51 protein-coding genes, 2 tRNA genes and 1 pseudogene (2 of these 54 only partly in view) are annotated in these 56137 nt (G+C 67.5%); 26 read left to right on the forward strand and 28 right to left on the reverse strand.

The features are described from left to right. The 6 genes from SROT_RS03175 to speG all read left to right on the forward strand — a co-directional run. Positions 1–246, forward strand: partial view of a phosphomannomutase/phosphoglucomutase gene (locus tag SROT_RS03175; RefSeq protein WP_013137568.1) — the 3' portion only. The gene continues 1152 nt to the left of window position 1, outside the view; the window shows 246 of its 1398 coding nt (coding positions 1153–1398); the start codon falls outside the window, past its left edge; its stop codon occupies positions 244–246. Positions 247–438: 192 nt separating this feature from the next. Next, positions 439–1521 (forward strand): hypothetical protein, encoded by a 1083-nt coding sequence (locus tag SROT_RS03180; protein ID WP_041406869.1) that lies wholly within the window; start codon positions 439–441, stop codon positions 1519–1521. Then, positions 1521–2696 (forward strand): mannose-6-phosphate isomerase, class I, encoded by a 1176-nt coding sequence (gene manA / locus SROT_RS03185; protein WP_013137570.1) that lies wholly within the window; start codon positions 1521–1523, stop codon positions 2694–2696. The genes SROT_RS03180 and manA overlap by 1 nt, the downstream gene beginning before the upstream one ends. A gap of 70 nt (positions 2697–2766) precedes the next feature. Beyond that, a complete protein-coding gene (locus SROT_RS03190) occupies positions 2767–3699 on the forward strand; it encodes a cation diffusion facilitator family transporter (protein ID WP_013137571.1) in 933 nt (310 codons plus the stop codon). A 129-nt stretch (positions 3700–3828) separates the two neighbouring features. Continuing rightward, complete coding sequence (locus tag SROT_RS03195) at positions 3829–4272, forward strand: hypothetical protein (protein ID WP_013137572.1); 444 nt, start codon at positions 3829–3831, stop codon at positions 4270–4272. Positions 4273–4400: 128 nt separating this feature from the next. After that, a complete protein-coding gene (gene speG, locus SROT_RS03200) occupies positions 4401–4937 on the forward strand; it encodes a spermidine N1-acetyltransferase (RefSeq protein WP_013137573.1) in 537 nt (178 codons plus the stop codon). Between the two features lie 70 nt (positions 4938–5007). On the opposite strand, the gene SROT_RS03205 is transcribed toward speG, so the two are convergent. Further along, the gene (locus SROT_RS03205; protein WP_013137574.1) at positions 5008–6567 is read right to left on the reverse strand and encodes an adenylate/guanylate cyclase domain-containing protein; all 1560 of its coding nucleotides are present in this window, start codon (positions 6565–6567) and stop codon (positions 5008–5010) included. A gap of 32 nt (positions 6568–6599) precedes the next feature. Here SROT_RS03205 and nucS point away from each other — a divergent pair, with 32 nt between their 5' ends. The 4 genes from nucS to SROT_RS17480 all read left to right on the forward strand — a co-directional run bounded on the left by nucS (position 6600) and on the right by SROT_RS17480 (position 10672). Further along, complete coding sequence (nucS, locus tag SROT_RS03210; protein ID WP_013137575.1) at positions 6600–7262, forward strand: endonuclease NucS; 663 nt, start codon at positions 6600–6602, stop codon at positions 7260–7262. A gap of 35 nt (positions 7263–7297) precedes the next feature. Continuing rightward, the gene (locus tag SROT_RS03215; protein ID WP_148223323.1) at positions 7298–10048 is read left to right on the forward strand and encodes a discoidin domain-containing protein; all 2751 of its coding nucleotides are present in this window, start codon (positions 7298–7300) and stop codon (positions 10046–10048) included. A gap of 224 nt (positions 10049–10272) precedes the next feature. Further along, positions 10273–10345 (forward strand) — tRNA-Val (locus SROT_RS03220). A gap of 153 nt (positions 10346–10498) precedes the next feature. Continuing rightward, a complete protein-coding gene (locus SROT_RS17480) occupies positions 10499–10672 on the forward strand; it encodes a putative phage holin (protein ID WP_013137577.1) in 174 nt (57 codons plus the stop codon). Between the two features lie 28 nt (positions 10673–10700). Here SROT_RS17480 and SROT_RS03225 read toward each other — a convergent pair whose 3' ends face one another. From SROT_RS03225 to SROT_RS03270, 10 genes are all read right to left on the reverse strand, one after another. Further along, the gene (locus SROT_RS03225; RefSeq protein WP_013137578.1) at positions 10701–10880 is read right to left on the reverse strand and encodes a Panacea domain-containing protein; all 180 of its coding nucleotides are present in this window, start codon (positions 10878–10880) and stop codon (positions 10701–10703) included. A gap of 143 nt (positions 10881–11023) precedes the next feature. Next, positions 11024–11587, reverse strand: coding sequence for a hypothetical protein (locus SROT_RS03230; protein ID WP_013137579.1), 564 nt, complete (start codon positions 11585–11587; stop codon positions 11024–11026). A 14-nt stretch (positions 11588–11601) separates the two neighbouring features. Further along, positions 11602–11931: a hypothetical protein gene (locus SROT_RS03235; protein ID WP_013137580.1), complete on the reverse strand. Its 330-nt coding sequence runs from the start codon at positions 11929–11931 to the stop codon at positions 11602–11604. Continuing rightward, positions 11928–12239, reverse strand: a complete 312-nt coding sequence (locus tag SROT_RS03240) for a hypothetical protein (RefSeq protein WP_013137581.1) — start codon at positions 12237–12239, stop codon at positions 11928–11930. Before SROT_RS03240 ends, SROT_RS03235 begins: the two co-directional genes overlap by 4 nt. Then, a complete protein-coding gene (locus SROT_RS03245) occupies positions 12239–12565 on the reverse strand; it encodes a hypothetical protein (RefSeq protein WP_013137582.1) in 327 nt (108 codons plus the stop codon). The genes SROT_RS03240 and SROT_RS03245 overlap by 1 nt, the downstream gene beginning before the upstream one ends. Continuing rightward, positions 12562–12840: a hypothetical protein gene (locus tag SROT_RS03250; protein ID WP_013137583.1), complete on the reverse strand. Its 279-nt coding sequence runs from the start codon at positions 12838–12840 to the stop codon at positions 12562–12564. Before SROT_RS03250 ends, SROT_RS03245 begins: the two co-directional genes overlap by 4 nt. Beyond that, positions 12840–14123 carry a hypothetical protein gene (locus tag SROT_RS03255; protein ID WP_013137584.1) on the reverse strand — a complete coding sequence of 428 codons (1284 nt, stop codon included), beginning with the start codon at positions 14121–14123 and terminating at the stop codon, positions 12840–12842. Before SROT_RS03255 ends, SROT_RS03250 begins: the two co-directional genes overlap by 1 nt. Before the next feature lie 457 nt (positions 14124–14580). After that, positions 14581–15117, reverse strand: coding sequence for a YbaB/EbfC family nucleoid-associated protein (locus SROT_RS03260; protein ID WP_013137585.1), 537 nt, complete (start codon positions 15115–15117; stop codon positions 14581–14583). 57 nt (positions 15118–15174) lie between these two features. After that, positions 15175–16845 (reverse strand): WXG100-like domain-containing protein, encoded by a 1671-nt coding sequence (locus SROT_RS03265; RefSeq protein ID WP_013137586.1) that lies wholly within the window; start codon positions 16843–16845, stop codon positions 15175–15177. Further along, on the reverse strand, positions 16842–17189 hold the full coding sequence (locus SROT_RS03270) for a hypothetical protein (RefSeq protein WP_013137587.1): 348 nt from the start codon (positions 17187–17189) through the stop codon (positions 16842–16844). Before SROT_RS03270 ends, SROT_RS03265 begins: the two co-directional genes overlap by 4 nt. Positions 17190–17601: 412 nt before the next feature. On the opposite strand from SROT_RS03270, the gene SROT_RS03275 reads away from it, so the two are divergent. The 5 genes from SROT_RS03275 (at position 17602) to SROT_RS03300 (ending at position 25367) form a co-directional block, all read left to right on the forward strand. Further along, positions 17602–18033 (forward strand): YbaB/EbfC family nucleoid-associated protein, encoded by a 432-nt coding sequence (locus tag SROT_RS03275; RefSeq protein WP_013137588.1) that lies wholly within the window; start codon positions 17602–17604, stop codon positions 18031–18033. A 61-nt stretch (positions 18034–18094) separates the two neighbouring features. Next, a complete protein-coding gene (locus SROT_RS03280; protein ID WP_013137589.1) occupies positions 18095–20014 on the forward strand; it encodes a WXG100 family type VII secretion target in 1920 nt (639 codons plus the stop codon). Between the two features lie 891 nt (positions 20015–20905). Continuing rightward, positions 20906–22363 (forward strand): condensation domain-containing protein, encoded by a 1458-nt coding sequence (locus SROT_RS03290; RefSeq protein WP_013137590.1) that lies wholly within the window; start codon positions 20906–20908, stop codon positions 22361–22363. Between the two features lie 70 nt (positions 22364–22433). Then, positions 22434–23978, forward strand: a complete 1545-nt coding sequence (locus SROT_RS03295) for a condensation domain-containing protein (protein WP_013137591.1) — start codon at positions 22434–22436, stop codon at positions 23976–23978. A 21-nt stretch (positions 23979–23999) separates the two neighbouring features. After that, complete coding sequence (locus SROT_RS03300; protein WP_187288058.1) at positions 24000–25367, forward strand: condensation domain-containing protein; 1368 nt, start codon at positions 24000–24002, stop codon at positions 25365–25367. On the opposite strand, the gene SROT_RS03305 is transcribed toward SROT_RS03300, so the two are convergent. After that, the gene (locus SROT_RS03305; RefSeq protein ID WP_041406877.1) at positions 25364–25981 is read right to left on the reverse strand and encodes a VC0807 family protein; all 618 of its coding nucleotides are present in this window, start codon (positions 25979–25981) and stop codon (positions 25364–25366) included. The two genes, SROT_RS03300 and SROT_RS03305, sit on opposite strands and share 4 nt — an antisense overlap. 255 nt (positions 25982–26236) lie before the next feature. After that, the gene (locus SROT_RS03310; protein WP_013137594.1) at positions 26237–26950 is read right to left on the reverse strand and encodes a hypothetical protein; all 714 of its coding nucleotides are present in this window, start codon (positions 26948–26950) and stop codon (positions 26237–26239) included. A 25-nt stretch (positions 26951–26975) separates the two neighbouring features. Between SROT_RS03310 and SROT_RS03315 the strand changes: the two genes are divergently transcribed. Further along, a complete protein-coding gene (locus tag SROT_RS03315) occupies positions 26976–27716 on the forward strand; it encodes a hypothetical protein (RefSeq protein WP_013137595.1) in 741 nt (246 codons plus the stop codon). Between the two features lie 14 nt (positions 27717–27730). Here SROT_RS03315 and SROT_RS03320 read toward each other — a convergent pair whose 3' ends face one another. Continuing rightward, positions 27731–28507 carry an alpha/beta fold hydrolase gene (locus tag SROT_RS03320; protein ID WP_013137596.1) on the reverse strand — a complete coding sequence of 259 codons (777 nt, stop codon included), beginning with the start codon at positions 28505–28507 and terminating at the stop codon, positions 27731–27733. A 158-nt stretch (positions 28508–28665) separates the two neighbouring features. On the opposite strand from SROT_RS03320, the gene SROT_RS03325 reads away from it, so the two are divergent. The 5 genes from SROT_RS03325 to SROT_RS03345 all read left to right on the forward strand — a co-directional run bounded on the left by SROT_RS03325 (position 28666) and on the right by SROT_RS03345 (position 33901). Continuing rightward, on the forward strand, positions 28666–29688 hold the full coding sequence (locus SROT_RS03325; protein ID WP_013137598.1) for a hypothetical protein: 1023 nt from the start codon (positions 28666–28668) through the stop codon (positions 29686–29688). 49 nt (positions 29689–29737) lie between these two features. Further along, positions 29738–30268: a tat pathway signal sequence gene (locus SROT_RS03330; RefSeq protein WP_245535348.1), complete on the forward strand. Its 531-nt coding sequence runs from the start codon at positions 29738–29740 to the stop codon at positions 30266–30268. Positions 30269–30496: 228 nt separating this feature from the next. After that, positions 30497–31945 carry a 30S ribosomal protein S1 gene (rpsA, locus tag SROT_RS03335; RefSeq protein WP_013137600.1) on the forward strand — a complete coding sequence of 483 codons (1449 nt, stop codon included), beginning with the start codon at positions 30497–30499 and terminating at the stop codon, positions 31943–31945. A gap of 79 nt (positions 31946–32024) precedes the next feature. Then, on the forward strand, positions 32025–33257 hold the full coding sequence (coaE, locus tag SROT_RS03340) for a dephospho-CoA kinase (protein ID WP_013137601.1): 1233 nt from the start codon (positions 32025–32027) through the stop codon (positions 33255–33257). After that, positions 33254–33901 (forward strand): pentapeptide repeat-containing protein, encoded by a 648-nt coding sequence (locus tag SROT_RS03345; RefSeq protein ID WP_245535349.1) that lies wholly within the window; start codon positions 33254–33256, stop codon positions 33899–33901. The genes coaE and SROT_RS03345 overlap by 4 nt, the downstream gene beginning before the upstream one ends. Before the next feature lie 18 nt (positions 33902–33919). Here SROT_RS03345 and SROT_RS03350 read toward each other — a convergent pair whose 3' ends face one another. The 4 genes from SROT_RS03350 to SROT_RS03365 form a co-directional block, all read right to left on the reverse strand. After that, positions 33920–34642, reverse strand: coding sequence for a hypothetical protein (locus SROT_RS03350; RefSeq protein WP_013137603.1), 723 nt, complete (start codon positions 34640–34642; stop codon positions 33920–33922). Between the two features lie 193 nt (positions 34643–34835). Beyond that, positions 34836–35375, reverse strand: a complete 540-nt coding sequence (locus SROT_RS03355) for a LysM peptidoglycan-binding domain-containing protein (RefSeq protein ID WP_013137604.1) — start codon at positions 35373–35375, stop codon at positions 34836–34838. 418 nt (positions 35376–35793) lie between these two features. Beyond that, the gene (locus SROT_RS03360; RefSeq protein ID WP_013137605.1) at positions 35794–37020 is read right to left on the reverse strand and encodes an MFS transporter; all 1227 of its coding nucleotides are present in this window, start codon (positions 37018–37020) and stop codon (positions 35794–35796) included. 129 nt (positions 37021–37149) lie between these two features. Next, complete coding sequence (locus tag SROT_RS03365; RefSeq protein WP_013137606.1) at positions 37150–38025, reverse strand: class I SAM-dependent methyltransferase; 876 nt, start codon at positions 38023–38025, stop codon at positions 37150–37152. 167 nt (positions 38026–38192) lie between these two features. Between SROT_RS03365 and uvrB the strand changes: the two are divergent. Beyond that, a pseudogene (gene uvrB / locus SROT_RS03370) lies at positions 38193–40226 on the forward strand (excinuclease ABC subunit UvrB); the annotation flags it as partial. Between the two features lie 6 nt (positions 40227–40232). Here the strand turns inward: uvrB and SROT_RS03375 are convergent. The 4 genes from SROT_RS03375 to SROT_RS03390 all read right to left on the reverse strand — a co-directional run bounded on the left by SROT_RS03375 (position 40233) and on the right by SROT_RS03390 (position 44515). Continuing rightward, positions 40233–40910 (reverse strand): sensor domain-containing protein, encoded by a 678-nt coding sequence (locus SROT_RS03375; RefSeq protein ID WP_013137608.1) that lies wholly within the window; start codon positions 40908–40910, stop codon positions 40233–40235. Positions 40911–41002: 92 nt separating this feature from the next. Beyond that, the gene (locus SROT_RS03380) at positions 41003–42070 is read right to left on the reverse strand and encodes a CaiB/BaiF CoA transferase family protein (protein WP_013137609.1); all 1068 of its coding nucleotides are present in this window, start codon (positions 42068–42070) and stop codon (positions 41003–41005) included. Beyond that, a complete protein-coding gene (mmsB, locus tag SROT_RS03385) occupies positions 42067–42969 on the reverse strand; it encodes a 3-hydroxyisobutyrate dehydrogenase (protein ID WP_013137610.1) in 903 nt (300 codons plus the stop codon). The genes SROT_RS03380 and mmsB overlap by 4 nt, the downstream gene beginning before the upstream one ends. Positions 42970–42985: 16 nt before the next feature. Continuing rightward, positions 42986–44515, reverse strand: coding sequence for a CoA-acylating methylmalonate-semialdehyde dehydrogenase (locus SROT_RS03390; protein ID WP_013137611.1), 1530 nt, complete (start codon positions 44513–44515; stop codon positions 42986–42988). Positions 44516–44640: 125 nt separating this feature from the next. Here SROT_RS03390 and SROT_RS03395 point away from each other — a divergent pair, with 125 nt between their 5' ends. Then, positions 44641–45771 (forward strand): metallophosphoesterase family protein, encoded by a 1131-nt coding sequence (locus SROT_RS03395; protein ID WP_013137612.1) that lies wholly within the window; start codon positions 44641–44643, stop codon positions 45769–45771. Beyond that, entirely contained in the window at positions 45768–48203 is a 2436-nt protein-coding gene (locus tag SROT_RS03400) for an AAA family ATPase (RefSeq protein WP_013137613.1), read from the forward strand. The genes SROT_RS03395 and SROT_RS03400 overlap by 4 nt, the downstream gene beginning before the upstream one ends. An 85-nt stretch (positions 48204–48288) precedes the next feature. On the opposite strand, the gene SROT_RS03405 is transcribed toward SROT_RS03400, so the two are convergent. The 6 genes from SROT_RS03405 to SROT_RS03430 all read right to left on the reverse strand — a co-directional run bounded on the left by SROT_RS03405 (position 48289) and on the right by SROT_RS03430 (position 53908). Then, positions 48289–48756 (reverse strand): hypothetical protein, encoded by a 468-nt coding sequence (locus SROT_RS03405; RefSeq protein WP_013137614.1) that lies wholly within the window; start codon positions 48754–48756, stop codon positions 48289–48291. Positions 48757–48773: 17 nt separating this feature from the next. Continuing rightward, a complete protein-coding gene (locus SROT_RS03410; protein WP_013137615.1) occupies positions 48774–51764 on the reverse strand; it encodes a hypothetical protein in 2991 nt (996 codons plus the stop codon). Then, a complete protein-coding gene (locus SROT_RS03415) occupies positions 51761–52603 on the reverse strand; it encodes a hypothetical protein (protein ID WP_245535350.1) in 843 nt (280 codons plus the stop codon). The genes SROT_RS03410 and SROT_RS03415 overlap by 4 nt, the downstream gene beginning before the upstream one ends. A 32-nt stretch (positions 52604–52635) precedes the next feature. Then, a complete protein-coding gene (locus SROT_RS03420; RefSeq protein ID WP_013137617.1) occupies positions 52636–52983 on the reverse strand; it encodes a hypothetical protein in 348 nt (115 codons plus the stop codon). A 259-nt stretch (positions 52984–53242) separates the two neighbouring features. Further along, complete coding sequence (locus SROT_RS03425) at positions 53243–53692, reverse strand: hypothetical protein (RefSeq protein ID WP_013137618.1); 450 nt, start codon at positions 53690–53692, stop codon at positions 53243–53245. A gap of 140 nt (positions 53693–53832) precedes the next feature. Next, positions 53833–53908, reverse strand: a tRNA-Arg gene (locus SROT_RS03430). Positions 53909–54034: 126 nt separating this feature from the next. Here SROT_RS03430 and lysA point away from each other — a divergent pair. Both lysA and SROT_RS03440 read left to right on the forward strand, forming a co-directional pair. Then, on the forward strand, positions 54035–55390 hold the full coding sequence (lysA, locus tag SROT_RS03435) for a diaminopimelate decarboxylase (RefSeq protein WP_013137619.1): 1356 nt from the start codon (positions 54035–54037) through the stop codon (positions 55388–55390). Next, positions 55380–56137, forward strand: partial view of a homoserine dehydrogenase gene (locus SROT_RS03440; RefSeq protein WP_013137620.1) — the 5' portion only. It continues 658 nt past the right edge of the window; 758 of the gene's 1416 nt are visible here — the first part of the coding sequence; it begins with the start codon at positions 55380–55382; its stop codon lies beyond the right edge, outside the window. The genes lysA and SROT_RS03440 overlap by 11 nt, the downstream gene beginning before the upstream one ends.

A 56137-nucleotide genomic window follows, 5' to 3' on the forward strand; every position in this document is an offset into this window, starting at 1 on the left:
GGCGAGATCAATTCGACGGTCAGCGACGCGAAGGCGGCCATCGGGCGGGTGCTCGACGGCTTCGCCGAGCGGGCGACGTCCGTGGACGAGCTCGACGGCGTGACGGTGGACCTCGGCGACGGGGCGTGGTTCAACCTCCGCGCCTCGAACACCGAGCCGTTGTTGCGGTTGAACGCTGAGGCCGCCGACCGCGCGAACGTCGACGCGATCACCGAAGAAGTGCTCACGCTGATTCGTGGCGAATAGCCCCGCGTTTTTCGCGCGGGCTTCACGGAAAACGTTGCTCCGCGTCGGCCCCTGGCTTGCCTGGCAGGACACGGCCGGGCACGGGCCTTCGGGCGAAAGTCTTCACGCCGAACGGCTCAGCCCTGAGCTGAATCTTATCGCTGAGCAGGTTTTTCTGGCTGGGATTCGAGTTTTTTCTGCTATCCTGCGAGGATGACAGGGATGGTCGACCTGACGAACGCACCCGCCGCCGAACGCGCGGCGATGGTGCTGTTCGAGGTGGCCGCGCACGGGGGCGCGCAGGCCCGAGCCGTGGCCGCTGCCGTGGCGGGCGGCGCGCTCGACGCGCTCGAATCCATCCAGCCGAGGGCGCTGCTCTCCGTCGCCGGGTCCGCCGAAGCCGCGCACGGGGCCGATGTGTTCGCCTTGGTGGCAGGAGACGAATGGGACGTCCCCGTGGTGCGCTCCGCCCGGCTGCCGTCCTGGGCTGGACCGCTCGACGTGCTGCTTGTCGTCGGCTCCGACCCCGGCGACCCGCTTCTGGTGGAAGCGGTGTCCACGGCCTTGCGCCGGGGTGTGACCACAGTGGTGTCCGCGCCGTTGGAAGGGCCGTTGCAGGCCGCCGCGAGCGGTCGGGCGCTCGACCTCGCGCCTCGGCTGGCGGGCGGCGATTCGTTCGGTTTCGTCCAGTCCCTCGCCGCGCATATCGCGGTGGCCCGCGCGGTGCGCTCGGCGCGCGGGGCCTCCCTCGTGGACGTCGCGGCGCTGGCTGACCAGATCGACCAGGAAATTTTCTCCGCGCATCCGTCCCGGCCGGTCTTCGAGAATCCGGCCCGAGCGCTCGCGGAGCGTATGCGGGGGCGGCGCGTGGTGCTCGCGGGGGACGGCCCCGCCGCAGTCGCCGTCGCGAGGTACGGCGCGGACGCCCTGCTGCGCGTCGCGGGCGAGCCCGCGCAGGCGACCGACCTCGTGACCACGCTTTTCGCGGGCGAGCGGCTGGGTGTTGGCGGGCTGAGCGCGGACGCGGCCCTCTTCCACGACCCGGAGTTCGACGGCCCGCTGCCCGCCGCGCCCCGCGTGTTCGCGCTCTCCGCGGAGCGAGGCCGCTGGGAGGTCGAGGCGCAGATCCGCCGGTTGCCCGACGCGGAGTCTGTCGTGGTGGATCCGATCCAGCCGGAGCCGGAGATCCGCCGCTTCCCCCGGCAGGAAGAATTCGCGGACCTGCCCCAGTTGGCCGTCCTCGCGCAACGTCTCGCGCTCGCGTCGGTGTATCTGAGGTTGGGCGAGGAACACTGATGCGCAAGCTGCACGGGCAGATGCGGCATTATCCCTGGGGTTCCCGCACGCATCTCGCCGAACTCACCGGCAGGCTGTCGCCGAGCGCGCAGCCCGAGGCCGAGATCTGGTACGGGGCGCACCCGGCCGAGCCCTGCGCGCTCGGCGACGCTGGCGACGACGGGGAACGCACGCTCGCGGCGACGATCGCCGCCGACCCAGGGCTCCAGCTCGGCGGGAACGTCGTCCGCAGATTCGGCGCCGAACTGCCCTTCCTGGTCAAATTGCTCGCCGCTGGCGAACCGCTGTCCTTGCAGGCCCACCCTTCCGCCGCCCAGGCGCAGGCGGGTTTCGCGCGGGAGAACGCGCTCGGCGTCGCTTTGGACGACCCCAAACGCAACTACAAAGACCCAAGGCACAAGCCGGAGCTGCTCGTCGCGCTCACCCGGTTCGAGGCGCTGGCCGGATTCCGCGACGCGCGTCAGACGCTCGGGCAGTTGGAGCGCGCCGGGCTCCTCGCGCAGCTCCCAGAGGCTGTGCTGCTGCGGGACCACGACCTGCGCGGCCTCGTCGAGCGTTGGCTGCTCATGCCGGTCGACGAGGTCGCCCGCCGCGTGGCGGCGGTGCGCGCGGCCGGGCACCCCGTCGGGGCCGACTTGGCGCAGCGCTATCCGCACGACCCAGGCGTCCTTGTCGCGCTCCTGCTGCACCACATCGTTCTTGAGCCAGGCGAAGGGCTCTTCGTCCCGGCGGGAGTGCTGCACGCGTATCTCGGGGGCCTCGGCGTCGAGGTCATGGCGAACTCGGACAACGTTTTGCGCGGCGGGCTCACATCGAAGCATGTGGACGTCGACGAGCTGTTGGCCGTCATGGATTTCGCCCCGATCCCGCAGCGGCAACTGGTGGTCCGCAGCGAGGACAGCCCCGCCTCGTCCCAGTACCCCGGTTTGGCGACGGAGTTCCGTCTGCGCGTCACCCGACTGGCCAACGGCGAAGCCCAACGCGCGCCAAGCGGCCCTGCGCTGGAGCCGGGACCGGAGATTTTGCTCTGCGTCTCCGGGGAGGCGGAGATCGAAACGGGCGGGCGCCGTGAACGCATCACCCCCGGCGAAGCCGTGTGGCGGCCCGCGCACGAGCGAGATGTGGACATCACCGCCCGCGCGGACGCCACAGTCGTGTTCCGGGCCTCGGTGTAGCCTTTCTCGCAGCACAGTCGAGGGCGGTCTGCGCGGCCGCGCAGACCGCCGACGCTTGGAAAGGTTGGATGTGGACGAGAACCCCCACGGGAATTCCCAGAAAGCGATCATCGCGGCTTTGGCCGCGAACCTCGGCATTGCTGTGGCGAAGTTCGTCGGTTTCGCGCTCACCGGCTCGTCCGCGATGCTCGCCGAGGGCGTGCACTCGGTCGCGGACACGTCCAACCAGGCGCTGCTCCTGCGCGGGCAGGCTGCTGCGAAACGGTCCGCCGACCAGCAGCATCCGTTCGGGTACGGCCGGTCCCGGTACTTCTACGCGTTCATCGTGGCGTTGGTGATTTTGCTGCTCGGCGCGGTGTTCGCGATCGTCGAGGGCGTCGAGAAGGTCCGTGCGCCGCACGCGTTGGAAAACCCGTGGATCGGCGTCGCGATCCTCGGTTTCGCGGTGTTGCTCGAAGGCTACAGCTTCCTCACGGCGTTCGGCGAGTCCCGCAAGAGCATGGGCGGGCAGTCCTTGTGGCAGTTCATCCGGCACACCCGCAACCCAGAGTTGCCCGTGGTCCTCTTGGAGGACTTCGGGGCGCTCATCGGTTTGGTGCTCGCCCTCAGCGGGGTCGGCCTCACGCTCGTCACCGGCAATCCGGTGTGGGACGGGATCGCGACACTGTGCATCGGCGTGCTGCTCGCCGTCATCGCGCTCGTGCTCATCGTCGAGATGGGCAGCCTCCTGATCGGCGAGGGAGCCACCCCGGACCAGCAACGCCAGATCCTGCGCGCGCTCTGCGAAGGCCCCGAAATCGAGCGCGTCATCCATTGCCGGACGCTCTACCTCGGCCCGGAGGAGCTGCTCGTCGCGGCGAAAGTCGCGGTGTCGGGCACCGCGGACCTCGCGACGGTCGCGCGCGCGGTGGACGCCGCGGAGGCTCGTCTGCGCGGGCTGGTGCCGGAGATCGACCTCATTTACATCGAACCGGACGTGGACCGGCGTCCGTGCTCAGGATGATCGCGGCCTTCGGCGCGGGAGCAGCAGACGTATTGCCACAGATCTCTCCTCAGGGCCGCGCTCTCGCTGTCGTTTGCGTCGGTGTCCCTCGGCTCAGATCCTCGGTTCGCGGCGATGTAGGTTCGCAGGATGGGCATACCGTCTTTGACTCCTTGCGTCCTGGTGATCGGCTTGGATCCGTATCGAGCGCCGGGGTGCTTGGATCCGAAACCCGTGGTCGACTCGCTCAACAAGGGCCTTGCTCGGTTCACCGAGCAAGGAGTTGGCTTCGAGACGTGCCTGTTCGGCCTTGACGGCAGCGACGATGTGGAAGCAATCCTCAGCAACGCCTTGCGCTCACGGTCCTGGGAATGCGTGGTTGTCGGCGGCGGGGTGCGCAAACCGGAAGACCAAGTCGAGTTGTTCGAACAGGTTGTCAACCTGATCCGCCGATATGCCCCCAGCGCGGCAATCGCGTTCAACAACGCACCGGAGAACACCTTTGACGCGGCTGCTCGCTGGGTCGACACCAGCAGGCCGGATCAGCCGGTCGGAGCTGATGATGCCGAATCTTCCTCAGAGAAGCCGCACTAGTTCGTGGTCGGGGTGTTTTGCCCGATTTCTGGTGGGACAGGCCCGGCGGGGACCAGCCGCGCTGTCTGAGGGGCGCCGCGCAAACCGTCACCGGGGGCGCCTCGGCGCGGGCGGCTAGACTCTCCCGTATGGACGCCGAGCCTGCCGTGCGGTTGCGGCCGTTGGAGCGATCAGACTTGCCGTTCGTGCACAGCGTGTCGAACGACTCGCAGGCGATGTCGTACTGGTTCGAGGAGCCGTTCGAATCCCTCGCCGAACTGATCGAGATTTATGAGCGGCACATCCACGATGTCCGAGAGCGCCGGTTCATCATCGAGCACGACGGGCAGCAGGCGGGGATCGTGGAGCTGGTCGAGATCGATTACATCCATCGCAACTGCGAGTTCGCGATCGCGGTCGTGCCGCAGTTCCAAGGCTTCGGGCTCGTGCAAGGGGCTGTGCTGGCGGGGCTGCGCCATGCTTTCGACATCCTGAATCTGCACAAGGTGTATTTGCTCGTTGACGCGGAGAACGTCAAAGCTGTCCATATTTACGAGAAAGCCGGGTTCGTCGCCGAAGGCGTCCTTCGGGAGGAGTATTTCGCGGCGGGGAGCTACCGCGACGCGGTGCGCATGGCGATCTTCCAGCGGGACTACCAGGCTCGGGACGAGCAGGGGCGGGGCTAGCAGACGCGGGAAGCGCCCGCCCGCGTTGCGGGCGCGGGCCTGTGGGAACAGGGTTGGGCGACGCAGGCGCTCAGGGCGCCGCGGGTTGCGCCAACCGGGTCGGATTGGTGCGCCCGCGCAAGACGATTTCCTCCCCGAGCTGCCACTTCGCCGCTTCGCCGGAAGCGCTGTTCGCGGTGTTCGTCGCAGTGACCGCCGCTTCGGACGCCAAGACCTTGTTCGGCTTGGTTTTCGCGAGCTCGCACAAGCGGGAGGCCTCGTTCACCGGGTCCCCGATCACCGTGTACTCAAAGCGCTGGTCCGAGCCGATGTTCCCGGCGACCGCGACCCCGTACGAGACGCCGATGCCCGCTTGCAGCTCCGGCACTTCCTTCTTCAGGCGGCGGCTGATCGACCGCGCCGCCTGCAACGCGCTTCCCGCGGGGTCTTCGAGCATCGACGGAGCCCCGAAGACCGCCAGCGCCCCGTCGCCCTCGAACTTGTTGATGAAACCCCCGCGCTTGTCCACCTCGGCGACGATGACCGCGAAAAAACGGTTCAACAGGCGAACCACTTCGAGCGGCGGACGGGTCGCCGCGATGGTCGTGGAGCCCATGATGTCCACGAACAGCACCGCGATGTCGCGGTCCTCGCCGCCGAGCTCAGGTGCTTGCGCGAGCGCGGCCCGTGCCACGTCTTTGCCGACGTGACGGCCGAAGATCTCCCGAATTTCCTCACGTTCTTGCAACCCGCGCGCCATGACGTTGAACCCGCCTTGCAGCTCCCCGATCTCGGTGCCGTCGTACACGACGACCCGCGCGGCGAAATCGCCCTGGCTGATGCGTTTCATCGCGGAGCGGAGCCCGTCGATCGGCACGGTGATCGCCCGAATCGTCAGATAGGTGACGTACACGCCTGCCACGAGCGCGACCGACCCGATCGACAGGATCACGATGGCGAGGCGCTCTTTGGAGACGCTGTCCATGACCAGCGCCTCAACGGCCAGAATCATCAGCACGAGGATCGGCACCGCTGTGGACATCGCCCAGTACACGAGGCTGCGGCCCGCGACGCCTCGACGGCGGCGCAACTGCACGGACTGCAAGGCCAGCGCGGCGACCGGGCGCAGCGAGAACTCGGTGAGCAGATAGGCCACCGTGCACACCAAAATGGCGGACAGGAAGGTGCCGAGCAGGACCTTCCCGATCAGCGCGGGGTCGACGAGGCCGAACAACAGCGCGAAGAGCCCGGCGCCGACCGCCCACAGGCCCCCCTGCAGCCGGGTCAGCCGCCACGGCATGTGGAACACGCGTTGGGCCTCGTCCTCCGTGGGCTCCGTGCCAGAGTTGGCCCATTCCAGCGCTCGCAGGCCCTCGACCGTGCCCACGATCGCGCCGATGACGATCGCGAACATGTAGAAAAGCGGCAGGGCGACGAAGTCGATGAGGAAGAATTCGTGGCCGAACACGCCAGGCCCCGGCAGCACCGCGCCGATCAGGACTGACACCAAGATGATGCCGCCGAGGTTCGCGATGATGATGGAGAAGGTCAACAGCACTTGCACCCGGATGCGGCGGATCGTGACGTCCTCGTCCGGTCTGCCGAGCAGGCGCGAGCCGAGGGGCGCGGCGCTCACGTCTTGTCGGCTCATGGGGAATGAGCCTACCGGGTAGGATTCCCGCCGTGCGTTTGGTGATTGCGACATGCGAAGTCGAATACGCGGGGCGGCTCGCCGCGCGGCTGCCTGCCGCCAAACGGCTCATCGTCGTCAAAGCCGACGGTTCGGTGCTCGTGCACTCCGACGGCGGCTCGTACAAGCCGCTGAACTGGATGTCCCCGCCCTGCTGGACCACCGAGTCCGAGACCGGTTGGACAGTGGTGAACAAGGCGGGCGAGGAGCTGCGGATCACCTTCTTCGACGTGGAACACGACTCCCGCCACGAACTGGGCGTGGACCCAGGCTTGGTCAAAGACGGGGTGGAGGCGCAGTTGCAAGCCTTGCTCGCGCAGCGCCTCGAGGCGATCGGGCCCGGTTTGGCGCTCATCCGCCGGGAGTTCCCCACCGCGATCGGCCCGGTGGATTTGCTGTGCCGGGACGCGGCGAACAAACAAGTGGTCGCCGTCGAGATCAAACGAGTCGGCGACATCGACGGGGTGGAGCAGTTGACCCGTTACCTCGAACTGCTCAACCGCGACCCGAAGCTCGCCCCGGTGGCGGGCGTGTTCGCCGCGCAGAAGATCAAACCCCAGGCCCGCGTCCTCGCCGAGGACCGGGGCATTCGCTGCGTCGTCGTGGACTACAGCTGGCTGCAAGGCCAGGACGACGCCGAGGGGAAACTTTTCTAAACGCGCCCAGGCCCAGCGGGTAGACTCTCGCTGCTGTGCGCAGAACTCTGATTTCGCCGATGAAGGCCATGCTGGTGGTCGCGGCTGTGCTGTTGCTGCTCGCAGCCGGGTACGTGTGGCGCCTGCGCGAGCAGGACCCGCACGCCCAGCCGGGCCGCGCCCGGCCGGCCGCGGCCGACCCGCAGTCCTGGGTCCGCGCCGCCACCAAGTACACCGACGACCCGTATGCCAGGGTTTTCCTCGGCAACGGCAGGATCGGAACCACCCTCGCCGGGGTCGGGCAGGGCTACGAGTCCTTCCCAGGCCGTTTCGGCTCGTACCCCCTGCTCGCCGAACGGTACACCGGGACCTTCGTGGCGGGTTATTACGACACGGAGCCTCTCACGCCCCAAGCCGACGAATTCGGCGGCGACGAAGTGATCGTCGGGCTCCCCGCCTGGTCCGGGCTGTCCGTCGCGGTCGGCGGCAAAGAGTACGCCCCCGGTGTGGACCCGGCCGAATTGTCGGATTTCCGCCAAACCCTCGACGAGCGCCGCGCGGTCGCGACCACCCACGTCACCTGGACCCCGCAGGCCGGGCGCGCGCTCGACCTCACCTATCGGGCCTTCGTCTCGCGCGCCGAGCCGAACCTCGCGGCGATCTCGGTCCAAGTCGTCCCGCGCTTCGACGGCCAGATCACCGTCACCGGGCTGATTGACGGCCGCGCCGCGCGCCGCGCCCGCCCCGAAGCCGCGCACGTCGAAGCCGACCGGCTCACCAGCGCCGTCGTGATCCGCGCCGACGGCCCGCAGGGGCGTCGCGCGGCGGTGTCGTCCGTGTTCCAGCCCGCCCAGGGCTCGACCTCGGCCCGCGCCGAGGAAGCCGGGCCCGGTTCCGCGCAGATCGCCGTGGACAAGCAGGTCGAAGCAGGCGCGGCGTACACGTTCACCAAATATGTCGGGATCGCGACCGAGGACGACGACCCGGACCCCGAGGGCGCCGCGCGCCGGGCCGCCTTCCGCGGGGCCGCGGAAGGCTGGGACCAAGCCCTTGCCGCGCATGAGCGGGACTGGGCGGACTTATGGGCCTCCGACATCGTCACCGCGGGCCAACGCGATTTCCAGTCTTGGATACACAGCTCCTTCTACGCCCTGTTCTCGAGTGTGCGCGCCGGAGCACGATGGTCCGTGCCGCCTGCGGGCTTGTCCTCCGACGACTACGCCGGGTGGCTCTTCTGGGACGCGGGCACCTGGATCTTCCCGACCTTGCTCGCCACTCATCCCGAGCTTGCGCGGGCCGTGGTGGACATGCGCGCGAACGCGCTGGGGCAGGCTCGAGCGAACGCGAAAGCCTTCGGCTACCGGGGCGCGGCGTACCCGTGGAACAACGGCCCCGCCATGCGGTGCCTGCCCAACCCGTACAAATGCGTCCGCTACGAGGAGCATCTGGAGAACGAGATTGCCCTCGCGCAATGGCAGTACTATCTCGCGACAGGGGACCGCCAGTGGCTCGCGGACAAAGGAGCCCCAGTCATCACCGCCATCGCCGACTACCTGGTGTCGCGCATCGGCCCGCCCGGCGCGGACGGCGCGTACCACTACCGCGAGACGGCGGGAGCCGACGAGTACATCGAGCGCATCGACGACCACGCCCTCACCGTTGTCGGGGCCAAGAACACCCTGCGCGCCGCCCAGCGCGTCCGCGACGTCCTCGGCCAGCCCGCGGACCCCGCGTGGGCCGAGGTGGCGGACCACCTCGCCGCGCCCCCCGACATCGCCCCCGGGGTCCCCGCCGAATATTCCGGCTACCACGGCCAACAGATCAAACAGGCCGACACTGTGCTGCTGAGCTATCCGTTCGACGACCACGAACCCGGCTACAGCGAGCAGGCCACGGTGGACTACTACTTCCCGCGCACCGACCCCACCGGGCCGAATATGACCAATGGGATGGGCGCGATCCTCGAAGCGCAGCTCGGCCAGCCCGGATGCGCGACAGACACCTTCCTCGACCAGGCTTCCGGCCCGTACATCAAAGGCCCCTTCGACATGTCCGCCGAAGTCGCGCCCGACACCGCGGGCGGCAAACTGGACCCGGTCTGGCATCGCAACGAGGCCGCGTGGATCTTCGTCACCGGGCAGGCCAGTTTCCTGCAGGCCCTCCTCGTCGGCCCGACCGGGGCGCGCTTCGAGCAGGACGCGCTGCGCCTGGACCCCCTCCTGCCGAAGCGGTTCGCCCAAGGCGGCCTGCGCATCACCGGTTTCGCGTATCGCGGCAGCCGGTTGGACATCGACATCGGGCCCAAAGACACCACAGTGCGCCTCGTCTCGGGCGGTCCGGCGCGGATCGCCGCCCCGGACGGCAACAAGACGGTCGCTGCGGGCCAACCGGTGACCATCCCGACCCGCCGACCCGACCTCGCCCAATCCAGCGATGTGGCGCTGTGCCGTCCGGTCACCGCCACCAGCAGCGCGTACAACTCCTCGCCCGCCGCGGCGGTCGACGGCAGCGCCGCGACCGTGTGGCGCGCGGCGGGCGACGAAGCCGCGCTCACTGTCGATCTGGGCGCGACGCGCCCCATCCATGAGGTCGCGCTCGATTTCGGGGCGACCCCGCCGCAGGAGTCCGTCCTCGAAATCTCCGCGGCGGGGGACGCCTGGACGGAAATCGACGCTCGTCCGCCCGCCGGGACCCAAGCCCGGTTCGTGCGGGTGACGCTGCGCGGCGCGCCGTCCGCGGACGGGGTGACTGGCATCGGCAAAGGCTCCAAGCCCACGCTCTCCTTGGCGGAACTGTCGGTGCGCTGAGCCTTGTTCAAGCTGTTCGGAGCTTCGCGAGGGCGGATTGGAAGACTGGCGCGAGAGCGAGCCCCGCAGCGGGGCGCGCGGCGCTGACAGCAACGGCGGCGGCGGTTGTGTTGGCGCTCGTCGCTGTCGTGGATCATGGATTGTGGTCTGCTCCCGGCGGTCTGTAAACTCATATCCCGTCACAGGCTGGGCCAAGGAACACCCATCATGGCGCCCAGTCCCACGCGCGTGTAGCTCAGCGGTTAGAGTCCTGGTCTTACACACCAGTTGTCGGGGGTTCGAATCCCTCCACGCGCACCTAGGCTGAACAGCCAAAATGGCCCTAAAAGCCCTGCTTATTCGGTTGGTACGGGGACTCCGCATCGTCCCAGCTCGTCCCACCGTATCCCAAACGTAAGCTACAGCGAAAAGCGGAGACGAGGTGCGGATGTCGAAGGAGCCGGCCGGGCTGTGCTGTGGGTGTTGGCCGCTTTGTCGGCGGTGTTAGCGCAGAACACCTTCAGCGCGTGGACCGAGCAAGCCTATCCGGGCCGGGATATCGTCCGCACTGTCCTGTGCGGGACGTTGGTGTTCGCGTTGACACGGTTGACCGCCACTGCCCTCGCGTACCGCAAGAAACACTGAGGCTCCCCTGATCCGCCCTCCGCAAGGATCACGGCTCCTGCTGGCCGAACGCGGGCCACACCTGCATCTGTTCGGGGAACAGGGGGGTTCCGTGCGCGACGAGGTGCCACGCTTGGCAGTAGTACAAGAGGCAGTGGAGTTTTTCCGGCTCGACTTCACCGCCGAGACGTTCGATGATGTGCTGCGCGACATCGACAACACTTGCCACTGTCAGCTCCTCGCCTAGAACGTTGTCTTATTCTACCTGCTCGGGCCGTTGATCGCGCGCATTTGAGGCCGTCTATGCTCTGACCGGGCCGCGTGCCCGCCCCCATCATCGGGGCACGCAGCCACCACTTGTTCCTGTGGCCGCTATGTGGTGATGTGGAACAGCCAGAGGCAGACGGCGACCGCGCATTTCAGGAGGAACGCGAGGGCGACTGCGGCGAGTATTCCTGTGCCGACACGGCGAGTGGCCCCGGTTGTCGATATGGCCACGCCGCCGAGTATGAGCGCGAGCACCAATGCCCAGCCGTAGAGGGGAGGACGTGCCAATACTCCGACCGCCGAGGTGATGGCCGTGGCGATTATGAGCGCCACGTAGCTCTCAGGGCCATAGGCGGCGTTGGGCGCTACGTTCTGCGGGCCGGTGCGGTTCCGTTTGAGTTCGGACAAAGCCAGAATGAGAGCTATCGGGAACCCCACCGCGCCGAGCGCCGCGCCTTTGGCGAGCGGTGTTTTGACGCGGAACCCTACGACGAGCGCGGCGAGCAGGAGCGCCAAGAACACGGCGGCGTAGGCCAGCGCCGTATTCGAGTGCTGCCCTTGGGCTTTGGCGAAAAACACGCCGAGGGGCATGGTCGCGAATGTGGCAGCGGGAAGGCTCCATGTCGCAGCAGCCCACGAGACAGGGAGGAGTTTCGACCGCAGGGACATCTGGCAGCTCCCGCTTAAAACCGCATGTCGGACGGATCGCTTGAGAAGATCGCGAAGAACATTCCAGGGATCGTATAGGCGAACAGCCAAAACAGGTACCGGAAGACCACCGCGCCGAGCACTGCGGCGAGCACGCCCATGCCCGCTCTTCTCGCCGTTCCGGTTTGCACGGCGAGGCCGAAGCCGAGCATTCCCAGCCCGAGGAGCGTGTACGGGTACCAGCCGTCTTTGCCAAACATCGCTTCTGCCATGAGGGCGAGCGTGGTGGCGATGACGGCCAAGAAGCTTTCAGGGCCGTGCTTCGGGCCGTCCAGCCCCCCCGCCTCTGTGTTTTTCCTGCTCATCCGACTATCCAATAGCTGAACCAGGCCAACACGAAGGGGAAGCCGACGACGCCGAGGGCGATTCCCCGCGCCACGGGCGTCCGCACACCGAACCAAAGCGCGAGGGCTGCGACGACGAACAAGGCGCAGACCGCGACATAGAGCGTGAGCTTTTCATCGCCCACACGCTGGTGCCGTTGCGCGTAATAAAACTCTTGAGCCTTGTGCACCACCGTGCAAGACATCAGCGTGGCCGCGACAGACGTGGGAGCGCTCCAAGTAGCAGCAGCCCACGACACAGCGGGAAATTTGATGCCCGATTGCCGCATTAGCGCATCATCGTGGGCTGTTGGCCTATTTGGAAGATAGAGACTATGGCACCTGGAACGCTCACATAGAACACTGTCCATCCGAAGTAGAACAGGAATGCTGCCAGGGCTGCCGCCGTGATGCCTTTGCCGATGTTTCGCCACCGGTCATCAGACCGCATGACATATATGCCGATTACGATGGCGAGGAGCACGGTCACGCCGAACATGTTGCCGAGCGTGAACCCGAAGACGATCAGGATCGCGCTTGTGATCGCACAGGATATGAAACTGGTAGGGCTGTTTGCGGGCGAGGCTTCGCCGGGACGCGGGTTGGTGTTGCTCATTCCAGGCCCCAATGGATCGCGCTGAGGACGAAGGGCACGAAAAAGATCCCGACCGCTATGCCCCGCATGCGAGGGTTCTTGCCGAAAACGCCGAGCAGGACAGCGGTTACTGCCACCAGCAGGCAGACGATGGCAAGGCTCGGATGCTGGCTGGCGGCTTCATGCGGCATGAAGTACCGGATAAGGGAGTACGCCATGACGCACACGGGCACGGCCGCTGGGACGCTCCATGTGGCGGCGTTCCACGAGATGGCAGGGAATCGTGTCGGTGGCATTAGATCTCTCCGTGGGTGGCGGGCGGCACGCTTGGTGCGACGGGATTGATGCTGGGTACATTGTCTGAGTCTTCGGGCTCTAACTTCATGGACTCTACCGGTAGTTCCGGTGGAGTCTGATGGCTTTGGATTCCAGGCCCGTCCCACTGGACTCCCGGCTGATACTCCCGTGGAGGAGCGGTGCCCACGTTCGGCACAGCGCTAGCATTTCCTGTTCCTAGCGGGTGATGGTCTTGCAAACCTTCCACAGGGCCTAACTTGCTGCCGGATGCCTCATAGTTGTACGCGGGGGTTGTCGTTCCGTCCCGGTCTTGGTAGATCTCTAGGGAGGGGTAATTGCCCACTTGCCCGTCTATGTGGACCCCGTTCGCAGTCGGTGTGAGCATGATGTCGCCGTTGACTGACAGGCCCAAAGCGTGAGATGGAGATGGTGCTAGCGGGTTCGTCGCGTCGTACTGGATTCTTAGCCTTCCGTCAGCGGTTTGCGAGACATTGACGGTTGGGTCTTGCACCTGCGTGTTGCCTTGTATGTCGACGGATGGGTTCTGCCTGGCCGCGACGACGCCGTTCTCGTAGTCGATGTACAGGGACACTCTGGTTTCGCGAGGGTCGAATTGTTCTTTCGGTCCGCGCGCGTCGCCTAGGTCGTTGGGCATGTTGAGCACGTCTGTGGCTGGGATGTAGAGGCCGACCCGCACGATTCCCTGGCCGGGGACGGGGTTGATGCGGCCGACATCGACGCGGGCGGGCACACCGTGGTTGCGTCCGACCATGCTCTGGGTGTCCATGATCGCGGCCATTTTCCAGTCGGCGTCGCTCTGGGGAGCCCTGCCGTACACATGCTCGAACTGCTCCGGGTGAACGCCGTGAAGTGTTTCACTGTTCGGGATCGGGCTGGGGTCGTCTTTGAACGGCTCGAATTTGTCCGCTTCGCTTTTGACGCTGTCGAGTTGGTCGCCGAGTTCTTCAGCGAGGTGTTGGTCGGCGGCGAGTTCGGCGGCGCTGAGTTCTTCTGTGGTCTCGTAGTGCAGGGCGGATTCGCGGGTGGCCTCAGCGTGGGCGTGCAAGGCTGCTGCCACCTCGTGGGCGTTGATGTGCTGGTTGGTGATCGCGGCTGTGAACGCTGCGGCGAACGGGGCTCCGACAGGGCCGAGGGCGGTCATCATGCCCTGGAACACGCTGGGGTCGAACGCGATGGTGCCGTCGAGCATGAGCGCCATCTGTTCTGTCTGCTCGGCGTGCGCCATCATGGCCGCTTGGTCGGCGTTCAGCGCTTGTCCCATTCGTTCCTCCGTGTGCGTGGGAACAGGATACTACGGTGTCTCGGCGTGGCTGGCGCCCAGTTCTTCGGCGGTGTCCTTCTGGCGTTGGCCGGTGAGCGGGCCGCGTGCCCGTCCCCCATCATCGGGGCACGCGGTCTCTTTCTCCTGCTCTCATCACCTGGCTTTACTCTCACCGCCCCCACTTGCGTGGGGGCGGTTTTCGCTTTTCAAGCTTAGAGCGGATCTGCCCTGGCGATACAGATTTATGTTCCCAGTGGGGATGGAAGCCGTGAGGATATACCGAGAGTTCGTAAGCTACAGAAGTTCGACTACTCTTGTTGAAAAAATGCTTTCTAGCTGGACATAATTCGCATTCGAAGCCAAACAAAATCAAGGTTAAATTGGTCTTACACACCAGTTGTCGGGGGTTCGAATCCCTCCACGCGCACCGCCGCCAGAGCGAGCGGGCGGTGAGTTCTCAATGCGCCGGAGGTCGGACCCGTGAGACGATCCAATCATCCGGGGGGGCGAAGTCGGGTTCTTCGTCAGCCGCCGCTGCGGCCTGCTCCTCGGGCGGTTCGTGGAGCATCGCTTTGGGGATTTTGCGCATCGGCGAGACGGGGAGCTGTTCGTACTCGATGTCCGCGTCGGGCAGCACTTCGGCGAGGAATTCACCGGAGGTCGGGACCTCGCCGAGTTGTTTGCGGAATTCGGTGGTCATTTTCAGCGCTTGCTTGCGCGCGTCATGTGTGGCGGCCTTCGCGGCCTGCACAACCGCCTCCTCGATGTGCTCCCATGCGATCTGCCCGGCGCGTTCTCGGTCGATGCGCAACGAGAGCAAGGTCCCGTCCGCCCCGCAGCTGGCCTGCGCCAACCGGTTCGCGCTGCTGCCTTTCCCGACGATGTCGAGCAGGCTTTTCTTCAACTGAACCGCCTCGCTGAGCTGCCCTTGGACGATGTCGAGCAGGTTTTCGGCGCGTGCTTTGCTGGCCGCCGCGGCTTCTGGAGTGATCATTTCCGTCTCCTTCTGGTGATGCCCGCTCGGGGTTCCCGGCATCGCCCGGATGTTCGCCTAATGCTCGGAGGCCCATTCGGCGCTGTCGAGCTGGACCTCGTCGCCGAAGCTGGCCCGCTGTTGGGCGAGCGTGTGCAGATCTTCTGCCTCATCGCGCTCGTTGGCGGAAAGATCGCCGATCACGCTGTCGACCACGGCGATCGGAGGGGCCTCGCTGTCGAAGGAACCGCGCAAATACTCCGGGACGGGCACGCTGCGCTGTTGCTGTCCCTGATAGGCTCCTCCTGCCCCCATCGCGCCCATCGCGCCTCCGCCGCTCTGGGAGATCGACGGGCGCAGGGCTGTCGGGACCGCCCCGCCGCCCGCTCGCCCTGCTGCCGCTTCGGGGTGGGCGCCGGACCCCGATGGCGGGGCGGCGGACAGGCTGTGCCCCGCGCCCGCTCCTGCGCCTTGGGGAGCCCCCCCTGCGGACAGTCCGCCGTGCGGCGCTTTGGCAGAGGATTCGGCTCCTTGCCCGAGGCTGAAGCGTTCCGTGTCGCCGGCTTCGCTCATCATGCTCTGCGCGGCCTGCATGGAGTTCTGCTGCGACGCCTGTTGCACGGCCTGCTGGACGGTTTGCGTGATCTGCTGAGCGCCTTGCTGTCCTTGTTGGACGAGTTCGGAGAGGTTCTGCCCCATGGTGCCTGGCCCGTACCGCCCGGCCTGTTCGGCCAGGGCGGAGTCGTCTGCCATCGGCGCGAGATCGGCGAGCCTCGCGTTCGGCGCGGCCTGCTCGAAGCCGCTTTGCAGGGCGTCCGGGTCGGCGCTGATTGTCGCCCCCTGCGCGCCGCGAGCCGCTGCGGCCTCTCGCGAAGCTTTTTCCGCTGTGGTCGTGCGCACCATGCTTCGCGCCGCCGGGGTCGTGTTGCCTGCCTGCGCGACACCGCCGGGGCCTGTGCTCGCGCTCGAGGGCCCGGGCGGGGCTGTCGCCGCGCGGGCGTCCGGGGCCGGTCGGCCCTGAACGGGGGCCGGGGCTGCGGTGTCGGCGGATGCGGCGGGGTCGGAGGAGGGGGAAGCGGGGGGCGGGGCCTGCCGGTCCCCGAGGCTCGCCGTTTGGGCGGTGCTGTTCCCAGCGGGGGCGGCGGATTGCTCGGTGTTGTTCGCCTTCTCGTCAGCTCCAGCCGTGGCGCGAGCCGACGTTTCCTGGGGGAGCAAGGATTGCACGGAGACGCTTCGGATGGTCGTTGCCGCTCCGACCGCTCCGGCCGCGCCGAGCTCCCCGGTGAGCGTCCCGGCCAGTGTGGCGATGGCGAGTTTGGCGGACGCGATAGCCGCCGCTTCGGCCGCGCGCGCGGCGCCGCAGGTGAACGCTTCCATTGCCCGTGCGGTCGCTATTTCGGACTTGAGCACCGCCAAACAGGAGAGCATCATCGCTTTGGTGTGCTCGACCGCGTTCGCGGCCTGTTGCAAAGCGGCGGCGGCGGTCCCGTGCGCCTGGGAGACTTCCCGCAGCTCGTGATCGAGCTCTCCCCTGATCCCGCTCAGGCTGTCATGCAGTTTCCCCTCCACGGATCCGATCGCCTGGTCGAGAGAGCCGACGGCGTCCCCGTGGTGGGAGGCGACGGCCCCGCCGTACGCCGAATGGCTTTCGGCGAGCGCCCGCAAAGCGTCCTCGTCGCCTTGCGGCCAGTGGCCGCCGCCGGCGAGTTCGTAGACTTCCAGCAATTCGGGGGGGAGCTGGAGGGTCATAACAGCCCCGAGCGTTCGGCCTCCAGGTCCGCGGCGTTGGCTTCGTCCTCGGCTTCGACCTGGTCTGCGGCTGCGACAGTGTTCTCGCCGAGTTTGCGCAAGAGAGCGAGGTATCCGGTTTCGCCTTCTGCGGCCTGCTGCATGTTGCGCATCCCCGACAAGTATTTGCCTTCTCCTTGTGCGAACACGGTCCCGTACTGGTCGGAGCCCCAAGGGTTGCCCTGCTGAGCGGCTTCGCCGCAGAAGGCGGCGTACGCGGCGGCGAGCGATTCGCCGACGTTGTGCAGCCGATGCCCCGCTGCGCGGAAATCCGCAGACTCCATGGCCAGCTTCTGATTCGTCATGCTGCCTCCTCGTCCTCGACGAATAGGGGAATTCGCGTTCGCTTGGGGGACGGCAAACACGGCCCGTCCGCCTGTGAGCACGGTATAACCTGTCTCTCCTCACGGTACCAGTCAGAGCGGCGGACGCGCTAGGCCTCCGGCTCTGGGAACGCGCGGATTTCTTCGATTTTTTCTCGACCATAGGGCGCGGCTCTGGCATTGACAGTGTTTGACCTGCATGAAAGCCGTGCGCGTCTGAGGTTCGCCCATGCGGAGGATTTTATTTAGCATGTGAAAATTTTTCTTGTTTCCGATCTGGACGCGGAAGCCGTGCCGGTGGTAGGCTCGGAAACACGAAGAAAAGTCGCGAATAATAACCAGCGGGGCATACTTATCAGTCTGTTGGGCCCCGTTGCTTGTCCAGGAGGTCTCAATGTCGAGCGTTCTGCCCGGATCTGGCACTGCGGGATCGGATGAGGGATTGCAGGGCGAGCTGGCGGCGTTGCGGCAGAAAGCGCAGAAAGCGCAGAAAGCGCAATCACTGGTCGGCAACCCTCGCTCGGGCGGGCAGGCCGCGGACGGCGGAGTGAAGGCGATCGTCGGCCCCGGCGGGGCAGTGGAGGCTGTGCGGATCAGCGATGAGGCGTACCAGAAGCTCGGGCCCACCAAACTCGCGCAGTCGGTCGTGGTCGCGGTCAGCCGGGCGCAGCAGGCCAATCTTGAGAAATACCGTTCTGCGCTCGTCGAGATGGACGAGGGCAGCGCCGCCGCGGAGCTCTCCGAGCGTTTCCGGATCCCGAAAGCGCGCTTGGAGGAACAGAAAGACGATCAAGACGCCGTGCAGTACAAAACCCTGGGTCGCTGAGCGGCGAACAGGCCAGCCGCACGTCCATGGGCGGCGCCCGGCAGCGTGATGAGGAGAAGAAATGTTGATACACAATCCACGTTCGTCGGGCGGCTCGCAACCGTCGGGAACGGCTGGGTCCTCTTCGGGCGGCGGCAGCGGCGGATCGCAAGGTTTCCGACTCGACCCCGACTCCGTCCGTCAGGACGCGAGCGACATCCAGGCGGCAGGCCAGACCCTCTCGGACATCGGGCAGCAAGCATCAGGGGTCCATGTCGGGTCGGATGTGTACGGGCTCATCGCCCGCCCGTTCGCCGCAGCTCTCCAAATGGTCTACCAGCAGATCGGCAGCGGTATCACCTCATTCGCAGACTCCATCGCCCATGTGTCGGACCAACTTTCCGGGGCGGTGGACCAACTTGAGGAAGTGGACTCAGAGCACGCCGAGATCATGAGGCAGCTCGGCGAAACCATCCCCGATCCCAGCAGCTACGGTGTCCCGAAAGGCGGTGTGACTCCGGACGAGGGCGTGGATGGCGGGCTCACGATGGCGGATCCGAGCACGTTCGCCAGGCCGAAAGGCGGTGTGACACCGGACGAGGGCGTGGATGGCGGGCTCACGATGGCGGATCCGAGCACGTTCGCCAGGCCGCAGGGGGGCGGGTCTGCGGATGCAGGTGGTGCTGGTTCGGGCACTGGTGCGCGCATCGCGGACCCGAGCGCTTTCGCCAGGCCCCAGGGCGGCGGCTCCTCGTCGTCAGGCGGTGGCAGCTCCCCGGTTGGCAGCTCCTCGGGCGGTAGTTCTCCAGCGGCCAGCAGCGGTGGCAGCGCATCGCAGCCGCACTCCTCGCCACAGAGCCCGTCGCCACAGTCTGCCTCGTCGCAGCCGTCTTCCCGGAGCCTGGATGACATTCTGTCGCAGGGAGGCGCCTCCTTGGGCAATGGCGCGCTTGGCTCTGAGGGCGGTGCTGGTCTCGGGGTCGTCGGCTCGACGGCAGGACACGAGGGCGCTCTGGGCGAGGCGCATGGATCCGGCGGTGGCCTGACACATACCGCGAGCGGAGCGGAGACCAGCCGCACCTCGGGCGAGGGGCCCGCCGCCGCGCCAAGCCATGTCCCCGCCGCGCCCTCTTCGGCTGGTGGCGGCATGGGCGAGTTCCCCCGCTCCGGTCAGCCGGTCGGCAATCTCGGGGGCCTGCCGGGCGAGGCGGACTCCGCTCTGCATGGCCTTCCTGCTGCGGGCGCTGCAGCCGGATACGCGAGCGCCGGGTACTCGGACCAATACGGCAACGCGCAACAGGGCGGTTCCGAAGGGTTGTTGCAGGGAGTTTCCTCCATCGTCAGCACCGCGCTCGGTTCCGGCGGCGGCATGGGCACGGGCGGCGGCATGGCGGGCATGGGCGGTTTCGACGGCACGGCGGGCGCGACGGGGGCCTTCGCCGGCGCCGAGTCCGAGGCCGGCGCCGCGCAGGGGTTCACCGGACCTCCCCCTGCGGGCATGGGCGCCGACCTCGCCGCAGGGGGCCATGGCGGCGAGGCTTCCGGACCTGCCAGCCACGGTTCCGAGGCGTCGAGCACGAATGACTTCGCCCGCTCGGACACAGGAGCCGACCTGGAGGGCGACTCGCCCGACGACGCGCAATCGGACGAGAAGGACAAAGACAAACCCGCTGCGGCCTCCGGGGGCCAGATGGGCGGCGCGCAAGGCGGCATGCATGGCGCGGGCGGCGCGGCCCCCGCGCAAGCGGCTGTCTCGAACAAGTTCGGTTTGCGCGCCGATCCGGAGAGCTTCCCCTCGGCGATGGACAGCGGCTCCATCCTTGAGCGGCACGGCGCTGGCGTCCAGCAGCGGGAAGCTTCTGGCGAAGATGTCGGGATCCGCTTCGGGCCGCTGCCGTCCGACCTCGGGCACGTCGGGGACAGCCCCGCGCAGCCGTCTCCCGGCGACACAAAGGATTCCGACGTGTGGGAAGACCCCGACCTTTTCGAGACCCGGACCTAGCCCGAGCGCCAAGGCCCCTGTTTCGATGTTGGTTCCTCTTTCCGCCGCCGCAGCCCGGACGGCCGTTGTGAGGGGCCTCCGCACGACGGTTCGCACGAACGAGAAGGCGTTTTCCCTGAGTCTGCGATCCAGGGCGAAAGTCCGAGCTCGTCGAGAATTTCGAGCAACACGGCAAACGCAGGGACGACAGGCTGAACGAAGACAGGGAAAAACAGGAAAGCGAAGAATTCTTTCGCGATGTCTGCTGCGCGCCGCGGGCTCCGTTCCGGGCTGAAATGCCGCTCAGAGCTGTTCACAGAGACGAAACATACATCGCGCGACCGCCGCCGCCAATATCGCCCCGAGATGGGCGCGAGGAATGAGATTCCCGTGTTGAGCATGTGTGGCCCCACTCTCCAGGGAGCATTGGTGTGTCCTGGGCGACGCGAGGTCTGCGAGAAAAGGCCGACGAAATTTCAATGCGTTAAACGCATATAACGTTATTTATGCGCGAGAAGAATCTTCTTTTCATGCACGGGATCTTTGGGCTGTCGTGAAATCGCAGTTCAGCGCGGCGGAGCGCCGCGTCAACGCGTCGAGGGAGTCGCGTTCCGCATGCTCCGCGCCCCCGCATTTCGTGAGACGCTCAACACAGCGGTTTTTAGTTGACACGGCCATGTCGATGCACTGCGATGGACGAGAAGGATGCAATTGCCAACCTGAAGGACCAGCGAAGCGGCGAAGACGTAGCGGAGGCCGACGATTTTATCTGTTGGAAACAAAGACGGAGTTCCGTGAGCGCGCGATACCGGCGGCGCGTGAGCGTGGGCGAAGAAGTGAAAACAGCGAAAAAATAAAAAAATAACTTCATAAGAAAAATAAAAAATAACTTCATGAGAAGGAGCGCTCCCGATGGAAAGCATTGAACTTTCCGAATACCCGATTCTGCCTGGAATTGTCACGCACTGGATGGCGCGGGCCGACCTGAGCCTTGAGGAGTGGCCGGAGGACGACAGGTGTGCCTCATACGTGCACGAGGCCCACCTTCGCGGATACGCCAGCGCCAGCTCCGACGCGCGGGAAAGCTGGATCGGGACCGCGTTCGAATTCGAAGGCCACCTTGACCACGAGGCGATTCGCCGCACGCTGCGGCTCTGGGTGGACCAACACGAGGTGCTTCGCTCCCAGGTGTCGCTGCGGGACCCATCCCAGCCGTCGTCCTCGCCCTTGATCCGCCGCACCCTCCCCGTCGGCGCGGTGGACTTCGAGCCGGTCAGCGCAGGGCCGTTGCGCTCTTCGACCGCCGTCCACCGGGAGCTCAGCCACATGTTCGACGTGGTGGCCTCGCCCTTGAACTGGCCCGGCTACCTCCTCTCCACGGTGGAGCGCGACGACGGGACCATCACGATCGTCTTCGTCGCCGACCACAGCCTCCTGGACGGTTACTCGCAAGTGCTCGTCAGCACAGAACTCGCAGAACTGTACAAGAAAGTCCTGGAAGAGGGCCTCGACTACGCTCCGGAGCCTTCCGTGGTCAAGGATTCGTACGTGGACTTCTCCGCCGCGGAACGCGAAGCGGCCCAAAGCGTCACCGCCGAGCACCCGGCGGTGCGCGCGTGGGCCGAGCGGGTCGCCGAAGGGGACGCGATGGACTTCCCGCTGCCCTTGTCGGACCCCAAGCCCCACCGCGGCCTCGTCCATCAGCGCCCCTACAACACCTGGCTGTTGGACTCGGAGCAGTGCGACGCGTTCTTCAGCGCGTGCAAATCCTTCGGCGGCGGCTACAACGCCGGGATCGCGGCGGCCATGGCGCTGGCGACCAAGCTCACCTCGGACCGGGACCGGCTGAGTTTCGTGACGCCGCTGGACACGCGGAGCGACATGCGCTGGGCGCAATCGATCGGTTGGTTCGTCGGCACGGCCCCGGTCTCGGTCGACCTTCGCGCGGCGGATTCGTTCTCGGCCCTCGTGCCTGTCGCGCAGCAGAGCTACTCCTCGACGCGCCTGGTCAGCTCCGTGCCTTTCGCGAAGGTCTGCGAGGTGCTCTCCGAAGAGATCAAACCGTCCTTCATCGCCTCCTTCAACAACGCGTCGGCGATGGCCGGCGCCGATCAGTGGCTGCAACAGCGCATGCGGGCGCTGCGGAGCAAAAACTACTCCGACACAGAAGTCTTCATGGCGCTCGTCCGGTTCCCCGCGCTCGGTTTGTCGCTCTCCGCGCGGTACCCGAACACGTTCACGGCGGCTTCGAGCGTGCACCGGTTCTTCTCGGCGTTGCGGACTGTCATGGTGGCGGTGGCCCATCACGGCGACTTCCACGTCCAAAGCCATCCGCGATTCACCCGGCAGAGCCTTGTCGCCGCGGTCTGAGGCGCCGGCGGGCGCGCAGAACGATCACGGCGGAACAGCGGCGACAGGCTCGACAAAGGAAGGAACCCCCATGCGCGAACTCGGTGATCCGGAAGCGTGCCAGAATCCAGCTCTCCAGCAGACGAACTCCTACGGCGTCCACATCAGCGCGCCCCAGTGGCAGCCGCTTCCCGGCAAGGTCTGGGAATGGCGCATGAGCGCCCCGAAGGAGCTCGTCGAACCGGGCGCCCCGGTGAGCCCCGTGCCTCCCTTGTACATCCAAGTGCAGCATTTGCGACGCGAAGCGGAGCGCTTGCGGGAAGGCTCGTCGGACTCGAACGTCTGGGAGGCGATGGCGATCAGGTTCGCGGGGGCGCTCGACAAAGAAGCGTTGGGCCAGGCCTGGCAGGTCTTCCTGAGCCGCCACGACGGGCTGCGCTCCTGGTTCGAAGTGCCCGAGCCCGCGCAAGGCGGTCCTTCGGACGTCCTCCGCCACGAAGTCGACCTCGACGCGATCTCCTGGGAGCTGGCCGAGGGGCCCGAGTTCGCGACCGGCGACGAGGCCAGGGAGTATTTCGTGTCCCAGTTCAACGCGCGGACCTCCCCGCTGCGCTGGCCGGCGCTGTACTTCGCCGCCATCGAGCACGAGACGGGCTTCACCGCGATTTTCGCCGAAGACCACTGCTACTGCGACGGCTATTCCAACTTGGTGGCGATCCTCGAGATCACGGCTTTGTACGAGGCCGCCGTCAGCGGCCGCGACGCGCAGCTGCCACCCGCAGGCAGTGTGCTGCAGGCCGCCCGTGAGGAGCGCGAACGTCTCGCGCCCCTCACGTTGCAGTCGCCGGAAATCCAAAAGTGGGCCGCCTATCTCGCCGAATTCGACGAGGAGGCGCACCGTTTCCCGTTGGACCTCGGTGCCGACCCGGACCGCCCGAGCGGCGGCCCCTGGGATTTCGACCTCTTGACCGGCGCGGAGACGGAAGTTTTGAAGCAGCGTTGCAAAGAAAGCGGCGGCGGTTTGGCGGCCGGGCTGTACGCGGCGCTCGCTGTGACGAATTACGAGCTCGCCGGCCGGCGGAAATTCGACGAGTTCCGCACGGTGTCGAACCGGCAAAAAGGGCATGACGCGTCGCACGGCTGGTTCGTCGGCGTCGTCCCCATCGCCTTCAGCGTCGAAGGGGCCAGCAGTTTCACCGATCTCGTGTCCCGCGCGCAACAGGCGATCGACGCGAGCGCCCCGCTCGCCTCGGTGCCCGTCGAGCGCTTTTTCGAACTGCTCGCCGACACTGGCTTCGACCCCGCCGCGGCGGGCGCGGAGACGAAAACGCTGCCGTCCATGGTCTCCTATTTCGACATGCGGACCATTGCGCATCCGGTCTCCTCCAAAGCGAGCACGTATTCCAAGGTCGTGCATCCGTCCCGGACGTACACCAGATCCGCGCAATACGTCTGGTTCTGGCGCTACCACGATGTGCTCAACGCCGATGTTTTCTCTTTGGCCAACCCCACGGCGCAGGCCGCGCTGCGCCGGTACTACACGCATGTGGGCGATGTGCTCCGCTCCGTCGTGGAGAACGGCGATTACACGCTGGCGGGGTCGCTTTCGGCCGAAGCCGCGCCCCAGACGGTGTGAGCCGCTGCCATGCTGCTCACTGTGGTCGACCGCTTCTCTCTGGTGCCCGGAGTGTGGCGTGAATGGCGCCCGCGCCATGTGACCGGCGCGCTGTCGCGGATCGGGCTCGCCCAGAGCCAGCGCTACCATCTCTCGCCGTTGCTGGGCGGGGCCCCGTCCAATCCCTGGAAGGGGTGGATGGCCTTGGCCTTCGATGTGCCCGGCCACGTCCACCACGACGCTCTTGCCGCCGCGTTCGAAGCGCTGGTCCGTCGTCACGAGGCGCTTCGGTGCGCCTACGAGGTGGCCGGCGGAGAGATCCAGCGCCGAGTCATCCCTCCCGCCCATGTCGTCTTCGAGCCGCCCAGTGCAGGCGTGCCCTTCGACGGGGCCGAGGACATGCACCGCTTTCTGCGGGGCCGGTTGGACGAGGCTTGTGATCCGACCCGCTCGCCGTCGGGGCTCTTCGCGGCGGTGGACCGGCCCGAAGCGAGCACGATCATATGCGCCTTCGACCACACCGCTGTGGACGCCATGTCCTTCGCGGTCGCCTTCGCGGAGCTCTGGGATCATTATCACGCCCGAGTCGAAGGGCGCGAGCCCGCGCCGCTGCCGCCGGTGGGGAGCTTCTTGGAGTACTGCGAGTTCGAGGCGGGCATGCCTGCGGTGCCCCCCGAGCACCCCGGCTTTCTCGCGTGGCGTGAGTTCGCGGCGATGGCCGGAGGGGTCGGCCCCGCCTTCCCGCTCGATCTGGGCGTCGGGCCTGGGGCGCTGGCCCCGCAGGGCTCGGCAGTGTGCTCGCTGCTCTCCGACGCTGCGGCGCAGTCGCTCGAACGGGTCTGCGCCGCAGCCGGCGGAAGCCTGTTCAACGGTGTGGTGACCGCGTTGGCGGCAGCAGTGCGCGAGCTCGGCGGGCCCAAGGAGTTCCCCCTGTCCACGCCCCTGCACACGCGCTGGAAACCCGAATGGGAGCAGGCGGTCGGCTGGTTCGTCAAGAACATCCCGCTCATCCTCGTCGCCGGGGACTCCTTCGCCGATGGGATCGCTCGCAATAAAGCTCTGTTCCGGTCCATGCTGCCTGCCGCGAAAGTCCCGTTGGCGCAAGTCGTCGGCGGGGAAGCGCCCTTGGTCAGCTTGGCCCGCAGGGATGTGAGCGCGGTGAGCTTCCTCGATTATCGCAAGGCTCCTGGGGCGGGGCTTCCTGCTGCGGCCCGACCGCGCCACATCAGCAACGTGACGGTTGCGGACGATCTGCAACTCTGGTTCTCACGGACGGCAGACGGGCTGTCTGTGCGCCTGCGTTATCCCGACACCGATATCGCCCGAAGGACAGCAGAGGGATTGGTCGAGACAATGCGCGATGTGGTGCAGGCGGCGCTCAGGTCGAGCCCGCTCGCCCCGAGCCGTTAGGGGTGAGCGGTTCCTCTTGTTCGGGCGAAGGCGCGAATTCGAATGGACACGGAGCCGAAGACGACGAACATCATCGAAGTGCCCAGGACAGATGTCACACATTGCGCGATGTCGACGGGAAGATGGAAAATGCACAAGAGCGCGACGAGAATGAGCGCGATATAGGTGAGGCCGCAGAAAAAAGTGGTTCTCCTATGCATCCGGTCCCATTCCCGCATATCGTCCGGCGTCCAGCCTTGCGCTCGGAGGTCGTTTTCCGCGAAACCAGGAAGGGCTTTCTCGGAGAAAAGTTTTGTGAGCGGCTTTCCCGCGGCCCAGCTGATGAGGAGGGCGAGCCCGGTCAGCGCGCCAGGAAGCGTGTTCGCGACCTGGGTTTGCTGCGCGTTGTGCGTGGTGAGCCCGACGGCGAGCGAAAACGCGAGCAATGCCATGACGACCAGCGAGACGATGTTCGCTTTTCGCTCGCGCAGCAGCGTGGCCAAGCTCAACAGCGCCGACACCGTGATCCCGGCGATGACAGCGACCCAGGCCGCCGCCCCGAGGACTCGCGCGGCGTAATACGCGGCAAGCACAAGCCCGACGTTCAGCCACACGCGTTTCGCCAGATTCTTCATACCTGCCGCAGGTGTGGGCCGCGACGGTTCGGGGGCGCTCGGAGACTGCGTCGGGCACGCCTCTGTCTGGTCGGTCGTGGCGCTATCGGGCATTGGCGAGCTGTTGTGCATGGGCGACTCCACGGCGAGGATTGAACGGAGAGGAAAATGAAGCGGACATGGAGATATGCCGGCGCATAGTCATCGTAAAAGACGAAGCCACCCGCCGCAACAGCGTGTTCGTGCTTGTTGGCGGCAAAAGAAAACGCGACTGCGCTACCAGAGTTTCGGCGCGGCGCCCGGTCGGATCGTGAAACCGTGTTCGGCGTTGTTCGCGCAGGTGATGTTCGCGCCTTGTTGTCCGCATGTCACAGTGACCCCGTGTTCGGGGTCCACTTGCAGCACGATTTTCTTTCCGGCGGGCAGCGTCGGGGCATTGTCCGGCCATTCGCCCTCCAGCAGGGTGTGGCACGGTTTTTGCCGATAATCCGATTCCCAGCCCACCAGGCTCGACCGCGCCCCGTCGGGGTCCTGGCCGCGATGCAGATCGCAGACCCAGCCCGAGCTCCATGGCGGCCCGGAGTCGTCTGCGACATGGCAGAAGCCGCCTTCGCCGACGACGAACTTGCATGCCGTGTTTCCCGACGCAGTGGCGAACACCCAACTGCTCTGCCCCCGCATAAAGCCGGACGGATCTGCGAGCTCGAGCCCGTTCAGCTCGGCCGGTTCGTTCGGGTCCTGCGGCGCGGGCTCGGGGGCGGCGCTCGTCGGGGCGGGCGTTTGGCTTGTGCTCTCCGGCGTGACGGTGACGGTCGCAGTCGCCACGGTGACTCGGCCGTCGCCGGAGAGGAAGCCGCAACCGGCGCTCAACAACACGGGGGCGGACCCGGCCGCGAGCAACCTCAAAGGGAGCGCGAACCGAATCCGGGCGGGACGGGCCTGTGCAGGACAGGCATGGGGGCCGAGACGGGGGACACTGGGCAGGAGCACAGCTGCTTATTCTAGGCTTGATCGGATGCTTTGGAATCGGCTTGTGCCTTTGTGCGCCGCTGTGGCGGCCTTGGTGTGCGGTTGCTCCTCCCCGGCCCCGCCGCCGGACCCCTCGCGCGTCCCCGCGTCGTTCGCGTTGGCGGGCTCTGATTTCCCCGAGGGGTACGAGTTCCACGACGACCGCGACCTTCGGGCTCTGGACTCCGTGGAACTCGGGCCGCAGAGCAAAGACCCCCGGCTTTTCGACTACTCGAAACTCACCCTCGACCATCTCGCCACCGACCAGCCGGGGTGCGCGGCGTTGGTCGCGTTCGGGAGCCGGCCCACATACCGGCCCGCGGCCGGACCGGCCCTGCCCGCCTCCTCGGAGTCGCGCAGCTCGCTCGGCTTCGACCAGCGGTCTTCGACAACGCTCACCTTCACCGTCACCCGCGACCCGGTCCCGCTCGGCAGATACCGGGACGCGATCGCCGGTTGCGCGCGCTTCGCCGTCACATCCGAGAAGATCGGCCCTGGGCAGGGCTCGATCACGCCGATGGACGCTCCTGCCGGGGGCCTCGCCTACGGCCTTGAGGCGCAGCTGCAATCCCCGTCGGGCATCGGGTACACCTTCTCTCGGGAGCTCATCGCGGCCCCGGTCGGGAACACAACGGTGCTGGGCGTGCTGAGCCGCACCAGCAGCGCAGAGGGGGGCAAAGCCCCGCTCGACGAGGCGACGTTGCGGGCGTTGTTCCAGAAACTCGCGGACAAAGTGAAGCAGGGCTGAGGGGCGAGCGCACGCTAGAGCAGCTCGCGGGCCAGTTCGCCGACGACCTCGGGACGCTCTTCCAGGACCATGTGGTTGACGTCGAGATGCGCGACGGTGAGCGCGTCGCCGAGCCGCTCCCGAAGCGCTTGCTCGTACTCCGGGTTGAAATACGGCGGTTGCACCTTGTCCGCCACGAGCACGGTGGCCGTGATTCCCGCCGGGGGCAGCGCCCAGGGCCGTGCGAGCTCGCTCCAGCTGGTAATCAGCGCGGCGGGGGAGAAGCGCCAGAAGAACCTGCCGTCCGGCAGTTCGACGAAGTGCTCGTCAAGCTCGGCTTGCAGGATCTCATCCGGCACATCGGCCCACGCCTCGCTCTTTTTATCGGCGAACGCCTCGTCTCGGTCCCGGTAGGAGTGGTGCTCGACGAACCAATCCGCGTATTCGGTGAGCTGTTCTCGGCGGGCTCCGATGGCCGGGTCGAGCAGGAGCAAGCCTTTCACCAGATCGGGGGCCTGGTTGGCGAGATGCACGGACAGCAAGCCGCCGTACGAGTGCGCGAGCACCAGGACGGGGCCGTTCGCGTGCTCGCGCGCCGTCGCTTCGAGCGCGTCCACTTGGGCCTCGATGTTCCACGGCGCGGTCCACGAGGAATGGCCGTGGCCGAGGAGGTCCGGGGCGATGACCCGCGCGTGGGGGACCTGTGTTTGCGACCACCTGCGGAACCGGCCGCCGTAGCCGGTCACCCCGTGGATCGCGAGGATCGGCGGCCCGTCTGCCGGTCCGAAAAGGTGCGTGTGCAAGGAAGACATATGATGGGGCAACTCCGCGACCGCTTGTTCTATTCCGCCCAGATCTATTCCGCTCAGTTGGAGCACAAGCGCCGCGGCGGGTCTGACGAGGGATTCGAGGCGGCCGGGCCGGGCCGCGCGCCGTCGTGGCGGCGGCGCTGCCGGGATCATGGCCGACTATGAGACCGACTGTTGCCGCTGTGTTGTGCTCCGCGGTGTGCGCGGCGAGTGTTTCGTTCATCGGCCAAGCCGAAGCCGAACAGGACTTCCACCCGATCTGGTGCCCGCAGGCCACGTCGTACTACGTCCAGCTCCGCGAAGCCCTGGACCCGTTGCGCGCGGCCACCGTCGCCCATGACCTGGACGTCGCGAAGGAGCGGGGGCAATCCGCTCAGGCGGGCCAGGGCAGCGCGCCCGGGCCGAACGCCTCCCCGCCGGTGAAGCAGCGCGACAACGAGGACCAGCCCCCGCGCGCCGCCGACGGCAACCCGTTGTGGCCTCGCCACGCAAGCCCGCCCGCCCCGCCGCGGCCCGCAGACCAGGCCGCGCAGCCCCCGTCGGCTCCCGCAGGTCCCGCGCCGGTGAAGCAATGGGCGTGGGGCGATCCCGATGTGCAGGACGCGGTGGACCAGTTCGAGGAGAAATCCCCCCTGCTGTACCGCCGGATCAACACCTTGGTCGCCGAGACCTGGTGGGCGGAGCTGCAGGACGCCGGGAGCGCGCTCAGCGCCAAGTTCGGCGAGGTCGTCGGCGATGTGCGCGAGCAGGTCGCCGCGCAGGATCTGACGAGGGATTGGATCTCCCTCGAAGAGCAGTACGACGTCATCAAGAACCTCTGCGTCGGCTGGGGGGAGACTGCTCAGCCCGGTGTGGCTCCGCCGGGGCAGCCGGAGTGGCCCGCGGGCTCCAGCCCGGACACCGCGCGGCCGCCGGGGATCGAGAACACCGCGTGGCCGCACACCCCTGGCTGGGTCGATGTGGCAGTGCCCGACCCCGACGATCCTGACGCGCCGCCGCCCGCGCACCGGCCGTACCCGCCGCCCGCGGACGCGCAGCCCGCCCCGCTGGCGCATCAGGGCTGCGAACGCTACGACTACCGCTCCGGCGGTTGGGGCCAGTACCCGTTCTGCCCCGGCGAAGGCCCCGACGGCGACAACCCCGGCCCAGACGAAGCGGACGGTCCGGGCGGCTCTGGCGAGTAGCCCGGCCGGCTTCCGGGCGATTCTGATCCGCTCGGCTATGCTGAGCGCTATGCGGATCGCGTTCTCCCGGCTTGGGCTCTTTCGGCCCGTCGCTGTCGCCTCGGCGTTTTTGCTCGCCGGGTCGGCGATGCTCGTCCTCGAGCCCGCCGCGCAGGCCCGGCCCAACTGGTGCCAGATGAACCGAGGCGTGACCGGGACCGTGCAACGCGACCTCGACCATTTGCGCGCCGCCATGTCCAAGCCCGGCTGGCGTTGGGACGACCCTGCCGTCCGCGACGCTGTCGCGTGGGTCGGCACGGACCTGTCCACGACGATCACCCGGCTCGACAGGGTCACGGGCGGGGCGGCGCAGGGCAATATCTGGGTGAACGACCCCAACCCGTGGGACGACGACTACAGCGAGTACGCCGACCTGCTGCGCGAACTCGACGGCTCGCTGGACGACGAGGCCGACCCCTCGACGGTGCTGGCGGACATCGCCGCCGTCGAGTCCAAGACCCGCGAGCTCGGGGCGAACTGCGACGGCGTGCCGGTTCCGCCCGACGCGGGGCCGATACACCCCAACCCCCCCAACAACTGAATCGGCCGGGCGGCGAACCCCCCGCCCGCGGGGGGGGGGGCTGGGCGAGTTTGCTCTTCCTCTTCGGAGCGGGTACTCTAAAGCATCACACTTGTGTTTCGCATGCGGACTTTCGTCGGCAGTGAAGCACTGCCGCGCGTTTCGAATGGGTGAAACCAGGCGCGACGTGCGGCGAGTGTCCAAGCCTGACCCTACGAGCTCAAGAAAATTCCGGAGTCCCCGAACCTTATGCCAACCCCTACGACCACCTCGCCCATTGTTGCCGTCAACGACGTCGGGAACATCGAGGAACTTCTCAAGGCCATCGACGCCACGATCAAATACTTCAACGACGGGGACATCGTGTCAGGCACGATCGTGAAGGTCGAACGCGACGAAGTTCTTCTTGACATCGGTTACAAGACCGAAGGCGTGATCCCCTCCCGCGAGCTTTCCATCAAACACGACGTCGACCCCAGCGAGGTCGTCTCCGTCGGCGACGTCGTCGAAGCCCTCGTCCTCACCAAAGAGGACAAAGAAGGCCGCCTGATCCTCTCCAAGAAGCGCGCGCAGTACGAGCGCGCCTGGGGCGAGGTCGAGGCGCACAAGGAGAAGGACGAGTCCGTCAAGGGCACGGTCATCGAGGTCGTCAAGGGCGGCCTGATCGTGGACATCGGTCTGCGCGGCTTCCTCCCGGCCTCCCTCGTGGACATGCGCCGGGTGCGCGACCTGCAGCCGTACATCGGCAAAGAGATCGAGACCAAGATCATCGAGCTCGACAAGAACCGCAACAACGTGGTCCTCTCGCGCCGAGCCTGGTTGGAGCAGACCCAGTCCGAGGTGCGCACCGAATTCTTGAACCGCCTGCAGAAGGGCAACATCAAGAAGGGCGTCATCTCCTCCATCGTCAACTTCGGCGCCTTCGTGGACCTTGGCGGCGTGGACGGCCTCGTGCACGTCTCCGAGCTGTCGTGGAAGCACATCGACCACCCCTCCGAGGTCGTCAAGGTCGGCGACGAGGTCACCGTCGAGGTGCTCGACGTCGACTTCAGCCGCGAGCGCGTCTCGCTGTCGCTCAAAGCGACGCAGGAGGACCCGTGGCGGCACTTCGCCCGGACCCACGCCATCGGCCAGATCGTCCAGGGCAAGGTCACCAAGCTCGTCCCGTTCGGCGCGTTCGTCCGCGTCGGCGAGGGCATCGAGGGCCTGGTGCACATCTCGGAGCTCTCCGAGCGCCACATCGAGCAGCCGGAGTCCGTGGTCGCCGTGGACGACGCGGTGCTCGTGAAGGTCATCGACATCGACCTTGAGCGCCGCCGGATCTCGCTGTCCATCAAGCAGGCGAACGAGGACTACCCGGAGGAGTTCGACCCGGCGCGCTACGGCATGGCCGACTCCTACGACGAGGACGGCAACTACATTTTCCCGGAGGGCTTCGACTCGGAGACCAACGAATGGCTCGAAGGCTTCGACGCCCAGCGCGCCGAATGGGAGGCCCGCTACGCCGAGTCCGAGCGTCTGTGGAAGCTCCACGGCGAGCAGATCGAGCGGTTCGCGGCGGCGGTCAAAGCCGCCCCGGCCCGCGCCGCGTCCAACGGCCGAGGCCGCCAGGACTCCGGGGAGCCGGAGTCCGGCAGCCGGATCGCCAGCGAAGAGCAGCTTGAGGCGCTGCGCGAGAAGCTCGCCTCGAAAGCCTGACAGCTTTCCCCGCAACGCCGATGGCCACCTGTTTCGACAGGTGGCCATCGGCGTTTTCGGTCTCCGATAGACTCCCCGCATGCTGAAGATCGGGCTCTCCGGTGGAATCGGATCGGGAAAATCCACTGTCGCTGCCGTGTTCGCGGAGCTCGGCGCGCTCATTGTGGACTCGGACAAGATCGCGCGAGAAGTGGTCGAGCCGGGCACGCCTGGGCTCGCGCAGCTCGTGGAGGCGTTCGGGGCCGAGATCCTCGCCGAAGACGGGACGCTCGACCGTCCGAAGCTCGCCGCGAAAGTGTTCGGCGACGACGAAGCCCGAGCGCAGCTCAACGCGATCACGCATCCGCTGGTCGCGGCCCGGAGCCAGGAGCTGGTGGAAGCCGCCCCGCCCGAGCAGGTCGTGGTCCGCGACATCCCGCTCCTCGTGGAGTTGGGCCTCGCGCCGTTCTTCTCGCTGGCGGTCATTGTCGAAGCCCCGCCCGAGGAGCGCCTGCGGCGGCTGACCGAGGCGCGGGGCATGAGCGAGGAAGACGCGCTCGCCAGGATACGGTCCCAAGCTTCGGACGACGCGCGCCGCGCCGCCGCCGACATCGTGCTGGACAACAGCGGCTCGCCCGAAGACCTCCGCGCAAGAGTGCGCGAACTGTGGGCTGAGCGCATTGCGCCGTTCCACGAGCACGTGCTGGCGCGGACGCCTCCGCCAGCGCCCGAAGCCTATGTCCTCGCCGAACCGGACCCGACCTGGCAGGCCCAAGCGGCGCGGCTCATCGCCCGGGTCTCGGTCGCCGCAGGCGGGAAGGCGGTCCGGGCGGACCACATCGGCTCCACCGCCGTGCCCGGCCTCGCCGCGAAGAATGTGATCGACCTCCAGCTCACGGTCGCCTCGTTGCAGGACGCGGACGAACTCGTCGAACCGCTCGCTGCCATCGGCTTCATCCCAGTCCCCGGCGTCGACCACGACAATCCCCATGGGGCTGCCGCGAGTGCGGACCAAGACATGAGCCGTTGGCGCAAGCGGTTCTGTGTCTCGGCGGATCCAGGCAGACCGGCGAACCTGCATCTTCGCGTGGACGGCTGGCCGAATCAGCGCTTCGCTCTGCTCTTCCGGGACTGGCTGCGCGCGGCTCCGGCTGTCGCGGACGAGTATCTGGCGGTCAAGCAGCGCGCAGCAGCGCGGGCGCGGGAGACGGACAATCCTGCGGACGGCGACGACCAAGTGAAGGAGCCGTGGTTCGCAACGGCCTATCCGCGAGCCGTGCGGTGGGCCCAGGAGACCGGTTGGTCGCCTGCGCCAGCGAGCAGCGGGCCGTGACCGGAAAATCTGCGCCGCAGCCGCCGCTGCTCCCCAAAGCGCTCGGCCCGGCCCCGGATCGGCTCGAAGACGAGGCGACCTGGGACGAGGTGCAGGCCAGCGGGCCGCTCGTGGCGCAGCGCGAACTGCGGGACGTCACGCTGCGCCGGAGCCGCCTCGTCGAAGCGAGCCTCGCGGGGCTCGTGGTCGAGCGGTTGCGCTGCGAGAATGTCGAATTTGTCCGTTGCGACCTCTCGGGGGCCATCTGGGACAGCGCTTTTTTGGAAAGGGCCGTGTTCCTTGACTGCCGGATGACGGGACTGACGCTGAGCGGGGCCAGGCTCCGCGACGTCCGGGTCGAAAGCTGCGGCGCGGAGCTGGCGAGTTTCCGCATGGCCAAGGCTGAACGTCTGCATGTGGAGGCCTCGATCCTCCGCGGGGCGGACTTCCAGGAGGCGGCGTTGGCGCAGTCGCGCCTCGTGCGTTCCGATTTGCGCGGGGCGGGCTTTCGGCGGGCGCAGCTCTCCCAGGTCGAGTTGCGCGGCTCTTCGCTGCACGGTCTTGTCGGGGTTGCTTCGCTCCGGGGGGCGCAGGTCACCGCAGATCAAGCCGTTGTGCTCGGCATGCAGCTGCTCGCCGAGACGGGGATCGGCGTCATCGGCTGACGCGGCGGGCATTGCCGCTCAGAAGATGTCGTCAATGACGTCCTCGACGACTTCCTCGCCGATGGCGAACCCGGCGCCCATCGCCATCGCCTGGCCGAAGCCGCTGCCCATCAACCGGCTGAAGAACCCGCCGCCTTGCTGCTGGGGGCTCTGGTAGCGCGCGGCGGCAGGGGGCTGGGCAGGGGAGGGCTGCCAGTCAGGGGCCGATGGCTGCGTGTACGGAGAAGCCGTGTACGGCTGTTGGGCGGGCGCCGCGACGTACGGGGACGCGGCGAAATGCTGAGCGGTCGCAGATGGGACGGGCGCAGGCTGGGTCGCGGCGCGGGCAAGATCGACAGCCACACGGGACTGCTCGTTCGCCGAGAACGCGGCTTCACGCAGATCGAGCTGCCATTCCCGCGCGTTGAGGTCGCCGAGGTCGGCGCAGGCCTTCATTTTGTCGCTCAGCCGGGTGATCAGGGTCGCGGACTGCGCTTGGCGCTCGGCGAGGGATCCTTGGGTTTGCGCGATCACGTCGGGGTTGCCCAAGCTCGCGATATTGGCCAAGCTCGCGGCGAGGCTGGATTCCTCTCGGACGGACAGGCTTGTCTCGCGAAGGTCGAGCAGCCACTCTCGCGCGTGCTGTTCGCCTGCGTCGGCGGCAGCCTTGAGCTTGGCGGCGAGGCCGTCGAGCAGATCCGCGGTGCGCTTGCTGCTCTGTGCCAACTCGGCTTGCGCCTTCGCCACTGCGCTGGTGTCCATGTGCGCGCTCCTTCTTGCCGTGCCGGGTGTCGCGGTGAGCCGGAGCGGACGCGCCGGCTCACCTGAAGAACGAACCGAGGGCAGATGGAGTTCCCCGAATCACGTGAGGCCCCGCAGGCGAGCCTGCGGGGCCTCACGTGAAATCACGGGCGGCGAGCGCCGGGTGTGCTGGCGCCGCCCTGGAGCGTCCAGCTCAGAGGGCTGGAATCGTGAGCTCTTGCCCGACGTTGATGAGGTCGGGATTGGCGATGCCGTTGGCCTCGGCGATCTTGGGGTAGAGGTTCGCGTCGCCATAGAACTTCTGCGCGATGGCGGAAAGGGTGTCCCCTCCCGCGACGACGTAGGTCTGCGGCTCGGGAGCGGCAGGCTCCTCGTCGGCGGAGGGGGCTGCTGGCGGCGGGGCGTCCGTCGCGGTGCCCGAGTTCCACAGCGCGGAACCGTCAGCGCCGTACACGACGAGATTGCGGTCGTCTTGGAGCGCAAGGTGCACGTCGCCCTTGGTCTTCGTCGCCCACTTCGGGTCGTGGTCCCCGGTGTACAGCACGACGTTGCCGTCGGTCTGCACGTCGAGCCGGATGACGCCTTGGCCCTGGGTCTTGCTGGACCAGACCGCGTTGGATCCCTCGGAGAGGACGAGGTTCCCGTCGTCCTGCAGGGTCAGCGTGTACGCGCCGTTGTCGGAGGAAAGGACCTGTCCCTTGGTGAGGGACTGGCCTGCTTGCAGATTTGCCATGATGCACCTTTCGATGGTTGTTACACCGGCGAAGGCGAAGCTACCAGAATTGGCTGGGCGGCGGTAGGGCCGCCTCGCGCTGTCTTGCTTTCGCGGGGCTCCTGCTCGGCAGATGGAACCGATGCGCGGCGGATTACGTCTTATTGGAGAAGGGGCGCCACGCGGCCGCGGGCACAGCGGCATGGCGGCACAGCGACGTGGCGGCACAGCGACGTGGAGAAATGGTGGTGAGTTGTGGGGAAAGAGGCGTCATGTCGTTGCTCGCGGTGCTTCCCGCGCCCGGTCAGGCGCACGGCGCGCACGGGCGGATGCCCCGCTCCTGGCGGCGCTTTCCCGCCAGCTTCTGGCGGGGGCTGCTCCGGTGCGCTGTTCCCGCCATGTCCGAAGTCTCGGTCCTTGCCGAGGTGATCGAACAGCGTCACAGAGCGCGCACCCCCGAGCGCGCTCTGCGGGTGAGACAAAAAATCAGCGCGAACCCCACCACCAGGAACACTCCGACGAACCCGGCGACCCCGTCCCAGCCGAAGCGGCTGTACGCGAAGCCGCCGAACCCGCCGGCGAGCGCGCTGCCCATGTAATAGGCGAAAAGGTACAACGACGATGCCCCAGCCCGGTTCTGGGTCGCGATCCGGCTGACCCACCCGCTGGCCGTGGAGTGGGCCGCGAAGAAGCCCGCCGTGAACAGCAACATGCCCAACAGCACTGCCCACAGGGAATCGGGCAGCGTGATCGCAAGCCCCGCCGCGGTGACGACAGCGGCCCAGGCGAGAGTTTTCGCTCGGCCGACCCGGTCGGCGAGCCTGCCCGCCTGCGCCGAGGCGAACGTGCCCGCGAGGTAGAGGACGAAAACCAAACCGACGACCGTCTCAGACAAGCAGAACGGCGCCGAGGTGAGCCGGTAGCCCAGGTAGTTGTACACGGTGACGAATCCGCCCATGAGGAGGAAGCCCAAGGCGAACAGGCACCCGAGCGAAGGATCGCGCAGATGCCCGCCAAGGCTCCTGAACAGGGCTGCGAGCCCGAGCGGCGCTGGGCGGAAGAATCGTGATGGCGGCAATGAGCGGATGAAGAGGACGGTGAGCACGAGCGCTGCCGCGCTGGCGGTTTCCATCGCGATCCGCCACGACACGACGTCGAGGGCGCAGGACGGGATGATCCGGCCGGCCAAACCGCCCAGGGACGTGCCCGCGACATAGCGGCCCATCGCGCGGCTGAGCGAGCCGCTGTGGACCTCCTCGGCGAGATACGCCATCGCGACGGCGGGCACTCCCGCCAGGGCCACCCCTTGCAACGCCCGCCCGCACAGCAGGACGCCCATCGTCGGGCTCAACGGCAGCAGGAGCCCGATCGCCGAGGACAGGGCCGCGGAGGCGGCCATGACGCGAGTGCGGCCGAAACGCTCCGAGAGCACGCCCGCGGGGATCAACGCCAACGCGAGGAAGCCGGTCGTGAGCGACACGGAGAGCGCCGCAGTGGCGGGCGTGACGCGAAACGACCTGGAAAGCGCCGGGAGCAAAGCTTGGGTGGCGTACATCGACATAAAGGTGGTGAGCCCGGCGGCGAACAGCGCCAGGGTGACGCCCCGATATCCCGCCGAGCCGCAGGCGTGCGCCTGCGCGCCCTCTGTCGTGTGCAATGCGGTCATACTGCCTCCTCGCCTGCTATTTTTCGCGACCTGGGCCGGGAAGGGAAATGCGCCAGAACGCGGCGCGTCATGCCCGCGCGGCATAAACGGTGGTGAGCGCGCCGCCGCGATGGGAAAGGGTGAGCGCTGTCATAGTCCGGGCAGGGAGGTTTTTTCCGCCAGCGCCCACCGCTCAAGCCCGGTGAGCGGCAGTTTTCGACCGCTGGGCGCGACATAGCGCGCGGCGAGCTCCTGGGAGCCGACGTCCTCGACGATCCGCCAGCCGCGCCGCGCGAGCGCCCCGGCGATCTCTTCCGGCTCGAAACCGGTCTTCCAGAGCTGCTTCTGCCGGACGTTCTTGCGGTGGAAACCCCCGGCCCCGTACGACTCCCGGCCTGACAGGAAATCGCCCCGGACGTAGGTGAGCGCCACAAGGCTGCCTGCGCGCGCGCAGCCCAGGAAGTCGAGCGTTCTCTCGACTGCGTCGCGGGACAAATATTGTGTGCCGCCCTCCCACAGGAACAGGGTTTTCGTCTGCGGCGCCCAGTCGGCCTCGACCAGCTCCCCGCCGAGGCTGTCCTCGGCCACATCGAGCGGCACAAAGACGATGTGCTCGGGGACTGCGCCGAAGGCCCGGATGAGCGCGGTTCGTTTGAGCGCGACGACACCGGGGAGGTCCACCTCGTAGACTTTGGCCGAGGCGAGGGAGCCGACTCGGTGCGCGAGGGTGTCCAAGCCCGCGCCGAGCTGCACCACCGCTCGCGCTCCGGCCGCGAACGCCCGTTCGGCCGCGTCGTCCGCGTACCGTTTGCGGCAGAGCGTCCAGCCCCATATGCCGGGGATCTGCCGCTCGCTCGCGTTGCGCACGAGCCAGCGCGCCAACCGCATGCCCAGCGCCCGCCGCACGGCCTCCGACAACATCAGGGGAGCGGCCTCGTCACGCAGGAGCGGACGCGGTTCGTGCTGTTCGGCCGCGACGACGATCATGGGCCCCGCCGCGATGCGCATGGCTGTTCCGTCGCTCATGCGCCCATCCTAGGCCCGGGCGGGCGGCCACAGCGCCGCTGCGCGGGCAGATTGTCGGACCCGCTCGCTACTCTGGGGATATGGCTTTCGCGAGAGAGATGGACGAGCACGACCACCCGTTGGGCGCGGTGCCGCCGGGCATGCTCGCCGAAGTCCGCCGCCTCCAGCAGCCTTTCGAGGTGGTGAGCGAGCACCAGCCCGCGGGGGACCAGCCCGCCGCGATCGCGGAGCTGCAGCGCCGGATCGAGGCGGGGGAGCGCGACGTCGTGCTGTTGGGGGCCACCGGCACCGGCAAGTCGGCGACCACGGCGTGGCTCATCGAGCGCCTGCAACGCCCCACCCTGGTCATGGCTCCGAACAAGACGCTCGCCGCGCAGCTGGCCAACGAGTTGCGCGAGATGCTGCCCAAAAACGCCGTCGAGTACTTCGTCTCCTATTACGACTACTACCAACCCGAGGCGTACATCGCGCAGACGGACACCTACATCGAGAAAGACTCCTCGGTCAACGACAATGTGGAGCGGCTGCGCCACTCGGCCACCCGCAACCTCCTCTCACGCCGGGACGTGGTCGTCGTCGCCTCGGTGAGCTGCATTTACGGCCTTGGCTCGCCGCAGTCCTACCTTGACCGATCCGTGCTGTTGACCAAAGGCCAAGAGGCGGGCCGCGACAAACTGCTGCGCCTGCTGGTCGACATGCAGTACGACCGCAACGACGTGGCGTTCACCCGCGGCACGTTCCGTGTGCGCGGCGACACCGTGGAGATCATCCCGGCCTACGAGGAGCTGGCCGTGCGAGTCGAGTTCTTCGGCGACGAGATCGACGGTTTGGCCTACCTCAACAAGCTCACCGGCGACGTGGTGGCCAACGTGGACCAGGTGCGGATCTTCCCCGCGACGCACTACATCACCGGCGAGGGGCGGATGGCGCAGGTGATGGAGGCGATCCGCCAGGAGCTCGCAGAGCGCCTGGCGGTTTTGGAGGCGCAGGGCAAGCTGCTGGAGGCGCAACGGCTGCGCATGCGCACGGAGTACGACCTGGAGATGATCCAGCAAGTCGGCTTTTGCTCCGGCATTGAGAACTACTCGCGGCACATGGACGGCCGAGGCCCCGGCACCGCCCCGGCGACGCTGTTGGACTACTTCCCCGAGGATTTCCTCACGGTCATCGACGAGTCCCATGTCACCGTGCCCCAGATCGGCGCGATGTTCGAGGGGGACATGGCGCGCAAACGCAATCTTGTCGAGTACGGCTTCCGATTGCCCTCCGCAGTGGACAACCGGCCGTTGACCTGGGAAGAGTTCTCCGAACGCGTCGGTCAGACCGTGTACTTGTCGGCGACCCCCGGACCGTACGAGCTGGGCCAGGCGGGGGGCGAGTTCGTGGAGCAGGTCATCCGCCCGACCGGCCTGGTCGACCCCAAGATCGTCGTCAAGCCCACCAAGGGGCAGATCGACGACTTGGTGCACGAGATCCGCCAGCGCGCCGAACGAGACGAACGGGTGCTGGTCACGACGCTGACCAAGAAGATGGCCGAAGACCTCACGGATTATCTCCTCGAGCTGGGGATACGGGTACGCTACCTGCACTCGGACATCGACACGCTGCGCCGGGTCGAGCTTTTGCGAGAGTTGCGCCAAGGCGAGTACGACGTGCTGGTCGGCATCAACCTGCTGCGCGAAGGCCTCGACCTGCCCGAAGTTTCTCTGGTCTGCATCCTCGACGCGGACAAGGAAGGCTTCTTGCGCTCCACCACCAGCCTCATCCAGACCATCGGCCGCGCCGCCCGCAACGTCAGCGGCGAGGTGCACATGTACGCGGACACGATCACCGACTCCATGCGCAACGCCATAGACGAGACGGAACGCCGCCGCGCGAAACAGATCGCCTACAACACGGAGAACGGCATCGACCCCCGTCCGCTGCGCAAGAAGATCGCCGACATCCTCGACCGGGTCTACGAGGAGTCCGAGGACACCGCCGACGCGAAAAGCGCGAAGGCGCCGCAGAAGCCCTCGAAGAAAAAAACCTCGGCGGGGACCACGCCGAGGACCGAGCTGGTCGCGCTCATCGACGAATTGAACGAGCAGATGCTCTCCGCCGCGCGCGAACTGCGCTTCGAACTCGCGGCCCGGTTGCGCGACGAGTTGGCGGAATACAAGAAAGAGCTCAAGGGCATGGACGCGGCAGGCGTCACATAGCCGAACTCACCCCTGCTCGTGCTGCGCCATGCGATCCGCGAGCGCGGTGACGTACTCGGCTCCGTTGCTCATGGTCGAGGAGACCTCAAAGACGACGTTCCCGCCTCGGCGGGCCTCATGGAAGACAGGCGTGTTGCCGCCACGAGGCGGGAAAGAGAAGCTGGTCTGCCATTGCGCGGCGTCGGGGACGGCATCGTCCGCGTTGGTCTGCGCGCGGAGCGCGGCGAAAGCTTGCCCGGCGCTGGCTTCGTCTGAGTACACCGTCGCGTTCAGCCCCACAGTGACATGGTTCTTCAGGGCTGTGATCTCGTCCGCCGCCGCCTGTTCGGCAGTGTCGTCGTTGCCGTCGCCGCCGCTGTCGGCGCTCGCGCCGTCCGGCGCCGGCGCGGCGTTGAGCTGCCCTTCGTATGTCGCCGAAAGGTACGCGGTCCACGCCCCTGGGGGAACGGCGCCATTGTGCTGGGACGACGCGTCCAATTTTTTCTCCTGCGTGGGCCCGTCGCCGCGGAAGACGTTTGTTTGGCCTGGGCGCAGCTTGGCAGTGATGTCATTGAGTTCGGCGACGCTGAACAGGAGCGTGTCGACTTTCTCCGCCGCGAACAACGGCGGATCGCTCCAGCTCGCAGGGGCGGGCAGCGCAGCTGCGGCGATGGCGAAGACGCAGACGCGCCAGAGGGAGACCATGGCCTTATCGTCGCACCGCGCTCAGCTGCTGTCCAGCGCACAGGGGTCCTGCGGCGTCCGGGGCAGGCCTCTGCCCAGGGCCGCGCGCCCGCTCAGCGCCAGATCTGATCGGCGTCGCTCGGCTCTTGCGGCGGCGGCCCGGCCAGCGCGCCCGGCGTCCTGGAGAACCGGGGCGCCGCCTGCGGCAGGACGCCCTCCGCAAGCTCCACCAGATTGCCGCGCGCTGCCATGTGCGGGTGGCGCGAGGCTTCCTCGAAGGTCAGCACGGGAGTCGCGCACGCGTCGGAGCCCTCGAAAACAGCGGCCCATTCGTCCCTGGTCTTGGTCCGGAAGACTTCCTCGAACGTTGTGTGCAGCTGCGGCCAGCCATCCTGGTCGCCTTGTTCGGGGATGTCCTTGCCCGCCAGCCCCAGCTTTGCGAGCAGCTCGGCGTAGAACTGCGGCTCGATCGCCCCGACCGCGAAATATTTCCCGTCCGAGGTGGTGTAGGTGCGGTAATACGGGGCGGCTCCGTCGAGGAAGTTGTTCTGGCGCCCGTCGTTCCAAAACCCCACCGACCGCAGCGCCCAGATCAGGTGCGACAAGGCGTTCACCCCGTCGACCATGGCGGCGTCGATGGTCTGCCCCCGGCCGGAGCGCTCGCGTTCCACAAGGGCCGCCAAGATTCCGAGGACGAGGAACATCGATCCGCCGCCGAAGTCCGCGACCATGTTCAGCGGGGGCGGCGGCGGGGCCTCGGCCGGACCGATGGCATGGAGCACGCCGGTCAGGCTCAAATAGTTGAGATCGTGGCCCGCCCGGGCGGCGAGGGGCCCGTCCTGGCCCCAGCCGGTGATCCGGCCGTACACGAGCTTCGGGTTGAGCGCCGCGCATTCCTCGGGGCCGAGGCCGTTGCGTTCCATCACGCCGGGACGGAATCCCTCGATGAGCACGTCGGCGCGTTCGACCAGGCCTTTGACTTTGGCGAGCTGATCGTCCTCGCGCAGGTCGGCGAGCACGATCTGGCGGCCGCGCAGCTGTTGGTCTGGCAACAGGTAACCCGGCCGCTGCACCCGCACCACGTCCGCGCCCAGGTTCGCCAACAACAATGCCGCGTGCGGGCCGGGGCCGATGCCCGCGAACTCCAGAACACGGACTCCGGTGAGGGGGCCTTGGCTCATGTCGCGCTCTTTGCTTGTTCCCGAAGCGCCAGCAGCAGCGACGAGAAGTCCAATTTCCCTGAGCCGTTGTCGGCGTGCTGGCGGAAATACTGCGCGGCGAGGCGCCCGAATTCGGTGGCCGTGCCGACCGAGTCGGCGGCGTCTGCCGCCAACGCCAAATCTTTCGCGATGAGGGCGGTCGCGAACCCCCCCTGGTAGTCCCGGTTCGCGGGGCTCGCCGGCACCGGCCCGGGAATGGGGCAGTTCGTGGTCAGCGCCCAGCACTGCGCGGACGAGGTCGACGCGACCTCGTAGAACACCTGCGGGTCCAGGCCGAGTTTTTCCGCGAGGACGAACGCCTCGCAGATCGAGACCATCGAGATGCCCAGCGCCATGTTGTTGCAGATCTTCGCCGCCTGCCCGCTGCCGTGGCCGCCGCAATGCACGACGCGCTTGCCCATGCCTTCCAACAGTCCCTTGGCCCGGGCGACGTCCGCCTCGTCGCCGCCTGCCATAAAGGTGAGGGTGGCGTTCTGCGCCCCGAAGACGCCGCCCGAAACAGGGGCGTCGATCGCAGCGCGCCCTGCGGCTTGGGCGAGTTCCGCCGCCTGGCGGGCCTGGTCGACGGCGATGGTGGAGCTGTCGATGAACAAGGTGTCCGGTCTGGTCGCGGTGAAGAACGCCGGATCTGCGTAGACGTCGAGCACATGCTGCCCAGTGGGAAGCATGCTCACGACGAATTCGGCTCCTGCCACCGCCGTCGGGATATCGGGCGCGATGGCGACTCCGGCCTTTTCGGCCTGTCGCAGGGCGTCTGGCGAGAGGTCGTAGCCGACGACGTCGAATCCTGCTTTCACCAGGTTGGCGGACATCGGTCCGCCCATTTGCCCTAAGCCGATGAAGGCGACGGCGGTGCTCATGGGTGTGCTCCTTCGCTCACTGCATGGTGGGGATGACGAAGCTCGACGCAGCGGGCCCGCCGGTCCGGGCGGCGGCTCCCCCTCCCTCGGACCAGCGCGAGGTCACGGTCTTCGTCTTCGTGTTGAACCGGATCGAGTCCGGGCCGTGCTGTCCGAGGTCGCCGAACCCGGAGCGTTTCCAACCGCCGAAGACGTGGTAGGACACCGGCACCGGAATCGCCACATTGACCCCGACCATGCCGACTTGGACCCGGTCGGTGAAATCTCTGGCGACGTCGCCGCTGCGCGTGAAGATCGACACGCCGTTGCCGAACTCGTGCTCGCTCGGCAGGCGCAAGGCGCTCTCGTAGTCGTCCACGCGGACCACCGACAGCACCGGGCCGAAGATCTCTTCCCGGTAGATGCGCATCTGCGCGGTCACATGGTCGAACAGGCAGGGTCCGAGGAAGAACCCGTTCTCGTGCCCGGCCAACGACAGGCCTCGGCCGTCGAGCACCAGTTGCGCGCCTTCCTGGACGCCGACGTCGATGTAGCCGCGCACCCTCTCGAGCGCGTCCGGGCCGATGAGCGGGCCGTAGTCAGCGCTCTCGTCGAAGCTGTGGCCGACTTTGAGGCTTTTGGCGCGCTCAAGGAGCTTGGCGACGAGCGCGTCGCCCGTCGCCTTGCCGACCGGCACCGCCACCGAAATCGCCATGCACCGCTCCCCGGCGCTGCCGTACCCCGCGCCGAGCAGCGCTTCCACTGCTGCGTCGAGGTCCGCGTCCGGCATGATGACCATGTGGTTCTTCGCGCCGCCGAAGCATTGCGCCCGTTTGCCGCCCGCGCTCGCCGTCTGGTAGACGTGCTCGGCGACCGGAGTGGAGCCCACGAAGCCCACAGCTGCCACACGCGGGTCGGCGAGCAGGGTGTTCACTGCTGTGTGCGCGCCGTTGACCACATTGAGCACTCCGGGCGGCAGGCCCGCTTCCAGGAAGAGCTCCGCGATCCGCAAGGGCACCGAGGGGTCTCGCTCGGAGGGTTTGAGCACGAAGGCGTTGCCGCACGCGATCGACGGGGCCAACTGCCACAGCGGGACCATCGCGGGGAAGTTGAACGGGCTGATCCCGGCCACCACGCCGAGCGGCTGGCGCAGCGAATGCGTGTCGATGCCCGTCCCCGCCGAGCCGGTGAACTCGCCTTTGAGCAGATGCGGTATCCCCGCGGCGAACTCCACCACCTCAAGGCCGCGTTGGATGTCGCCCTGCGCGTCCGCGAGAGTTTTGCCGTGCTCGCTGGAGAGCAGTTTGGCGAGCTCGTCCCGTTCGGACTCGATGAGCTGCAGGAATTTCAGCAGCACCCGAGCCCGGCGCTGTGGGTTCCACGCGGCCCATCCCGGCTGCGCCGCCTGCGCCGAGGCGATGGCGGCCTCGGTCTCCGCCTGGTCGGCCAGGGCCACCCGTGCTTGCACCGCGCCGGTGTTCGGGTCGTAGACCTGGCCGAAGTGGCCAGAGGCGCCTTCGACAGACTTGCCGTCGACGAAGTGTCCCAGCTCTCTGATAGTGCTCACCTGTTGCTCCTCATATATCCGTGCAAGGATCCTACGCGCCCTCCGCCGGGCGCTGTCACGGCGTCATACCTCAGCTCGTGTCCAGCCTGCCACATGCTGTCGGTCGGCCGCCGTAGCATGTCCGCATGGTCCGTTTCGTGCACACTGCAGATTGGCAGCTCGGCATGACCAGGCATTTCCTGGACGAAGAGGCGCAATCTCGGTACACGGCGGCGCGGCTCGCGACGATCCGCGCCATCGGCGAGCTCGCAGTCGGAGAGGGCTGCGAGTTCGTCGTGGTGTGCGGCGACGTCTTCGAAAGCAACCAACTCGCGCCGATGACGCTCAGCCGCGCCTTGGAGGCGATGCGTCAAGCACAGGTCGATTTCTACCTGCTGCCCGGCAACCACGACCCGCTCTGCGCCGGTTCTCTCTACACCAGCGCGCAATTCCAGGCCGAATGCCCGCCGAACGTGGTCGTGCTCGACTCCTCGCGCGAGGTGCGCCCCGGAGTCGAGCTCCTCGCCGCGCCGTGGCGCGGCAAACGGCCCGAGTCCCCGCCCGCGCTGGCGGCGCTCGCCCAGGCCGACGGGCTGGGCGGGGACGTTCTGCGGGTGCTCGTCGCCCACGGCGCGGTCGACGCGCTCTCACCCGACTTGGACGCTCCGGGCGTGATGCGGTTGGCGGACCTGGAGCGGGCCCCCGTGCAGTATGTGGCGCTCGGCGACCGGCATTCCACGACCCGCGTGACGGACCGCGTCTGGTACTCGGGCAGCCCGGAGCCGACCAACTTCGACGATGTCGAGACGGACTCCGGCGCGGTCCTGGTGGTCGAACTCGACGGGGATCGGGCGGACGTCACGCCGAGGCGGGTGGCCCGATGGCGTTTTTGCACGCAGCGACACGACGTGAACGGGGCTGCGGACATCGCGTCGCTCGACAGCGCGTTGTCGGAAATCGCGGACAAGGACAGCACCGTCCTGCGGCTGGCGTTGCGCGGCGCGCTCTCGGTCGCGCAACGCGCCGATCTGGACGAAGTCCTCTCGCGGCACAGCAGGCTGTTCGCCAGTGTGCAACTCTGGCGGCGCCACACCGAGCTGGCGACAGTTCCCGACGACGAGGAGTTCTCCGGTTTCAGCGGTTTCGTCGGCGAGGCGGTTGCCGAGCTCGTCGAGCAGGCCCGCGCAGGGCAAGGGGACGCAGCGCGGGCGTTGGGCCTGCTCTTACGGTTGAGCGCAGCAGATAACAGCCCGGTCGGCGGGGGCGTGGCGCAATGAGGCTGCACCGGCTCGTGCTGTCCCATTACCGGGGCGTGCGCCATCGCGAGGTCGTCTTCGCCGCGCAGGGCGCGACTGTGGTCGAGGGTCCGAACGAGGCCGGGAAGTCCTCCATGGTCGAGGCATTGGACCTGCTGTTCGAAGTCAAAGACTCCTCCAAGACCAAACAACTGCGCGCCATCGCCCCCAAAGGCGCGGACGCCGCTCCGTTCGTGGAAGCCGAGGTGCAGAGCGGCCCGTACCGCTTCGTGTACGCGAAGCAGTGGCTGAAGAAGCCGTCAACGGTGCTCACCGTCCTCGCGCCCAAACGGGAACAGCTCACCGGGGAGGCCGCGCACGAGCGGGCGCAGTCCATGCTCGGCTCGACGGTGGACCTCGCCCTGTGGAAAGCATTGCGCATGCTGCAGACCGCGCGCGGGCAAGTGGAGGTCGACGGCTGCCCGGCGCTGCTCAAGGCCCTGGACGCGGCGGCGGGTCCGGTGACGCTCTCCGGCACAGAGACGACGCTGCTCGCGAAGATCGAGGCCGAGCTGCGCCGGTACTTCACCCCCGGCGGCAAGCCGACTGGCGAGCTGCGCGCGGCCCAGGAGCACGCCGCCGCAGCGCAGGCCCGGCAGGTTGAGGCGCGCGCGGCGCTGGAGTCCGTCGAAGCCGACGTCGCGCGCCATGAGGCGTTGTCCGCCCAGCTCAAGGAATTGTCGGCGGAGCGGGAAGAAGCGGCCCAGGCGCTCGCGCGCGCCCGTGAGCGCTGTGAGGCCGCACGCGGGCTGGCAACAGAATCCGACCTCGCCGCTCAGCGCGCCGCGCTCGCCGAGGCCCAAGCCCAGGCCGCGGCGCAAGCACAAGCAGAACGCGAGCGGCTCATCATCGAGCATGAGGAGCGCGTGCGCGCACTGCGCGACCTCGTGGCGCAGGGGGAGCGCCTTGTCGAAGGTTTCGCCGCCACCGCCAAGAGCATGGTCGCCGACCGGACGGCGCAGCGCGCACGCGCACAAGCAGAGCTGGCCCGTTTGCAAGACTTGGCCGAGCAAGCATCCCACGCGGCGAAAGCGCAGCAGCGGGCGAAGTCGGCGCTTGTCAGCGCGATCGACCCGCAGCTCGCGAAGAAAGCCCAGGAAGCGGCGCGGCAAGCGGAAGTCGCGGAGGCGCAGGCGCTCGCCGCCTCTGCTGCCGTCGACATTGATTTCCATGCGCCGCAGCAGGTTCGCATCAACGACGAACAAGTCGAAGCCGCCGCTGGATCTTCGCTGCGCCGGGCCGTGTTGGACACGCTGATCCTCACGGTGCCCGACGTGCTCACCCTGCGGATCGCCCCCGGCGCCCAAGGGGAGGGCGTTCAGGTTCGGCTTCAGCAGGCCAGGGAGGCTCTGGCCGCAGCGTTGGCGCGGGCGGGCTCTGCGACTGCCGCCGAGGTGGAGCAGCGCCTCGCGGAACGGGCGGCGCTGCACGCGGAGCTGGAACAGCGCACCCTGGCGCTGACCGCGTTGCTCGGCCCCCGAACGCACGAGGAGGTCGAAGAACAAGTTCGCTCCCTGCGCGCCGAGCTCGCGGGCGCCCCCGACGCGGAGGCTGAGGCGCAGGAATGGCTCCAGGCGAAAGCCCGCGAGGTCCAAGCGCGCGAGTCCACGGCGAAGGCTGAGTTGGAGAAGGCCGCGGAGCGGCTTGGCCAGGCCCGGGAGCATGAGTGCGACGAGGCGCTCAAGGAGCGCGTGCTGCGATGTGCGGCTTCGGCCGAGCAAGGGCGCAACGCCCTCGCCGAGCTCCGGGCACGAGCGGCCGAGGCCGACCTGGAGTCGGCTCGCGGCGCAGTTGCGGCCGCCGAGCGCGCGGACGCGGCGTTGGCCAGTCGTTTCGATTCGGTCCGTGAGGACATCGCGCAAGCCGCGGGTCGGCTCTCGGTCGGCGCCCGGTCGGGCCATCAGGAGGCGTGCGACGCGGCGAGCACGCAGTTGGCGCACGCGCAAGAAGAACTGGAGCGCGTTTCAGAACGTGCCCGCGCCGCGAAATTGCTGTGGGAGACCGTGTCCGCGCGCCGTGACGCCGCGCAGAGCCGCTACGCCGCTCCTTTGGAGCAGGCCATCAACAAGCTCGGCAGGTCGGTTTTCGGCGACTCCTTCGCGGTGCAGCTCGATGGGCAGTTGCGCGTCGAGACCCGCACCCTCGATGGGGTGACCGTTGACTTCGATTCGCTTTCCGAAGGAGCCAAAGAGCAGCTCGGTATGTTGGTGCGGCTCGCGTGCGCGAACTTGGTCGACCCGCTTGCGGGCGCGCCGGTCGTCATCGACGACGCGCTCGGCCACAGCGACCCGAGCCGTTTGGCGAAGATGCGAGAAACACTAGCCGCGGCCACAGGCCAAGTGATCGTGTTGACCTGTTATCCAGACCGGTTCGCCGGTGTGGGAGCCACAGTGCGGTTGTCAGGAAAATCCTGACGATGGGGCACGGGGGGCGAGAAGGCGATGGTCCGCCAGATGGTTCCCCTCGGGGCGGCGGCGGAAAATTCCGCGAACGCAGAGGCTAGAAGTTCGCCTCTGGGTCGGGGCTCGTGCAGACGCCCACGACATCGGTCGCGACGTCGTCGTATTTCGCGAGATAGAAGTAGATGTCCTCACGGTCGAGGTCGGGCATCGCGCGGATGCGGATGGTCTCCGCCAACGCGCTGGATCTGCTCACATAGCGGTGGGCGAGGTTCGTCCACCACTGCGGGAAGCCGTTGTCCGGGAGGTAGGCCACAGTGTCGCGCGCTTTGCGGATCTTGGTCCAGACTCCGTCCGCGAGGTATTCCATGCCGGGGTCGTCGTAGCTCCACCCGTCGACGTCGATCCGCTGGCGGAATGGTTTGAGCGCCGCGGCGCTATCGTCCACCGCCTTGAGCATGATCGGGCACGGGCCGGTCGGCGCGACCGGGTCTGCCCCCGCAGGGACGAGCGCGCCGCCCATGGCGAGCGAAGCGATGAGCGCCGCCTTCGTGAGGATGTGTGGCATAGACGACAGCATACTGGCTACGAGGTGGCAGGTTCGCTTGGGGCGACCCGGTCGATGAAGCGGATGATCTTGTCCGGTCGGGCGTTGGTCGCGTAATGCTCGTACGCGATGTCGAGCACGGACTCTTCATCGCCTTCCAAAAGGGCCAAAAGGGCCACCCCTGCGGAGATCCTTGTGTGGTCGCTCGCGTACTTCACGAGTTTCTGGTCCGCCAGCGGCTTGCTCTCTTGCTGGTTCCGCTCGATCTCCGCGCTCGCCACAGCGGCCAGGACGTCGTCGCGCAAGGCCTCGACCATGCTGTCTGTGACTGGCTCGTTGCGTTTGAGCGCGCCGACGACGTCCAAGAACGCGGGCCGGTCGTACGCGAACGAAGCCTCGACTGTGTCGATGGCCAGATCCATGGCGAGCTGGGAGACGTCCGCTTTTTCGGCGAGCAAGGCACAGAGGCGCTTGTGCGCCTCCGGCGCGACGGTCTGCAACCGGTGCAACAGGTCCGGCGTGTCCTCGGCCGGCTTGCTGCCCGTGCAGGTCGCCGGATCGACAAACCTCGGCTCGGCTGCGAGCGCGGCGTCGCCGACGATGTTGTCGTTCGCCCGGAGGACGCCCGTGTTCAGCTCGTCATGGACCTCCATGCTTGTGGCGACGGCGATCAGCCGGTAACGCCGCCCGCTGGCGATGTGCTCCGCCGACATGGCCTCGAAGTGGCGCAGCGCCTGCAGGCCGGGGTCGCTGCGGCCGAGGATCGCGCCCCGTCCAGTCGCAGGCACCGTTTCCCAGCCGAGCCGAACAGACCCCGGCACGACGACGCCCGGAGGCACCCATCCTCGGCCTTGGTTGGTGAAGAAGAAGAAGTGCACGATCTCATCGTGGTCGGCGTGCGCGGCGATGGCGTACGCCGGTCTGACGCCAGGCGGATAGCCCTCGCGAGCGGACCAGTCAGAGCCCAGGACATACCGGAGCAGGCGGGTGATCGCGTCGATCGCGTCTTGGTTGGGGTGGTTGCTATTGAGCGGATTGATCGTGTTCGGCCCACTGTGGCGCGAGTCCGCCCGCCACGGGGCAGGGCCGCCGCTTCGGTGGTTTCGGCCGCCGGACGGAGCGGCCTGGCCGCCCCCGCTGTAAGGAGTCATCGGGTAGGCGCTGCTCATCGGGCTTGTCGGCGCGCCGCCCGAGTTCTGCATCGGCGCGGCCGCAGGGGGCGCGGCCGAGTTCGGCGGCAGGGGCGCGTTCGGCGGAGGAGCCTGGGGCAGCGGTGGCGGAGGAGCCTGGTGCTGCGGCGGCGGGGGAGGGGTCGGCGCGCCGACGCCGGAGCTTCCTGCGAAGTTCGTCGAAGTGACATTGCCCGGAGCAGGTTTGAACTCGGAACCGGGGAAGCCTGGTCCGCCCGTGCCGGGAGCCGAAGAGACAGGCGGCGCTGCGGTTTGGCCGAGCGAGGTCGCTGCGCCCGCGATGTTGCCGCCAATGCTTGCCGCCGTGCCCGCGATGTTGCCGATCGGGCCCGCCGCTTGCGTCGCGGCGTTGGCGAGCTGGCCCAGCGGCCCTTGGGCGCCTGCGGGCGTGCCTGCCAATGGGCTGCCCCCCTGCGGCGCGTGGGGCGACTGCCGGGCTTCTGCGCTGTTGGGCTGTGCCGGGTTGCCGCTGTTCGGGGTGTTGCTGCTGTTCGTGGCGCCGCTTTGCGGGTTGGTCGACAGGGAAGTCGAACTCTGCGGAGCGGTCAGCGGTCCGGATGTCGGGTTCGCGTGCGTTTCTCCTATCGCGCCGGTCGGGTTCGCGGTGTGGTCCCAGGCGCTCGGTGTGGTGTGGAAAAGCGTGTTTTGGCCCCGGTTGTCCGCAGGGGTCTGCACTTGGGAGCCCTGGTTGCCCTGCCCGTGGTCGCCGCCGAAGCCGCCTGGACCGTTTCCTGGCCCCCCGCCGAAGCCTCCGTGGTCGCCGCCGAAGCCGCCCCCGCCTCCTGGCCCCCCGCCGCCTGGGCCGCCGGGGAGGCCAGCGCCCCCGTTGCCGCCGCCGAAGTAGCTCGGGCCGTCGCTCCTGCTGCCTCCAGTGTCGGCGCGGGGCTCGCCGCCTGCTTTGTCTGGCTCGTCGCTGCCCCGAGCCGCTGCGAGGGCTTCGTCGTTGGTCTGCGGGGTCCCGTCCGGCTTCGTCGTGCTCGTGGTCTTCGAGCTGTCGGGTTCGGTGTTGGCGTCCTTCTTGTCCTTGGACACGGAGGCGTTCGGTGCTTGAGCGCCGTTGTCGTGCTTGGCGCCGGCGACGAGGTCGCGGTCTTTGTCCTTGCCCTCGACGGCTGTTGCTGTCTTGCCGTTGGCGTGCGCGGTCGCGGCGACGGCGCGGCCGTCGTTGTCCTTGGTGTCGGCCGCGGCGGAGCCGTCTTTGTTGTGGCCGGCCTCTGGCGCGGCGATCTTGAGCTGGTTCCCCTGAGCCAGGAGGTCGTCGTGGGCCTGCTCATGGCCCTCGGCTTCTTTGCCGCCGGTCTTGCCGCTTGTGAAGCGGTTCGCCGTCTCCTGAGCGGAGTCGCGCGCGCCTCGGATCTGCCCGAGCAACACCAGGACCACGTCGTCCACAGCTTTCTTCGCGTTGTCGATGACCGACATCGCTTGCGGCCCGTAGCCGCCGGTTCCAGAGGCTCCGCTCGCGCCGAGCTGTCCGATCTGGTCGTACGCGCTCAGGACGATCCGGTGCATGTCGTCCTTCGCCTGACCGACCAGCTCGCCGAGGTGCTGGTTCTGCGCGTTCTGTTGCGCCAACTGGTCGGAGAATTTGGAAAGCGACGTGTCGTCCCCGCTGACGACGCTGGTGAGCATGTCCGAGGCCGCGTCGTGCGATGTGCCGGACCACCATTGCGCGGAACCGCTGTTGACCGAGTTCACGCCGTCGAGGGCCTGGTTCACAGCCTGCGGCAGCCCGCCCCGGCTTTGCTGGAGCTGCGCGAAGAAGCTCCATTCCACTTCGATTTTGTTCTTGCCGATGATGAGCGCCGCCAACTGGTCGAATTGGCTTCCTATGGTGGTCATGCTTCTGACTCCTCCTGCAGCTCCCGCAGGGACGCGACGAACCTGCCGTGCCGTTCCTGCTCGTACTCGTCGGTGAAGTTCGGGCCCGCCAACTCGGGCTGCGGGTCGAGGTCCGCGAATTTCGGAGCCCCTGCCGCGACGTCGGCGAGTTCGTACGTGCTTTTGCGCAGTTCCTGTGTCTCATCGCGCAGGCGCTGGAGCATTCGCCGCGCGCCTTCGTGCGCCATCCACAGGATGCTCTCCGAGTGCTGTTTCTGCAGGCGCGAGAAAATGTGCGTCGGCAGGCCGACCCGGTCCACCGTCACCCCGATCTCGCCCCTCGGCGTGTCGAAGTTCAGGGACAACGTCGGCCGCCTGACAGGTCGGGCCGGGGGCGCGGCGGAGAAACCAGCGCGGACATACGCGCGGAACTCTTCGGCGAACTCGGGGTTCGCCGTGTTCTCCGCCATCTCTGCCGGGAACGCCCCAGGGTCGAGGGGCGAATTTTCCTCGGGCGCCGTTGGAAAGAACGGGGCCGCCTCGCCGAGCCCGTTTCCGCTGGCCTCTTCCTCCTCGGCGACGATCAGCCTCGCCCGCATCGCGGTGAGGCGCAGCGCGTGGGTCACGTACGGCGCGAAGGCGTTGTGATCGCGCAGGCCCACGCTCTGGGGGAGCAACAAGTAGTTGGTCTCCAAGCGCACCGCGTTGTCCGGGGTCGCGAGCACGACGCGGCGGCGGTGCAGGCTGCCGAGGAACTCATGGCGGCGCTGTTGGCGTTCTAACAGCTCGTACGCCAGCTCCAGCGTCGCCGGGCTGAGCTGGGACATCCATGCGGAGGCTTCCTCAGTCGGTTCGCTCACGTTCGTGCCCGCCGTCCTCGTCGAAATGAGCACTACGCTTGCGTTGTCGGCAGCGCCGTCAGCGATGTGGCGCTGGTGGACTCGGTTTCACGAACCGTTGTGGCGGAGAAAGCGAAATTGCCCGCCGCGCGTTGCAGCCTCTCCGAAAGGTGCGCCGCCCCAGCGGTGATGAGGTCGTTCTGCGCGGCGATGACGTCCGCGATGGCTTTGCTCACCCGGTCCGAGCCGAGATTCGGGGTTCCGCTCTGCGCCTGCGCCAGCCGGGGCAGTTCCCGGATGCGTTCCGCGAGCGCGTCGATCGTGTTCCCTGCGGCGGCGGCCTGGTCGGCGTCGAAGGCGAAATGCTCGCCGTCGGCGCCTTTGCCGGACGGAATCGTCATGATCCGTTCCCCTTTCGTCTCGGTCCGCTTTTATCTTAGACGCGCTGGCGTCGGTTTCGGTTCCCTCGATCTCCAGCGCCCCGACGCGCCGAGCGCTTCGCGTCCTGTGCGGACCCGGCCTTCCATTGTGGCGTCTTTCCCGCTCCCGCACCACAGGGAGCCGGGAATGCCCGGCAGCGGACTCGGCTGACCGAGTCTGCTGCCGCAGGAAAATTGCCTCAAGGAACGCTTGTCGTTCTGCACAGCGGGCCACACGCGCTCAGGCCTCGTGCCACGGCGCCTTCTGATAGTCGCCGGCGACTTCTATGAAGCGCCGTTCGGCGAACACCGCCTCGTGCGGATCGAGCGCCATGACCGTGACTCCGAGGCGACTGTTGTCCGCGGTGACCACAGTCCGCTGTCGCGCATGGCCGCTGTCCTCGGTGATGAACGTGATTCGCGTGCGGTCGCACCAGTACCCGTTGCCTCCGGACAGGTCTTCCTGAGCAATCTCCACGTCGACCACCGGCCCGCCGTCCAACAGGGCACGGACCCCGGTGATGCTTTCGATAACGCTCGGGCAGCACTGACCGTCGGACAACGCGTGCCGAACCGGCCCTCGATCGGTCAGAAGAACAAGATCGTCTGTCGAGTCGCCGATCTGCACCCCGGTGACTTTCCGGCCGAGGATCGCGGCTTTCGCCCCGGCCAATTCCCAACCCTGCTCCACAGCCCGCCCCCTTTTTTCGCCCCGGTGTCCGTGCTCCGAGCGCAGGAGCGTCGAGCGGCCGCGGACAGAGCATTTCCGAGAGGCAGAATTTCCGCGCCAAAGAACTTCCCCGGGATGACGCCCTCCTGTTTCCCAGATCCTGGTGCCTCCGGCAGGATTCGAACCTGCGACCTTTCGCTCCGGAGGCGAACGCTCTATCCCCTGAGCTACGGAGGCGTGTGTAGCGATTGGGACGGTTCATCCTACCCCATGGCGGCTTTGGCGCAAAAACGCTTTCCAACCTGATCGACAACGGGTCCCAACTGGTCATCGTGTTCGCGCAACCCCGTAAGATGGCACCTCGTGACTCCGGTGGAACAAACTGCGGCTCCGCTCGCCGCATTAGCCCCTGAGGTGTGGCCCAAGCACGCGGCCCGCGGCGCCGACGGAGCCGTCCGGCTCGCAGGCGTGCGCGTGGACGAGCTGATCGAACGCTACGGCAGCCCTCTTTTCGTCGTGGACAAGGACGATTTCCACACCCGATGCCGCCGGTGGGCCGAAGCCCTCGGCCCCAGGAACGTGCATTACGCCTCGAAAGCGTTCCTCAGCGGGCAGCTCGCGCATTGGCTCGACCAGGAAGGCCTCGCGCTGGACGTTTGCTCCGGGGGGGAGCTGGCCATCGCCTTGCGCGGCGGGTTCCCGCCCAACCGGATGACGTTGCACGGCAACAACAAGTCCGTCGCGGAGCTGCGCCGCGCGGTCGACGTCGGCGTCGAGGCGGTCGTGCTCGACTCTTTCGAGGAGATCGAGCGCCTCGACGCCGCTTGCGCGGAATTGGGACGGGAACAGGATGTCCTTGTCCGTCTCACCGTCGGCGTCCAAGCGCACACGCATGAGGCTATCGCCACCGCCCACGAGGACCAGAAGTTCGGTTTCTCGGTCGCTTCGGGCGCTGCGGCGGAGGCGGTGCGCCGGGTGCTCGCCCGCCCGAGATTGCGGCTGATCGGTTTCCACAGCCATATCGGTTCGCAGATCCTTGAGCTGGACGGTTTCCGGCTCGCCGCGCAGCGCGTGGCCGCGTTCGCGGACGAAGCGGTCCGCGGCTTCGGGCCGATACCGACGCTGCGTGTGCTCGACCTCGGCGGCGGGCTCGGCGTCGCGTACCAGCTCGGCGAGCGCCCGCCCGAGCCCGCCGAGCTCGCCGAGGCCGTTCGCAAAGAGGTCGAGCAGTATCCGGCGGCGGCCCGCCTTTCGGTGGCCGTCGAGCCGGGCCGGTCGATCATGGCTTCGGGCACGGTCACCCTCTACACCGTCGGCACGGTGAAGGACGTCGTGTTGGAGGGCGGCGCGATCCGCAAGTACGTGAGCGTCGACGGCGGCATGAGCGACAACATCCGCCCCGCCTTGTACGGCGCGCACTACGACGCGCGGCTTGTCTCCAGGGCCGGCGCGGCAGAGCCCGCGCAGTCCCGCGTGGTCGGCAAGCACTGCGAGACCGGGGACATCGTGGTCCGCGACTGTCTGCTGCCCGAGGACGTCGCCCCCGGCGATATCGTCGCCGTCGCGAGCACGGGGGCGTACTGCTATTCGCTGTCCAGCCGCTACAACGCGCTCTGCAGGCCAGCGGTCGTCGCCGTGGAGGACGGGCGTTCGTGGCTCATGCTGCGCAGAGAAACTGAAGCCGATCTTTTGAGCCTGGAGGTGTCCGATGGGGAATAAGCACGACGAGAACAGCGAGAAGCGGGAGATCGGCGTCGGGTTGCTCGGCCTGGGCACCGTCGGCTCGGAAGTGGCGCGAGTGCTCGTCGAGGACGCCGAAGAGCTCGCGGCCAGGGTTGGGGCGAAACTCGTCCTGCGCGGGGTGGCCGTGCGCAAGCTCGACGCGCCGCGAGGGGTCTGCGAACACCTCGTGGACCCGGCTTTGCTGACCACTGACGCCGCCGAGCTGGTCGCCAGGGACGATGTGGACGTCGTGGTCGAGCTGATCGGCGGGATCAACCCCGCCAAAGATCTCATCCGCCAGGCGCTGCGCGCGGGCAAGTCGGTGGTCTCCGCGAACAAGGCATTGTTCGCGGCCCACTCCGCGAAGTTGTTCGAGGCGGCGCAGAAGGCCAAGGTCGATTTGTTCTTCGAGGCCGCGGTCGCGGGAGCCATCCCGGTCATCCGTCCGTTGCGCCAATCCTTGGCGGGGGACCGGATCACCACGGTGGCCGGGATCGTCAACGGCACCACGAACTTCATCCTCTCGGCCATGGACTCCAAAGGCGACGATTACGACAAGGTTTTGCGCGAGGCGCAGGAGCTCGGCTACGCGGAGGCGGACCCCACTGCGGACGTGGGCGGCCACGACGCCGCCGCGAAAACGGCGATCATGGCTTCCATCGCCTTCCACACCCGCGTCACCGCAGACGATGTGCACGTCGAAGGCATCACGGACATCGCCGCTGCCGACGTCGAATCGGCGAA

The organism is Segniliparus rotundus DSM 44985, from assembly GCF_000092825.1.
Lineage (GTDB): Bacteria > Actinomycetota > Actinomycetes > Mycobacteriales > Mycobacteriaceae > Segniliparus > Segniliparus rotundus.

Bases quoted from the DNA above. Each gene is read 5' to 3' on its own strand.
- SROT_RS03255 (WP_013137584.1), bottom strand. From the start codon at position 14,123: ATGGGACAAGCGCTGAACGCCGACCAAGCGGCCATGATGGCGCACGCC.
- SROT_RS03265 (WP_013137586.1), bottom strand. From the start codon at position 16,845: ATGACCCTCCAGCTCCCCCCCGAATTGCTGGAAGTCTACGAACTCGCC.
- SROT_RS03315 (WP_013137595.1), top strand. From the start codon at position 26,976: ATGCTTTGGAATCGGCTTGTGCCTTTGTGCGCCGCTGTGGCGGCCTTG.
- mmsB (WP_013137610.1), bottom strand. From the start codon at position 42,969: ATGAGCACCGCCGTCGCCTTCATCGGCTTAGGGCAAATGGGCGGACCG.
- SROT_RS03330 (WP_245535348.1), top strand. From the start codon at position 29,738: ATGCGGATCGCGTTCTCCCGGCTTGGGCTCTTTCGGCCCGTCGCTGTC.
- SROT_RS03365 (WP_013137606.1), bottom strand. From the start codon at position 38,025: ATGAGCGACGGAACAGCCATGCGCATCGCGGCGGGGCCCATGATCGTC.
- SROT_RS03305 (WP_041406877.1), bottom strand. From the start codon at position 25,981: ATGAAGAATCTGGCGAAACGCGTGTGGCTGAACGTCGGGCTTGTGCTT.
- SROT_RS03355 (WP_013137604.1), bottom strand. From the start codon at position 35,375: ATGGCAAATCTGCAAGCAGGCCAGTCCCTCACCAAGGGACAGGTCCTT.
- SROT_RS03240 (WP_013137581.1), bottom strand. From the start codon at position 12,239: ATGCGGCAATCGGGCATCAAATTTCCCGCTGTGTCGTGGGCTGCTGCT.
- SROT_RS03405 (WP_013137614.1), bottom strand. From the start codon at position 48,756: ATGCCACACATCCTCACGAAGGCGGCGCTCATCGCTTCGCTCGCCATG.
- speG (WP_013137573.1), top strand. From the start codon at position 4,401: ATGGACGCCGAGCCTGCCGTGCGGTTGCGGCCGTTGGAGCGATCAGAC.
- SROT_RS03260 (WP_013137585.1), bottom strand. From the start codon at position 15,117: ATGATCACTCCAGAAGCCGCGGCGGCCAGCAAAGCACGCGCCGAAAAC.
- SROT_RS03180 (WP_041406869.1), top strand. From the start codon at position 439: ATGACAGGGATGGTCGACCTGACGAACGCACCCGCCGCCGAACGCGCG.
- SROT_RS03360 (WP_013137605.1), bottom strand. From the start codon at position 37,020: ATGACCGCATTGCACACGACAGAGGGCGCGCAGGCGCACGCCTGCGGC.
- SROT_RS03230 (WP_013137579.1), bottom strand. From the start codon at position 11,587: ATGTCCCTGCGGTCGAAACTCCTCCCTGTCTCGTGGGCTGCTGCGACA.
- manA (WP_013137570.1), top strand. From the start codon at position 1,521: ATGCGCAAGCTGCACGGGCAGATGCGGCATTATCCCTGGGGTTCCCGC.
- SROT_RS03295 (WP_013137591.1), top strand. From the start codon at position 22,434: ATGCGCGAACTCGGTGATCCGGAAGCGTGCCAGAATCCAGCTCTCCAG.
- SROT_RS03400 (WP_013137613.1), top strand. From the start codon at position 45,768: ATGAGGCTGCACCGGCTCGTGCTGTCCCATTACCGGGGCGTGCGCCAT.
- SROT_RS03325 (WP_013137598.1), top strand. From the start codon at position 28,666: ATGAGACCGACTGTTGCCGCTGTGTTGTGCTCCGCGGTGTGCGCGGCG.
- SROT_RS03350 (WP_013137603.1), bottom strand. From the start codon at position 34,642: ATGGACACCAGCGCAGTGGCGAAGGCGCAAGCCGAGTTGGCACAGAGC.
- rpsA (WP_013137600.1), top strand. From the start codon at position 30,497: ATGCCAACCCCTACGACCACCTCGCCCATTGTTGCCGTCAACGACGTC.
- SROT_RS03410 (WP_013137615.1), bottom strand. From the start codon at position 51,764: ATGACCACCATAGGAAGCCAATTCGACCAGTTGGCGGCGCTCATCATC.
- SROT_RS03395 (WP_013137612.1), top strand. From the start codon at position 44,641: ATGGTCCGTTTCGTGCACACTGCAGATTGGCAGCTCGGCATGACCAGG.
- SROT_RS03245 (WP_013137582.1), bottom strand. From the start codon at position 12,565: ATGAGCAACACCAACCCGCGTCCCGGCGAAGCCTCGCCCGCAAACAGC.
- SROT_RS03250 (WP_013137583.1), bottom strand. From the start codon at position 12,840: ATGCCACCGACACGATTCCCTGCCATCTCGTGGAACGCCGCCACATGG.
- SROT_RS03280 (WP_013137589.1), top strand. From the start codon at position 18,095: ATGTTGATACACAATCCACGTTCGTCGGGCGGCTCGCAACCGTCGGGA.
- SROT_RS03380 (WP_013137609.1), bottom strand. From the start codon at position 42,070: ATGAGCCAAGGCCCCCTCACCGGAGTCCGTGTTCTGGAGTTCGCGGGC.
- SROT_RS03420 (WP_013137617.1), bottom strand. From the start codon at position 52,983: ATGACGATTCCGTCCGGCAAAGGCGCCGACGGCGAGCATTTCGCCTTC.
- coaE (WP_013137601.1), top strand. From the start codon at position 32,025: ATGCTGAAGATCGGGCTCTCCGGTGGAATCGGATCGGGAAAATCCACT.
- SROT_RS03290 (WP_013137590.1), top strand. From the start codon at position 20,906: ATGGAAAGCATTGAACTTTCCGAATACCCGATTCTGCCTGGAATTGTC.
- SROT_RS03320 (WP_013137596.1), bottom strand. From the start codon at position 28,507: ATGTCTTCCTTGCACACGCACCTTTTCGGACCGGCAGACGGGCCGCCG.
- SROT_RS03375 (WP_013137608.1), bottom strand. From the start codon at position 40,910: ATGGTCTCCCTCTGGCGCGTCTGCGTCTTCGCCATCGCCGCAGCTGCG.
- SROT_RS03270 (WP_013137587.1), bottom strand. From the start codon at position 17,189: ATGACGAATCAGAAGCTGGCCATGGAGTCTGCGGATTTCCGCGCAGCG.
- SROT_RS03235 (WP_013137580.1), bottom strand. From the start codon at position 11,931: ATGAGCAGGAAAAACACAGAGGCGGGGGGGCTGGACGGCCCGAAGCAC.
- SROT_RS03275 (WP_013137588.1), top strand. From the start codon at position 17,602: ATGTCGAGCGTTCTGCCCGGATCTGGCACTGCGGGATCGGATGAGGGA.
- SROT_RS03205 (WP_013137574.1), bottom strand. From the start codon at position 6,567: ATGAGCCGACAAGACGTGAGCGCCGCGCCCCTCGGCTCGCGCCTGCTC.
- SROT_RS03195 (WP_013137572.1), top strand. From the start codon at position 3,829: ATGGGCATACCGTCTTTGACTCCTTGCGTCCTGGTGATCGGCTTGGAT.